51 protein-coding genes and 4 tRNA genes (2 of these 55 only partly in view) are annotated in these 57,301 nt (G+C 63.0%); 32 read left to right on the top strand and 23 right to left on the bottom strand.

Annotation, left to right across the window (positions count from 1 at the left end; translation table 11 throughout):
* The 5 genes from pdxS to ICM05_RS10585 all read left to right on the top strand — a co-directional run.
* Positions 1 to 687, top strand: the 3' portion of a protein-coding gene (gene pdxS / locus ICM05_RS10605) for a pyridoxal 5'-phosphate synthase lyase subunit PdxS (RefSeq protein ID WP_188024571.1). The gene continues 198 nt to the left of window position 1, outside the view; only the last 687 of its 885 coding nucleotides appear in the window; its start codon lies off the left edge, out of view; the stop codon is at positions 685 to 687.
* Between the two features lie 243 nt (positions 688 to 930).
* Positions 931 to 1,824, top strand: a complete 894-nt coding sequence (locus ICM05_RS10600) for an ABC transporter substrate-binding protein (RefSeq protein ID WP_188024570.1) — start codon at positions 931 to 933, stop codon at positions 1,822 to 1,824.
* A 26-nt stretch (positions 1,825 to 1,850) separates the two neighbouring features.
* The gene (locus tag ICM05_RS10595) at positions 1,851 to 2,843 is read left to right on the top strand and encodes an amino acid ABC transporter permease (protein WP_188024568.1); all 993 of its coding nucleotides are present in this window, start codon (positions 1,851 to 1,853) and stop codon (positions 2,841 to 2,843) included.
* A gap of 20 nt (positions 2,844 to 2,863) precedes the next feature.
* Positions 2,864 to 3,619 carry an amino acid ABC transporter ATP-binding protein gene (locus tag ICM05_RS10590; protein ID WP_188024596.1) on the top strand — a complete coding sequence of 252 codons (756 nt, stop codon included), beginning with the start codon at positions 2,864 to 2,866 and terminating at the stop codon, positions 3,617 to 3,619.
* A 225-nt stretch (positions 3,620 to 3,844) separates the two neighbouring features.
* Positions 3,845 to 4,216, top strand: a complete 372-nt coding sequence (locus ICM05_RS10585) for a YbjQ family protein (RefSeq protein WP_188024566.1) — start codon at positions 3,845 to 3,847, stop codon at positions 4,214 to 4,216.
* Between the two features lie 97 nt (positions 4,217 to 4,313).
* Here the strand turns inward: ICM05_RS10585 and tagD are convergent, their stop codons facing one another.
* Positions 4,314 to 4,712, bottom strand: coding sequence for a glycerol-3-phosphate cytidylyltransferase (gene tagD / locus ICM05_RS10580; RefSeq protein WP_188024565.1), 399 nt, complete (start codon positions 4,710 to 4,712; stop codon positions 4,314 to 4,316).
* Between the two features lie 77 nt (positions 4,713 to 4,789).
* Positions 4,790 to 5,008: an SCO4848 family membrane protein gene (locus ICM05_RS10575; RefSeq protein WP_188024563.1), complete on the bottom strand. Its 219-nt coding sequence runs from the start codon at positions 5,006 to 5,008 to the stop codon at positions 4,790 to 4,792.
* 401 nt (positions 5,009 to 5,409) lie between these two features.
* On the opposite strand from ICM05_RS10575, the gene ICM05_RS10570 reads away from it, so the two are divergent.
* Positions 5,410 to 5,811, top strand: a complete 402-nt coding sequence (locus tag ICM05_RS10570; RefSeq protein WP_188024561.1) for an acyl-CoA thioesterase — start codon at positions 5,410 to 5,412, stop codon at positions 5,809 to 5,811.
* A gap of 95 nt (positions 5,812 to 5,906) precedes the next feature.
* On the opposite strand, the gene ICM05_RS10565 is transcribed toward ICM05_RS10570, so the two are convergent.
* Together ICM05_RS10565 and ICM05_RS10560 are read right to left on the bottom strand one after the other, a co-directional pair.
* A complete protein-coding gene (locus ICM05_RS10565; RefSeq protein WP_188024560.1) occupies positions 5,907 to 6,392 on the bottom strand; it encodes a GNAT family N-acetyltransferase in 486 nt (161 codons plus the stop codon).
* Positions 6,389 to 6,685 carry a cupin domain-containing protein gene (locus ICM05_RS10560; RefSeq protein WP_188024559.1) on the bottom strand — a complete coding sequence of 99 codons (297 nt, stop codon included), beginning with the start codon at positions 6,683 to 6,685 and terminating at the stop codon, positions 6,389 to 6,391. The genes ICM05_RS10565 and ICM05_RS10560 overlap by 4 nt, the downstream gene beginning before the upstream one ends.
* A gap of 249 nt (positions 6,686 to 6,934) precedes the next feature.
* On the opposite strand from ICM05_RS10560, the gene ICM05_RS10555 reads away from it, so the two are divergent.
* Positions 6,935 to 7,534, top strand: coding sequence for an HdeD family acid-resistance protein (locus ICM05_RS10555; RefSeq protein ID WP_251364630.1), 600 nt, complete (start codon positions 6,935 to 6,937; stop codon positions 7,532 to 7,534).
* 85 nt (positions 7,535 to 7,619) lie between these two features.
* Here the strand turns inward: ICM05_RS10555 and ICM05_RS10550 are convergent, their stop codons facing one another.
* From ICM05_RS10550 to ICM05_RS10535, 4 genes are read right to left on the bottom strand one after another with little or no spacing between them, the layout of a single operon-like run.
* The gene (locus tag ICM05_RS10550; protein WP_188024558.1) at positions 7,620 to 8,207 is read right to left on the bottom strand and encodes an SseB family protein; all 588 of its coding nucleotides are present in this window, start codon (positions 8,205 to 8,207) and stop codon (positions 7,620 to 7,622) included.
* Positions 8,208 to 8,236: 29 nt separating this feature from the next.
* Complete coding sequence (locus ICM05_RS10545) at positions 8,237 to 8,857, bottom strand: energy-coupling factor transporter transmembrane protein EcfT (protein WP_188024557.1); 621 nt, start codon at positions 8,855 to 8,857, stop codon at positions 8,237 to 8,239.
* On the bottom strand, positions 8,854 to 9,552 hold the full coding sequence (locus tag ICM05_RS10540; RefSeq protein ID WP_188024556.1) for an ABC transporter ATP-binding protein: 699 nt from the start codon (positions 9,550 to 9,552) through the stop codon (positions 8,854 to 8,856). The genes ICM05_RS10545 and ICM05_RS10540 overlap by 4 nt, the downstream gene beginning before the upstream one ends.
* Before the next feature lie 4 nt (positions 9,553 to 9,556).
* Entirely contained in the window at positions 9,557 to 10,237 is a 681-nt protein-coding gene (locus ICM05_RS10535) for a biotin transporter BioY (protein WP_188024554.1), read from the bottom strand.
* Positions 10,238 to 10,357: 120 nt separating this feature from the next.
* Between ICM05_RS10535 and ICM05_RS10530 the strand changes: the two genes are divergently transcribed.
* Positions 10,358 to 10,972, top strand: a complete 615-nt coding sequence (locus tag ICM05_RS10530) for a TetR family transcriptional regulator (protein ID WP_188024553.1) — start codon at positions 10,358 to 10,360, stop codon at positions 10,970 to 10,972.
* Positions 10,973 to 11,380: 408 nt separating this feature from the next.
* On the opposite strand, the gene nucS is transcribed toward ICM05_RS10530, so the two are convergent.
* Both nucS and ICM05_RS10520 read right to left on the bottom strand, forming a co-directional pair.
* Positions 11,381 to 12,073 (bottom strand): endonuclease NucS, encoded by a 693-nt coding sequence (gene nucS / locus ICM05_RS10525; RefSeq protein WP_188024551.1) that lies wholly within the window; start codon positions 12,071 to 12,073, stop codon positions 11,381 to 11,383.
* Positions 12,074 to 12,090: 17 nt separating this feature from the next.
* Positions 12,091 to 13,452, bottom strand: coding sequence for an MATE family efflux transporter (locus tag ICM05_RS10520; protein WP_188024550.1), 1,362 nt, complete (start codon positions 13,450 to 13,452; stop codon positions 12,091 to 12,093).
* Positions 13,453 to 13,579: 127 nt separating this feature from the next.
* Between ICM05_RS10520 and ICM05_RS10515 the strand changes: the two genes are divergently transcribed.
* Entirely contained in the window at positions 13,580 to 13,768 is a 189-nt protein-coding gene (locus ICM05_RS10515; RefSeq protein WP_188024548.1) for a hypothetical protein, read from the top strand.
* Positions 13,769 to 13,899: 131 nt separating this feature from the next.
* Complete coding sequence (locus tag ICM05_RS10510) at positions 13,900 to 15,900, top strand: M13 family metallopeptidase (protein WP_188024546.1); 2,001 nt, start codon at positions 13,900 to 13,902, stop codon at positions 15,898 to 15,900.
* Positions 15,901 to 16,120: 220 nt separating this feature from the next.
* Here the strand turns inward: ICM05_RS10510 and ICM05_RS10505 are convergent, their stop codons facing one another.
* The 3 genes from ICM05_RS10505 to ICM05_RS10495 are packed head-to-tail and all read right to left on the bottom strand — an operon-like array spanning position 16,121 to position 18,115.
* Positions 16,121 to 16,897: a hypothetical protein gene (locus tag ICM05_RS10505; protein WP_188024544.1), complete on the bottom strand. Its 777-nt coding sequence runs from the start codon at positions 16,895 to 16,897 to the stop codon at positions 16,121 to 16,123.
* 40 nt (positions 16,898 to 16,937) lie between these two features.
* On the bottom strand, positions 16,938 to 17,261 hold the full coding sequence (locus ICM05_RS10500; protein WP_188024543.1) for a hypothetical protein: 324 nt from the start codon (positions 17,259 to 17,261) through the stop codon (positions 16,938 to 16,940).
* A 14-nt stretch (positions 17,262 to 17,275) separates the two neighbouring features.
* Positions 17,276 to 18,115 carry a TipAS antibiotic-recognition domain-containing protein gene (locus ICM05_RS10495; protein WP_188024542.1) on the bottom strand — a complete coding sequence of 280 codons (840 nt, stop codon included), beginning with the start codon at positions 18,113 to 18,115 and terminating at the stop codon, positions 17,276 to 17,278.
* Positions 18,116 to 18,740: 625 nt separating this feature from the next.
* Between ICM05_RS10495 and ICM05_RS10490 the strand changes: the two genes are divergently transcribed.
* Entirely contained in the window at positions 18,741 to 19,910 is a 1,170-nt protein-coding gene (locus ICM05_RS10490) for an acetyl-CoA C-acyltransferase (RefSeq protein WP_188024592.1), read from the top strand.
* A gap of 65 nt (positions 19,911 to 19,975) precedes the next feature.
* On the opposite strand, the gene ICM05_RS10485 is transcribed toward ICM05_RS10490, so the two are convergent.
* Entirely contained in the window at positions 19,976 to 21,253 is a 1,278-nt protein-coding gene (locus ICM05_RS10485) for an MFS transporter (protein ID WP_188024541.1), read from the bottom strand.
* Positions 21,254 to 21,507: 254 nt separating this feature from the next.
* On the opposite strand from ICM05_RS10485, the gene ICM05_RS10480 reads away from it, so the two are divergent.
* The 8 genes from ICM05_RS10480 to ICM05_RS10445 all read left to right on the top strand — a co-directional run bounded on the left by ICM05_RS10480 (position 21,508) and on the right by ICM05_RS10445 (position 31,705).
* On the top strand, positions 21,508 to 23,706 hold the full coding sequence (locus ICM05_RS10480; protein WP_188024540.1) for an ATP-dependent Clp protease ATP-binding subunit: 2,199 nt from the start codon (positions 21,508 to 21,510) through the stop codon (positions 23,704 to 23,706).
* A gap of 248 nt (positions 23,707 to 23,954) precedes the next feature.
* Entirely contained in the window at positions 23,955 to 24,257 is a 303-nt protein-coding gene (locus ICM05_RS10475) for a hypothetical protein (protein WP_188024539.1), read from the top strand.
* Between the two features lie 86 nt (positions 24,258 to 24,343).
* Positions 24,344 to 27,304: an adenosylhomocysteinase gene (locus ICM05_RS10470; protein WP_188024538.1), complete on the top strand. Its 2,961-nt coding sequence runs from the start codon at positions 24,344 to 24,346 to the stop codon at positions 27,302 to 27,304.
* Positions 27,305 to 27,351: 47 nt separating this feature from the next.
* The gene (locus tag ICM05_RS10465; protein WP_188024537.1) at positions 27,352 to 27,783 is read left to right on the top strand and encodes a cupin domain-containing protein; all 432 of its coding nucleotides are present in this window, start codon (positions 27,352 to 27,354) and stop codon (positions 27,781 to 27,783) included.
* 58 nt (positions 27,784 to 27,841) lie between these two features.
* On the top strand, positions 27,842 to 28,678 hold the full coding sequence (locus ICM05_RS10460) for an ABC transporter substrate-binding protein (RefSeq protein WP_188024536.1): 837 nt from the start codon (positions 27,842 to 27,844) through the stop codon (positions 28,676 to 28,678).
* Between the two features lie 22 nt (positions 28,679 to 28,700).
* Entirely contained in the window at positions 28,701 to 29,567 is an 867-nt protein-coding gene (locus ICM05_RS10455) for an amino acid ABC transporter permease (RefSeq protein WP_188024534.1), read from the top strand.
* Positions 29,564 to 30,319 carry an amino acid ABC transporter ATP-binding protein gene (locus ICM05_RS10450; RefSeq protein WP_188024532.1) on the top strand — a complete coding sequence of 252 codons (756 nt, stop codon included), beginning with the start codon at positions 29,564 to 29,566 and terminating at the stop codon, positions 30,317 to 30,319. The genes ICM05_RS10455 and ICM05_RS10450 overlap by 4 nt, the downstream gene beginning before the upstream one ends.
* Before the next feature lie 156 nt (positions 30,320 to 30,475).
* Positions 30,476 to 31,705, top strand: coding sequence for a multidrug effflux MFS transporter (locus ICM05_RS10445; protein ID WP_188024531.1), 1,230 nt, complete (start codon positions 30,476 to 30,478; stop codon positions 31,703 to 31,705).
* On the opposite strand, the gene ICM05_RS10440 is transcribed toward ICM05_RS10445, so the two are convergent.
* Complete coding sequence (locus tag ICM05_RS10440) at positions 31,706 to 32,728, bottom strand: low specificity L-threonine aldolase (RefSeq protein WP_188024530.1); 1,023 nt, start codon at positions 32,726 to 32,728, stop codon at positions 31,706 to 31,708.
* Between the two features lie 41 nt (positions 32,729 to 32,769).
* Positions 32,770 to 33,249, bottom strand: a complete 480-nt coding sequence (locus tag ICM05_RS10435; RefSeq protein ID WP_353055886.1) for a hypothetical protein — start codon at positions 33,247 to 33,249, stop codon at positions 32,770 to 32,772.
* 215 nt (positions 33,250 to 33,464) lie between these two features.
* Between ICM05_RS10435 and ICM05_RS10430 the strand changes: the two genes are divergently transcribed.
* From ICM05_RS10430 to ICM05_RS10415, 4 genes are all read left to right on the top strand, one after another.
* Positions 33,465 to 33,536 (top strand) — tRNA-Thr (locus ICM05_RS10430).
* A 29-nt stretch (positions 33,537 to 33,565) separates the two neighbouring features.
* A tRNA-Met gene (locus ICM05_RS10425) sits at positions 33,566 to 33,639 on the top strand.
* 153 nt (positions 33,640 to 33,792) lie between these two features.
* Positions 33,793 to 33,864: transfer RNA gene (locus tag ICM05_RS10420), tRNA-Thr, on the top strand.
* 29 nt (positions 33,865 to 33,893) lie between these two features.
* Positions 33,894 to 33,967 (top strand) — tRNA-Met (locus ICM05_RS10415).
* A gap of 188 nt (positions 33,968 to 34,155) precedes the next feature.
* Here the strand turns inward: ICM05_RS10415 and ICM05_RS10410 are convergent.
* Positions 34,156 to 35,976: an RNA polymerase sigma factor gene (locus ICM05_RS10410; RefSeq protein ID WP_188024529.1), complete on the bottom strand. Its 1,821-nt coding sequence runs from the start codon at positions 35,974 to 35,976 to the stop codon at positions 34,156 to 34,158.
* A gap of 288 nt (positions 35,977 to 36,264) precedes the next feature.
* Here ICM05_RS10410 and ICM05_RS10405 point away from each other — a divergent pair, with 288 nt between their 5' ends.
* On the top strand, positions 36,265 to 39,465 hold the full coding sequence (locus ICM05_RS10405; RefSeq protein ID WP_188024528.1) for a hypothetical protein: 3,201 nt from the start codon (positions 36,265 to 36,267) through the stop codon (positions 39,463 to 39,465).
* Positions 39,466 to 39,494: 29 nt separating this feature from the next.
* Here ICM05_RS10405 and ICM05_RS10400 read toward each other — a convergent pair whose 3' ends face one another.
* The 3 genes from ICM05_RS10400 to ICM05_RS10390 are packed head-to-tail and all read right to left on the bottom strand — an operon-like array spanning position 39,495 to position 41,204.
* Entirely contained in the window at positions 39,495 to 40,289 is a 795-nt protein-coding gene (locus tag ICM05_RS10400) for a hypothetical protein (protein WP_188024526.1), read from the bottom strand.
* 34 nt (positions 40,290 to 40,323) lie between these two features.
* Complete coding sequence (locus ICM05_RS10395; RefSeq protein ID WP_251364629.1) at positions 40,324 to 40,566, bottom strand: DUF2510 domain-containing protein; 243 nt, start codon at positions 40,564 to 40,566, stop codon at positions 40,324 to 40,326.
* A complete protein-coding gene (locus tag ICM05_RS10390) occupies positions 40,563 to 41,204 on the bottom strand; it encodes a DUF4282 domain-containing protein (RefSeq protein WP_188024525.1) in 642 nt (213 codons plus the stop codon). The genes ICM05_RS10395 and ICM05_RS10390 overlap by 4 nt, the downstream gene beginning before the upstream one ends.
* 298 nt (positions 41,205 to 41,502) lie before the next feature.
* Between ICM05_RS10390 and ICM05_RS10385 the strand changes: the two genes are divergently transcribed.
* The 7 genes from ICM05_RS10385 to ICM05_RS10355 all read left to right on the top strand — a co-directional run bounded on the left by ICM05_RS10385 (position 41,503) and on the right by ICM05_RS10355 (position 50,648).
* Positions 41,503 to 43,143 carry a leucine-rich repeat domain-containing protein gene (locus tag ICM05_RS10385; RefSeq protein ID WP_188024517.1) on the top strand — a complete coding sequence of 547 codons (1,641 nt, stop codon included), beginning with the start codon at positions 41,503 to 41,505 and terminating at the stop codon, positions 43,141 to 43,143.
* A gap of 396 nt (positions 43,144 to 43,539) precedes the next feature.
* Positions 43,540 to 46,281 (top strand): right-handed parallel beta-helix repeat-containing protein, encoded by a 2,742-nt coding sequence (locus ICM05_RS10380; protein ID WP_188024516.1) that lies wholly within the window; start codon positions 43,540 to 43,542, stop codon positions 46,279 to 46,281.
* A 29-nt stretch (positions 46,282 to 46,310) separates the two neighbouring features.
* Positions 46,311 to 46,955: an alternate-type signal peptide domain-containing protein gene (locus ICM05_RS10375; protein ID WP_188024515.1), complete on the top strand. Its 645-nt coding sequence runs from the start codon at positions 46,311 to 46,313 to the stop codon at positions 46,953 to 46,955.
* 4 nt (positions 46,956 to 46,959) lie between these two features.
* On the top strand, positions 46,960 to 47,862 hold the full coding sequence (locus ICM05_RS10370) for a hypothetical protein (RefSeq protein ID WP_188024514.1): 903 nt from the start codon (positions 46,960 to 46,962) through the stop codon (positions 47,860 to 47,862).
* 91 nt (positions 47,863 to 47,953) lie between these two features.
* Complete coding sequence (locus tag ICM05_RS10365; protein WP_188024513.1) at positions 47,954 to 48,775, top strand: alternate-type signal peptide domain-containing protein; 822 nt, start codon at positions 47,954 to 47,956, stop codon at positions 48,773 to 48,775.
* A 132-nt stretch (positions 48,776 to 48,907) separates the two neighbouring features.
* Positions 48,908 to 49,771, top strand: coding sequence for a signal peptidase I (locus ICM05_RS10360; protein WP_188024512.1), 864 nt, complete (start codon positions 48,908 to 48,910; stop codon positions 49,769 to 49,771).
* Positions 49,764 to 50,648 carry a hypothetical protein gene (locus ICM05_RS10355; RefSeq protein WP_188024511.1) on the top strand — a complete coding sequence of 295 codons (885 nt, stop codon included), beginning with the start codon at positions 49,764 to 49,766 and terminating at the stop codon, positions 50,646 to 50,648. The genes ICM05_RS10360 and ICM05_RS10355 overlap by 8 nt, the downstream gene beginning before the upstream one ends.
* 79 nt (positions 50,649 to 50,727) lie before the next feature.
* Here the strand turns inward: ICM05_RS10355 and ICM05_RS10350 are convergent, their stop codons facing one another.
* Positions 50,728 to 53,253 (bottom strand): LuxR C-terminal-related transcriptional regulator, encoded by a 2,526-nt coding sequence (locus ICM05_RS10350; protein WP_188024510.1) that lies wholly within the window; start codon positions 53,251 to 53,253, stop codon positions 50,728 to 50,730.
* A gap of 508 nt (positions 53,254 to 53,761) precedes the next feature.
* Between ICM05_RS10350 and ICM05_RS10345 the strand changes: the two genes are divergently transcribed.
* Positions 53,762 to 56,320, top strand: coding sequence for a LuxR C-terminal-related transcriptional regulator (locus tag ICM05_RS10345; protein ID WP_188024509.1), 2,559 nt, complete (start codon positions 53,762 to 53,764; stop codon positions 56,318 to 56,320).
* A gap of 32 nt (positions 56,321 to 56,352) precedes the next feature.
* On the opposite strand, the gene ICM05_RS10340 is transcribed toward ICM05_RS10345, so the two are convergent.
* A complete protein-coding gene (locus tag ICM05_RS10340) occupies positions 56,353 to 56,751 on the bottom strand; it encodes a helix-turn-helix domain-containing protein (protein ID WP_188024508.1) in 399 nt (132 codons plus the stop codon).
* Between the two features lie 22 nt (positions 56,752 to 56,773).
* Positions 56,774 to 57,301: the 3' portion of an NAD(P)-dependent oxidoreductase gene (locus ICM05_RS10335; RefSeq protein WP_188024507.1), read on the bottom strand. Its footprint extends 105 nt past the window's final position; the window shows 528 of its 633 coding nt (coding positions 106–633); the start codon falls outside the window, past its right edge; it ends in the stop codon at positions 56,774 to 56,776.

Genomic DNA, 57,301 nt, shown 5'->3' with positions numbered 1-57,301 from the left:
ATCGCGGGCATCCAGGCCGTCGTCGACATCCCCGTGATGGCAAAGGCGCGCATCGGCCACTTCGTTGAAGCGCAGGTGCTCGAGTCGCTCGGCATCGATTTCATCGACGAGTCCGAGGTCCTCTCGCCCGCCGACTACGTGAACCACATCGACAAGCGCGGATTCAACGCTCCCTTCGTCTGTGGTGCCACAAACCTGGGTGAGGCGCTCCGCCGCGTCACCGAGGGTGCGGCCATGATCCGCTCAAAGGGCGAGGCCGGTACCGGCGACGTGTCTGAAGCGACCAAGCACATTCGCACGATCAAGACGGAGATCGCGGCCCTCACTCGCCTCCAGGAGGACGAACTCTACGTCGCAGCCAAGGAGCTCCAGGCGCCCTACGAGCTCGTCGTCGAGGTTGCGCGCACCGGAAAGCTCCCCGTCACACTGTTCACCGCTGGCGGCGTCGCAACCCCAGCCGACGCAGCGATGATGATGCAGCTCGGTGCTGACGGCGTCTTCGTCGGCTCTGGCATCTTCAAGTCGGGCAACCCCGAGAAGCGTGCCGCAGCGATCGTCCGCGCGGTGGCGAATTACAACAATCCCGATGTCATCGCTGAGGTCTCGCGCGGTCTCGGCCAGGCCATGGTGGGTATCAATGTGGCGGATCTTCCCGCGCCGCACCGCCTCGCCGAGCGTGGTTGGTAGGCGCTGAGCGATCCGCGCCCCATATGTGCGCTGGCCACGAAAGTGAATCGTGGCCAGCGCACATTGTTTGGAGGATTCCGACGACGGTGCCCGGCGCGGGGAAACAGAACGACAACAATTGCAGCTCAACTTCGTGGTGAACCCCCAAAGTCTGGGTAGTGTGGCTTCCGATACAGGCGATGACGCACGAGCCAATCGTCGTCAACGCCGCACTTGAATACGTTCATTACGACGGAGAAATCAATGAAGATTCGTTATGTAATTCCCGCGCTCGCTGCGGCTGCAGCGCTCACCCTCACCGGCTGCGTAAACAACGCAGAGAAGGAATCAGAGGGTACGGCCGAAAGCTCCGGCGTCGAGATCAAGGTTGACGAGGCGGCGGCTGCGCTGCTTCCGAAGGAGATCCGCGACTCGGGCGTCTTCCTCATCGGCACCGACGCAGAGTACCCGCCCAACGAGTACAAGGACCCGAACGGCAAGCCCATCGGCTGGGGCGTCGAGCTCGCCGAGGCTGTGTCGGCAAAGCTTGGTCTCGAACCCGAGTGGGAGATTCTGCCCTTCGACAGCATCCTGCCCCGCATCGAGGAAGGCACCCTGAACATGGGTTCCTCGTCGTTCACCGATAACGTCGAGCGACAGAAGGTCGTTGACTTCGTGAACTTCCTCGACGCTGGTAGCCAGTGGGTTGCGCAGCCCGGCAGCGACATCGATCCCGATAACGCGTGCGGCCTGACCGTCGCAGTGCAGACCGGTACCGTGCAGCACACCGACGAGCTCCCCGCACGTAACGAGGAATGCAAGGCAGCTGGCAAGCCCGAGATCACCATCCTTCCCGCTGCAGCACAGTCAGAGGTGACCAACGCTGTGGTCAACGGCAAGGCAGACGCATTCTCGGCTGACTCGCCCGTTGCTGGCGCAGCTGTCGCAAAGCTCAGCGGCGAGCTCGAGCTCGTGGGTGACATCTTCGACGGCGCACCCTACGGCTTCGCCGTGCAGAAGGGCAGTGACACGACCAAGGCCGTGAACGCTGCGCTGCAGTCGCTCATGGACGATGGTTCGTACGAGAAGATCCTCAAGGCCGCTGGTGTTGACGCTGGCGCTCTCGACGCAGCGACCATTAACGCTGGCAAGGAGTAGTCGGACACCTTCGGCTCAAGGTAATCATGTCTGAGAATCAGACTCACGCGGTGTCGAAGCCGATCGAAGCGGTTCGGCTTCGACACCCCGGCCGAACGGTCCTCGCGGTCGTTCTGCTCGCCTGCGTGGCGTTGTTTGTATATGACGCCGCCGTCAATCGTCCGGTCTATTCGTGGGACATCGTTGGTCAGTACCTCTTCGACCAGCGTGTGATTTCTGCGATCGGCTATACGATCCAGCTCACCGTGTACTCGATGATCATTGCGATCGTCTTGGGTATTACCCTCGCGGTGATGCGCCTGTCCGACAACCCCATCGTGCGTGGCATTGCTTGGGTGTATCTGTGGATCTTCCGCGGTACGCCGGTCTACGTGCAACTCACGTTCTGGGGCCTCATCGCGACGATCTACAAGACGATCGACATTGGCATCCCGTTCACGGATCCGTGGCTGTCGTTCAACACCAAAGATCTGCTCTCCTTCTTCGTGCTCGCGGTGATCGGCCTCGCGCTGAATGAGGCGGCATACATGGCGGAGATCGTCCGCTCTGGTCTGCTCGCCGTTGATAAGGGCCAGGAAGAAGCGTCGATCGCGCTTGGCCTTGGCTGGTGGCACACGATGACCCGCGTTGTCCTCCCGCAGGCGATGCGCGTCATCATTCCGCCGACGGGCAACGAGGTCATCTCGATGCTCAAAACGACATCACTCGTCACCGCCGTACCGTTCACGCTCGAGCTCTACACGCGTACGCGTGACATCGCAGCGGTGACTTACAAGCCGGTGCCGATGCTGATCGTTGCATCGATCTGGTACCTCGTGATCACCTCGGTGCTCATGGTGGGCCAGTACTACCTGGAGCGCCACTTCGGGAAGGGCCTCGGCAAGCGACCAGACGTCATGAAGCCGTCGCTCGCTACCGGGGTGCTCGAAGTGATGGGCGATGTGCCTGAGGCTGCCGCGAAGCGGGATCCGCGCCCCGAACAACGGCCAACTGATGCAGGAAGCGGGGTGGCGCAGTGAGTGCCAACAACTCAATTCCCATGGTGCGTGCTGAGGCCGTATCTAAGTCGTACGGCTCGAACCTCGTGCTGAAGTCGATCTCACTTGAGGTGCAGCGCGGCGAAGTGCTCTGCCTCGTCGGCCCTTCGGGGTCGGGGAAATCGACGTTCCTGCGTTGCATCAACCACCTCGAAACCGTGACCGCTGGTCGCCTCGAGGTGGAGGGCGAAGTCGTCGGCTACCGCGAGAAGGCGGGCAAGCTGTATGAGATGCATCCGCGGGAGGCCGCAAAGCAGCGTCGTGACATTGGCATGGTGTTCCAGCGGTTTAACCTGTTCCCGCACCTCACCGCGCTCGAGAATGTCATGCTGGCGCCTGGCCTGCTCCGCAAGGGTGGCAGCAAGGCGCAGCTGAAGGCGCGAGCGATGGAGCTGCTCGCTCGGGTCGGTCTGGCAGAACGCTACGACTACTACCCGGCGCACCTCTCAGGCGGTCAGCAGCAGCGCGTCGCCATCGCGCGTGCGCTCGCCATGGAGCCGAAGCTCATGCTGTTCGATGAGCCGACCTCTGCGCTCGACCCCGAACTCGTCGGCGAGGTGCTCGACGTCATGAAGGGCCTTGCAGAGAGCGGCATGACGATGATCGTGGTCACCCACGAGATGGGCTTTGCGCGCGAGGTCGCCGACAAGCTCGTCTTCATGGATGGCGGCGTCGTCGTTGAGGAAGGCGATCCGGTGCAGGTGCTCACGAACCCGCAGCGGGAGCGCACCAAGGCGTTCCTGTCGAAGGTGCTGTAGGTCGCTGCTCGCTGCTCGCTACGCTCAACCCCGCGAGATAGACACTTTCTGCCGAAGCTCCTAGTTTCATGTGCATGAAAGCCCTCGTTTCGAGAGAAACGGTCTATCTCGCGGGGTTGCGTGCGTTGTGGCACGGGAAGCGCCAAAGTGAGATCGTCGTAGAGCCGGCATAGCGACCGCAGGTACTGTTAAACACAAGAAAACCCCGCAAGGAGCGTCTCAGCTATGTTTGTTGTCACTACCAATGAAGTCCCCGGATACAAGGTGACCCAGGTCATGGGCGAAGTTATGGGCCTCACCGTGCGCTCGGCGAACTTCGGCCAGAACTTCACAGCGGGCTTCCGCTCGCTCGGTGGCGGCGAGATGCCCGAGTACACCAAGGTCATCTACGAATCGCGTTGGGAAGTGATGAACCGCATGTGGGCTGAGGCCCAGGCCCGCGGCGCCAACGCCGTCATCGCGATGCGCTTCGACTCGGGCGCGATTGGCAACTTCACGGAGTTCTGCGCGTACGGCACCGCCGTCGTGATCGAGCCGATCCCCGGATACGCGGGCGAGGCTCAGCCGCAGATGCCGGTGCAGCCCCCGCAGCAGTAGTCGCATGCGGTGCTGGGCCGACGCGGCCAGCACTGCGCAAAGCAGGAGGGGCGCGGATCCAGCAAACGGATCCGCGCCCCTCCTTCTGCGTGAGGAACTAGGCGTTGACGCCGAGATCCTTCTTGATCTTGGTCGTCGAGACGCCCTCGGTGCGATCGAGGTAAATGACCTCGCAGTAGTCCTTGAGGATCTCGAAGCGGGGATCGCCTTCCCAGTCGCCACCCATGACGACGGTGTCGATCTCGTACTTCTTGACGTCGTTGATCTTCTGATCCCAGTCGGTTTCAGGAATGACGAGGTCGACGTAGCGAACAGCTTCGAGCATGTTCTTGCGGGTGTCGAAGTCGTGGTAGGTCTTCTTGCCCTTGCCAGCGTTGAACTCTTCGGTCGACGCGGCAACGACGAGGTAGTCGCCGAGCTGACGAGCGCGGCGGAGCAGGCGGATGTGACCCCAGTGCAGGAGGTCAAATGTGCCGTAAGTAAGAATTCGCTTCACGATATCTATCCTATGCGTGACCGCTGAATGACGGCAGGGTAAGCGGCAGAAGAATGCGCTGGCGAAGACCGGGGCTGTTAGCCGATGAAGAACACCAGCACACCAGCGACAGCCGATGCGGCCGCGATGACGAGCGCGATCGAGATGAGCACGCGGTGCACCGTGTAGAACTTCGTGGGGCGGCCTGCCTCATCGCGGGCGCGCGGATCGGCAGCAACCCGCTTCCAGAACTGTGGCCATACGACAAAGTTGTAGACGGCGTTTACGAGCAGCAAGATACCAGCGAGAATCGACACGTTGCCAGGGTATCCCGTTGGGCTGGGGGAGTGCCGGTTTGGGTGATGATCTCGCCGCTGAGCTAGTCAACCCCGCCGCTGGGCTGCCAACCCCGCGAGAAGGGGTGTTTCTCTCGAGGGCGGGTGTTTCATGCGTATGAAAAGGGCTGGTTTCGGGAGAAAAGGCTAGTTTCGCGTGGTTGGGTGTCGCGTAGGGGGTGAATGACGCGGGCTGGCAGCCAACGCGACTCATCGCGGGTGCTGCCAGGGAGAGAAACGGGCCGGCCTGCGGCCGGACGGCCTTATTCACTCAACCTGGGCGGCGGCGGGGTGGACGCTGTGTGCGACCACGGCGTGAACGCAGCTTGGACAGTGTCTGAGCTGAGCGTTAGACGGCATATAGCCAGCGGTACACTTGCGCCATGAGTGACGCGCGAATTCTTGTCCGTAAATGGGTCAAGCCTGAAGACCTGAATCAGCACGGCAGCCTGTTCGGCGGGCGTCTGCTCCACTGGGTCGATGAAGAGGCCGCGATCATCGCGACGATGCAGCTCGGCACGATCAACGTCGTCACCCGCTATGTATCTGAGATTGCGTTCGTTTCGACCGCTGCCCGCGGTGACCTGCTCGTGCTCGAATACTCCGTGAAGGAGTTCGGCCGCACCTCGCTCACCATGAGCTGCCGTGTCGAGAACGCCGTCACAGGTCAGGAAGTGCTCACGCTCGACCGCATCGTGTTCGTCGCGGTCGATGCCGAAGGTAAGAGCTGGCCGCACGGCCAGACGGAGCCAACGGTCGCGACGGAGCGTCTTCGCCAGGCGTAAAGCCCGCTGACGAGTACCCGCTGACGACCGAGGGGCCGGACGAGAGCGCGGATCCGCGCCCACCGACCGACCCCCCGGTGTCAGCTGTAAGTGACCTAGGCCGAAGCGCCGGGGAGCGCCGCCGGCTGCATGTCGTAGGTGTCGAAGGGCACGCGCGCCGCAAGGCTGTCGTAGAGACGCTTGGCGGTGGCGTTGTCTTCGGCGGTGATCCAGCGGACGAGGGCTGCGCCTTCGCGGCGGGCGATCCGCGCCAATTCATCGAGGATCTGCGTTGCCGCGCCCTTGCCGCGTGCGGCGGGCGAGGTGAACAGGTCGTCGAGGAACAGCGCCGTCACGCCATCGAGCGGGCGTGCGAAGGTGCGGAAGTGGCCGAGGCCGACGAGCTCGCCATCGAGTTCGGCGACGAGTCCGCGGACTTCGTGCGCCGGATCCTCCAGCCAACCCCACACCGTCTCATAGACCTCGGGGTTGTGCTCGCGCTTGTAGAAGTCGCGGTAGCCGCGGTACAGCGCGGCCCAGCCCGCCTGATCGCCAGCGGCGACCGGGCGAATGACCAAGGTAGCTGCAGTTGGCTCGCTCATGCCAAGCGCTCAACCTCGACGAACACCACGGTGGTGTCGGTGCTGCGGTTCTCGATGCGGTGCTCTGCGCCTGCTGCGCGGGTGTAGCTCTGACCCGAAACGAGGTTTGCGACGATCTCGGTGCCGTCCGAGTTCAGCACGTGCATGGTGCCGGTCATCATCGGGACGACTACGTAGTCGTAGTGGTGCGGGTGCATGGGGATCGCGCCGCCGGGCTCGATCACCCACTCGGTCGCGCGCAGCACCTCGGTCTCGAGCTGAACGGTGCCGGTGGAGCCTGAATTTTGCGTCATTGAAATGTCCTTCTGCGTTGAAAGTTTTGGGCTGTCGCCAGCGTATCCCGCCGATCCCGCGCGAGCGATAGGCGTTTTGGACGATTTTTGCGGTGATTTTGTCCATTCCGTCGCGTGTTTTCTGTAACGCCGTGTGCGTTACCAATTTGTTCGCGATGGTTCTGCCACAAATTGCCTGAATTGGTACACAATGGGAACAACTACGGACCCCAACCGTGAGGCCCGCAAAGCACTCAAGAGGAGAAACCCTTGACTCAGAACCAGCTTCCGTTTGCTGCGAAGGCAACCGACGCGACCCGCATCATGTTCGGTGTTGGCGGTCTGGTCGCAGCTGTGCTCGGCCTGCTCATCCTGATCTTCCCGGGTAAGTCGGCAAGCTTCACCGTCAGCGTCGTCGCTGCAATCGTCGCAGCGTACGCGTTCGTTGCCGGCGTCGTCTACCTTGGTGGCGCGATCTTCAGCCGCACCAAGGGTGGTTGGGCACGCACCGGCCACATCCTGCTCGGCCTGCTCTACATCATCGGCGGCATCGTCATGGCCGTGAACCTCAACACCACCGGTGCTGTGCTCGCGCTCTTCCTGTCGATCACGATCGGTGTGCTCTGGCTCATGGAGGGCATCATCGCCCTCACCATGCTGAGCAAGATCGAGGGCAAGAAGATCTGGACGATCATCTACGCGATCATCAGCATCCTCGCTGGCCTCACCCTCATCATGTCGCCCCTCCTCGGTGCGATCACCCTGTGGTGGCTCATCGGCATCTCGATGCTCGTGCTCGGCATCATGCAGATCATCCGCGCATTCACCATCAAGACTCCTGCCGACGCCGTCGAGCAGCTGATGCGCTAATACCGCTGAACAACGGCGAACGGGCCGGGCTAGGGAGCAATCCCTGCCCGGCCCGTTCGCGTTGGTGCGTGGGGCGCGGATCCGCCTACTTCATCGCCTCAAGCGACTCGGCCGTGATCTCCTCGTCGCTGTGCGCGAGGGTGATGTACTTGCGCAGCAGCACGAGCGACGCCGATGACTTGTCGAACTCGGCTGCAATGAAGCGGTCGGAGTGGATGAGGCCGAGCGCATCGCGCGCGGGGAGCACGGCGCCCTTGACCTCGCTGCGCTTGTGCTCGGGAGTGAGCGCGCGGAGCTCGGCGAGCGATGTGAAGAGCGGGAGCACCAGCTGACCGCGAGTGGAGCGGATCGTGCGCACGCGAGGTCCGCGGCGCTTGCCGCCGGTGCCGCTCACGTCGGCAACAAGGTAGCCCTCGCGGAACGAATTCAGCAGCGCCGCAAGGTGCTCGTAGTCGGGGGTCGCGTGGAACGCCGTGAGCGCCTCGCGGGCTGCGGTGTTCTCGTAGTCCTTGTGGACCTCGGCTGGGATCTCGGGCTCCTCGGGAGCGCCGTCGGTTGCCTCAGCGTCGGCCTCGGCGTCGGTCGCCTTGACCGCGTCCGCCTGCTCTTCGACGGGTGCCGCGACGGGAGTCTCGTCCTGGGGCTGGTCCTGCGCCTGATCCTGTGATGCCATGCGTCTAGCCTACGCGCCCGCTGCTGCGCTCACGCTCGATCCGCCTCATCAAGCCCGCGCGCAGCGAGCGCCTCACCCGTGCGCTCCGCCTGCGCCACCGCGCGCAGTACGAACGGGACGAGCCTGGCCCGCGGGCTCCGTTCCAGACCGCGTGCGCGTGCGGCGTCGGCGGTCTCGCGACCGACCTCCAACATGGACGGAATCGCGCGGATCGCAAGCGAAAACGTCAGCGCCACCCGGTCCGGGCGCACGCCAAAGATCCGCAGTGGTCCGAGTGCCCAGGTGAGTGTCTCGAGCATGTCGGCCGCCGACGTGCTTGCCGTGAGCGCGCTCGCCGCAAGGATGAGCGCGAAGAATCCGCCGACCACGTCGAAGGCGTGCTGCCAGTCGCTCTGCCAGAGCTGGAACGCGAACAGCAGCACCGCCACAATCGCGAAGCCGCGAGCGACGCGCAGCAGCCCGCGACCGCGCAGGCCTGCGAGCAGCGCGAGGGCGATGCCGAGCGCGAGGGCGATCGCGGTCGGGATGACGCCCGAGGTCGCGATGACCGCGACCGAGAAGCCGATGAGGCCGAGGAGCTTCGCGCCGGGGCGCAGCCGGTGCAGGGGTCCGCCGCCGGGGATGTACGCCCCCAGAACCGCGGTGCTCACCCTGCGAGCTCCCGGTAGTGCGCGATCGCTTCGGTAGGTGTGCCGTCGAAGGCGATCCGCCCCTCGTGCACGACCAGGGTGCGCTCGGCGCGGGCGGCGAGCTCGAGGTTGTGGGTGACGATGAATGTCTGCTGGGGGAGTGTGTAGAGCAGGTCACCGATCATGCGGGTGTTACGCAGATCGAGGAGCGTGGTTGGTTCATCGGCGACCAGTACCGCGGGGTCGGTCGCGAGGACCGATGCGAGGGCGACGAGCTGGCGCTGGCCGCCGGAGAGCTGGTGGACGCTGCGGTCTGCGAGATCCGCCAACCCGAAACGGTCGAGGACGGTGTGGGCCGCAGCGAGCCGATCCGCCTTCTGCTTGTACTCGCGGCGCAGGGACAGTGCGATGTCCTCGATGACCGTGGGCATGATGAGCTGGGCGGCGGGATCAGTGAACGAGAATCCGACCGTGCGACGGACGGCGGATCCCTTGCGAGCCGTATCCAGCCAATCATTGCTCACGGGATCGAGCACGAGCACCCGTCCGGTATCCGGGACGACGAGGCCGTTCATCATGCGCGCGAGCGTCGATTTGCCCGAGCCATTCAGGCCAATGATCGAGATGAGTGATTCCGAAAGCCGCAGGGTGACGGGTTCGAGGATGATCCCCGACCCGTCAGGCCTGCGGACTTCAGCGTTCTCGAAAACAATCACCGAATTAGGCTACCGGCTGCGCCTTGCGGCGGACCGGCAGAATCTGCGGGAACGCGCGATGCACCGCGGTCGCCACAATCGCGACCAGGATGTTCTTGATTACATCGCCAGGCCAGAACACGAGGTCGGCCAGGAACGCCTGCTGGAGCGTGAGATCGAGCACCTTCGACATGCCCAGAATGCCGAGCGGATGAATGAACACGAAGCTGCTCGCAAGGCCGGCGATGAAGATGAGCGGCAGGCTCGCGGCGATCTTTGCGCGCGGCAGGCGCTCGACGATGAAGCCTGCGAGCAGCGCAGTGAAGGGGAAGGCGATGAGGTAGCCAACCGAGGGGCCTGCGAAGACTGCGGGGCCGGCTGATCCGCCGGAAAAGACCGGGATGCCAATTGTGCCGAGCGCGAGGTAGAGGAGGACCGCGAGGAAGCCGCGGCGTGCGCCGAGCACGGCACCAGCGAGGATGACGCCGAACGTCTGCAGCGTGATCGGAACCGGGCCAACATTGAGCGCGGGCAGCAGCGCGCACGCCGCGATTACGGCCGCGAACGTCGCAATCAGCGCGATGTCGGTGCCGGGCTTGCTGCGCTTGGTGGCCGAGCGCTTGGCGGCCTTGCCGGCTTCGTTATTGGCGGATCCCTGCTCCTGCTTCGGCAGTTCGGGGATCTGAGTGGCCTCTGCGGGCGTCATGGTATTTCCTTCGGTCTTGTAATGGTGATCGTAGCTTGGCGAGCTGAGTGCGCTCGCCGTCGCGATCAACCTGAACAGTGTTCTGGTGAACAGTGTTCAGGTTAGTCATAAGATGGTGCCATGCGCAACAGCCGTGCCGACGTCGTAGCCGCTGCGCTGCGCGTACTCGACGAGCACGGCCTCGAAAACTGCTCGATGCGCCGGGTCGCATCCGAGATCGGGGTGCAGGTCAGCGCGCTCTACCACCACGTCCCCAACAAGCAGTCCCTGCTTGCCCTGATGGCAGACGAAATCGTCGCCGGAGTCCTCCACTCAGCAGCCGTGCGTGCGGCCGCGGGAAACGATCCGCTCACCATGGCGCGCGCCATCTGCCTCGCCCTGCGCGATGCGTTGCTGGCCGTGCGCGACGGCGCCGATGTCGTCGCGACCGCGAGCGCGTTCCACACTGGGACCATCGCGATCGAGCAGCGCCTCACCGAGCTCGTCGGCCCCGACGGTGCCCGCACCCTGCTGCTGTTCTCGTTCGGGCACGCGCAGTCGACCCAGACCTACCTGCAGGCGGCCGAGTTCGGCGCGCTCATTGCCGGGGCCGGCGCTGGTGACGGAGCGGCTGGCCCGCGCGATGCCGACCCTGCCGCGTCCGATGATGGCGGATCAGGCCGCGGATCCGTCGCCGAGTCCTTCGCCCGTGGCATCGACATCATCCTCACCGGCATTGGCGCGGAGCGTCCCTAGCTTCTGCGCTTCTTGCCCTCGTCTAGAAAACGACCGTCGTTAAGACGAATCTGCTTGCGTTCATGCTGACGACGGTCGATTTGCAGACCCAGGCAAGACGCCCGCCGAGCCTCTCGCTCGGTGACGCCACACCTCACTGAATCCCAGCCCAAACATGCCACAGGCAAGGGCGGGCGCAAGGCCGCCCGCGGCAGCCTAACAGGCAGCACAGGGCCACTCCTCAGGCATGCCCCAAAGTAGCTCACTTGTGCCAAAACCACTGAGCCACGGTCAGAAATCGCAACCTCGGTAAGACCAAATCAGCGATTTTGGGCATGCCGAAGCGCGATCCCATACCGAAGCGAAACAAAACCCTCAGCAGGGGTAGAAAAGGAGGCCGCGCAGCGGCCACCCTCTTTTAATGTGCGCTTAGAACAGCGCGTTCACGTCTTCCTGCCCGCGCATCGCCTCGTAGTCGAGCACGACGCAGCGAATGCCGCGGTCCTCGGCGAGGGTGCGCGCCTGGGGCTTGATTTCCTGCGCCGCGAAGACGCCCTGCACGGGCCGCAGGTTCGGGTCGCGGTTCATGAGCTCGAGGTAGCGGGTGAGCTGTTCGACGCCGTCGATCTCGCCGCGGCGCTTGATCTCGACGGCGACCGATGCGCCCTCGCCATCGCGCGCGAGGATGTCGACCGGGCCGATCGCGGTCATGTACTCGCGGCGCACGAGAGTGTGGCCATCGCCGAGCAGGTCGATCTGGCTCGCGAGGAGTTCCTGCAGGTGTGCCTCGACGCCGTTCTTGATGAGGCCGGGGTCGACACCGAGGTCATGCGACGAGTCGTGAATCATCTCGTAGATCGAGACGATGAGCTTGTCTGCGGTCTTCTTGTGGGTGACCTGCCACTGTTCGATGACGCCGACCTCGCGCACGCCCTCGTCGAGTTCGAGGGTCTGCATGGAGCAGGGAGGACTCATCCAGTTGAGGGGCTTGTAGGATCCGCCGTCCGAGTGAACGAGGATACTGCCGTCACCCTTCAGCATCAGCACGCGCTTGGCGCGGGGGAGATGCGCGGACAGTCGTCCCGCATAGTCAACAGAACAATCAGCTACCACGATTCGCACCGAGCCAGTGTAACCGGTTATGCGCCGAGAACCATCCACCGATCGCTGCGTGCGCGCAATCCGAGTGTGGTTGCGCGCGCGAGCATGAGTACGACCATGAAGGCCGCGGTGATTCCGACCAGGGCGGCGGATCCCGCAGGCAGGAACACGGTCGCCGCCCAGAGGAAGGGCAGGTAGCAGGCGAGATTCGCGAGACTGGTCCACGCGAGGTACCTCGCGTCGCCCGCGCCCATGAGTACGCCGTCGAGCACAAACACGAAGCCGCTGAGTGGCAGCGCGATCGCGAGCGTGATGAGGGACGGCGGCAGCAGCTCGCGCACGGCGGGGTCGCTCGTGAAGAGTCCGCCGAGCACGGGGCTCACGGCAATGAGCAGCAGGCCAATGACCACTCCACAGATGACGCCCCAGAAAAGGGTGCGTTGGACGATGAGGCGGGCACGATCCGCGTTCCGTGCGCCGAGCGCGTCACCCACCATCGCCTGGGCTGCGATCGCGAGTGCGTCGAGAGCGAAGGCCGCCGTCGAGAAGATGGTGAACACGATCTGGTAGGCCGCGGTGGCCTCGGTGCCGTGCTGGGTCGCGGCGAAGACGGTTGCGAGGAGCGCGGCGCGCAGCCCGAGCGTGCGGATGAACAGCCAACCGCCACTACGGCCCGCGTGGCTGAGCCCGTCGCGCTGCGGGAAGAAGCCAGCGCCGTGCTTCCGCGCGTGACGCGAAATGACCGCCAGATAGCAGAGCACCATGCCCCACTGCGCGACGACGGTGCCCCACGCGCTGCCCGCGACACCGAGTCCGAGGCCGTAGATGAACCACCAGTTGAGGAGCGCGTTCACGGCGAAGCCGACGGTCGCGACGACGAGTGGGGTCTTGGTGTCTTGGAGTCCGCGCAGCAGACCCGACGCCGCAAAGACGACGAGCATCGCGGGGATGCCGAAGCACGAGACGGAGAGGTAGATCCGCGCATGTTCTGCCGTCTCACCCGTGACGCCGAAGAGCGATACGAGCTGGGGTGACAGGATCCACATCACGGCGCCAACGACCGCGCCGAGAGCGAAGGCGAGCCAGAGACCATCGATGCCAGCCTGGACCGCGCCCTGCAGATTCCCCGCGCCGCGGCGCCGCGCGACGATCGGGGTGGTCGAGTACGCGAGGAAGATCATGAGACCGACCGCGGTCTGCAGGATCGCGGCCGCAACCGCGAGACCGGCGAGCGGCGATGCGCCGAGGTGACCCACGAGCGCGGAATCCACAATCAGGAACAACGGTTCCGCCATGAGCGCGCCAAGCGCCGGAATCGCCAGGTGCGCAATGCCGCGATCAATCGTGCGGCGCGACGGCAGGGGCGGAGGCGGCGTCTGGGACACAGCAGATGTGGACATGCCTTTCAGGGTAGTCGCGAAGCGTGATCCGCCGCCCGATTGCACCAGAGGGGGTGCGGATCGGGCCCAAACGCGCGAACATGGGTAGTAACCGAATCCAATCAGTGAAGATCTGGAGGAAAACACGATGAATACCGATGAAAAACGTGAGCATGCGGCACACGAGGGGCACGGGGAGGATCACGACTCCGATCCCGCGCACACGCCCGGTCACGGCTGGGGTGAAGAAGGCGGCGCATCACATCTGGGGCCAGCGACGAATGTTCCGGCGCTTGATCCAGACGCCTTTACTGACGATGAGGAAGACGACGCATAGGTTCTGACGGTCCGTTCCCACCGCACTGAGCTGCTGTGAGGTACGCCGGGGGCTGAGCGTGTGCTGTGACGCGCTTGCGCCCTCGGCGATCATCTACCGCAATGTCGGTGGTGCTCTGTAGTCTGAATCGCATGAGCAACGCAGCAAACGGCCCCCTCGTATCAGGCATCGACCTCGCTGAGCTCGATGCTGCCGTCCGCCCGCAGGACGACCTGTTCCGCCACGTCAACGGCAAGTGGATGAACCGCACCGAGATCCCAGCAGACAAGGCGCGGTACGGCTCGTTCGCCGTGCTCGCTGAGAACGCTGAAGAAGCGGTACGCGAGATCATCACCGGCACGCCAGCACCCGCGCCTGGCGCTCCTGCAGTGACCGAGGCAGACAAGGTGGCTGCGCTCTACGCAAGCTTCATGGACACCGAGCGTATTGACGCGCTTGGCGCTGAGCCAATTCGTGCAGACCTCGAGCGCGCGCTCGGCGTCGCCTCGGTCGACGAGCTCATCGAGGTCACCGCGCAGCTTGAGCGCGCTGGCGTCGGTGGCTTCTACGGCATGTTCATCGACAACGATCCGGGCGACCCCTCGCGCTACATCACCTTCGTGATGCAGGGCGGCATCGGCCTGCCTGACGAATCGTACTTCCGTGAGGAGCAGTTCGCTGAGATCCGCGAGCAGTACCGCGCGCACATCTCGCGCATGCTCGGCCTCGCTGGCGTTGCCGACGCAGACCGTCTGGGCGGCCTCGCGTACGAGCTTGAGGCGCGCATCGCGTCGTCACACTGGGACAAAGTCGCGAGCCGCGACATCCAGAAGATGTACAACCTGCGTGACTTCGCCGGCCTGCAGGAGCTGACCCCCGGTCTCGACTGGACGGCATACCTCGCAGCCATGGGCGCACCCGAGTCGGCATTCGCCGAGGTCGTCGCGGCACAGCCCGAGGCCATTGCCGGTCTCGCCGAACTTCTCGCTGGCGCACGCGACAACGCTGACGAACTCGAGGCATGGCGTGCATGGCTCGTCTGGCAGATCGTGCGCGGCTCGGCTGCCCTCCTCTCGCAGGAGATCTCGCGCGCAAACTTCGACTTCTACGGCACCGCACTCACCGGTGCGCCCGAGCAGCGCGAGCGCTGGCGCCGCGGCGTCTCGTTCGTTGAGGGCGCAATGGGTGAGGCAGTCGGCCGCATCTACGTCGAGCGTCACTTCGACGAGCGTGCAAAGGCTGCAATGGATGAGCTCGTTGCGCACCTCATCGAGGCGTACCGCGACTCGATCACCGACCTCGAGTGGATGAGCCCCGCAACCCGCGAGCGCGCACTCGAAAAGCTCGACAAGTTCACCCCGAAGATCGGGTACCCCGTGAAGTGGCGTGACTACTCGGCGCTCGTCGTCGACTCGGGTGACCTCATTGGTAACTCGCGTCACGTCTCCGAGCAGGAGTTCGTGCGCGAGCTCGGCAAGATCGGCAAGCCGATTGACCGAGACGAGTGGTTCATGACCCCGCAGACGGTCAATGCGTACTACAACCCGGGCTTCAACGAGATTGTGTTCCCCGCTGCGATTCTGCAGCCCCCGTTCTTCGACGTCACGTGGGACGCGGCGACGAATTTCGGCGCGATCGGCGCGGTTATCGGTCACGAGATCGGCCATGGCTTTGACGACCAGGGTTCGCGCTACGACGGTGACGGCAAGCTCACCGATTGGTGGACCGAAGACGACCGCGCAGCCTTCGAGAAGCTCACCGGCGCACTCATCGGCCAGTACAACGAGCTCTCGCCCGAGGGTGCTGACGGTCAGAAGGTCAACGGCGAGCTCACCATCGGCGAGAACATCGGCGACCTCTCGGGTCTCGAGATCGCGTGGAAGGCGTACGTTCGATCACTCGACGGCGCAGCATCACCCGTCATCGACGGTCTCACCGGCGCAGAGCGCTTCTTCCTCTCGTGGTCGACCGCGTGGCAGCAGAAGTCACGCCCCGAAGAGACCGTGCGCCTGCTGACGATTGACCCGCACTCGCCGAACGAGTTCCGCTGCAACCAGATTGTCGCGAACCTTGAGGCGTTCCACGAGGCGTACGCAACCAAGCCCGGTGACAAGCTCTGGCTTGACCCCGAAGAGCGCGTCAGCATCTGGTAATTCTTCGTCTAGTCTCGCTTGTGCGTCCGTGCGCTAGCGGGTGAGGCCGTAGACGCGGCAGTGGCCCGGGCACTTGATTGTGCCCGGGCCACTGCCGCGTTTTTGTAACGAAGTAGTTTACGCTTGCCTGGTTCTGTTGAGAATGAAACGGCAAGCCCGATTGTGCAATGCGGACGGAAGTCCCGAAGGCGCTTACTGATACGAAGCAGCCGCATCAACCTTAGCTTCGTAGCGAAAACTCTCTGAGCTGTGACGTTAGTAAGGCGCGTGAATCTTTGGTTAGTGTGCTGTAAGCAACTTTTTGAACGCGCTTTCGGAACTTTCGAAGGCTCTTTTTTTCTTTAGACAGTAGTCTTTCAGCCTCTTCAAGCATGCGAGCATCATGTTCAGTGGCCTCAAGCAACTCGGAGGCTTTGTGATACTCCTGCTTCCATTCTTGGAGCGCCCTGCCGGAAAGCTCATAAGGACGTGACCGCTCAAGCTTAGATAGCAGAATGTGACATTCTGCCCTCGAAAGCATGATTCGTCGACGCTGTTCTGCAAGCGCCGCAGTGATCCTTGCAAGTGCCGCTTCTGATTGCGAAATGCCACGAGAGATTTTCCGCAAGCGAAATCTTCGATATAAGGTAATCCGCTTCTTGGACAGAGGCGTTGTGAGGAGCATTACAGCCTCGCCGATGGGTATCGAGAACACTAAGAGAAGCGCACCGAATAGAGCGAAAAAGGCTATGACGGCGAGAGCTATGTCGAAAGTAGAAGGTGTGGACTTTGGCTGCCCGGTGAGGATGCTTGAAAGCGCTACAGAGAACGAAAAAGTGAGTGCGATTGAAACGACTAGCAGAGTCCTGCCAAGGACCCGCCTACCTTTCTTGGTAAGACCCTTCTTGCCGGAGAACTTCTTTGCATAATTCCGGGCCTCCAGTACAAGTGCTAATGCAAAGACAGGAACGACCTGTGCGACTACAACCCAGAAATCTCCGAGACCCTTGCTTGACATGATTTGAAGCGTAGCGGTTTTGGGGTTGTCCTACGGATGACTACTCATCTACGCCCTTTTTCGCTGCTCGTTCTGCCGCAATCTGCCCGAGCCCGTGAACGTAAGTTTCGATGTCCTCCGGCAGGATTTCGACTACTTCGCCTCGATCTAGCTGTGCGATGCCAAGGTTGACCGCGGCCTTCAAAGTCGCATATCGAGCTTCATCCGTTTCGACTTTTGCGAAAAGCGACGGAGTAACCTCAGGACGAGGCGCGCTTGGCAGCGCACGGGCCGCTTCAAGGGCTTCGGCGAGGGTGGTTTTCATGCCGCCAAGCCTATGAAGAGGCGAAAGTTCGGCAACGCGAATCCGCTTGTTGTCTTCCACTACCGGTCAGTGAGTTAACGTAGTCCTGCCTTAACGAAGGTGACGAGCGCGGCACGCACGAACTCGGCGCCCTGCGTGCCACCGTAGTTCGCGGCGAAGCGGTCATCGGCGACGTACATTTCTGCGAGGCCGAGCACGTAGCCGCGGAGGTCGCCCTCGGGATCTGCAGCCGGAGTGCCTGGCACACTGCGGAGCCACGCAACATGACGGGCCGCCAACGCCTGGCCAGCCTGGCCGGCGGGGTCTTCGCCGCGCTCCGCGGCTGCAGCCCAGTCGCGCGACAGCTCAGCTACCGCCGCCTGCCATTCAGTCTGGTCGCGTTTCGAGAGTGACCGCCACCACGCATCGCTCTGTTGGTAGGCGGCAGCGCCCCAGCGCTGCTCCACTTCTTCCCTGTGGACGGTGGGGTCAAAGCCCTCGAACATGTTCTCTGCCATGAGGTTCATCTCCTGAATATCTGGCTGTGAAGAAGACCGCTGGACCTGCGCCCCGTCGCGGTTCAGTGCCGCAATCGTGCGCTGCACCGAACCAATCTGTGCAGCCACCCGATCGCGCTCGCGTTCGAGCAGCGCGAGGTGTGACTCGAGAATCTCAACCTCGGCCGGTTTCTTGTCTGGGCGCCGGCTTGTCTGCGCATCCTGCGCCGCAAGCACCTCGCCTATGGCTTCGAGGCCGAGTCCGAGCTCTTTGAGTAGCAGGATCCGCTGCAGCCGCAGCAGCGCCCGATCGTCGTAGAAGCGGTACCCGTTCGTGCCGATGCGGCTCGGCTCGAGCAGGCCAATCGCGGCATAGTGTCGCAGCGCGCGCGACGTGGTGCCGGCCGCGCGTGCGGTCTGCTGGATCGAGTACTCCATGGTGCTGCCTGATTCTGTCTGTGGCTTTTGCTGTTTTCTAGCGAACGGTTGCTCACCACAGTTCACGTTAAAACTTGACGTTACGTCAAGGACAAGTGTGCTTGAAAAGCGCTTTCGCCGCAGAACGACCCAACTCACTTCTCCCCGGTAAGAAAAAGTGCCTCCGGTAAAACCAAAACGAACAAATGCGCCTTACCGACGCTCGATTGCATACTGAAGCGAAATAGCGAGAGGCGGAACCCAGCAAAGCAACTACTTCAATGGCAAGGTTGGCCAGCAGGGCCAACCGCGGCAGCCGGAATCAAGGTGCCACCCGGCTGGAATGACAAGAATTGGGGCTGCCGCGGGTGGCCGCGCGGCCACCCTTGCCTTGGGCCAGTCGTCTTTCGCCGCAGATATGCATTAGGCCGCTAATACGCAGAATTCGCCGCCAAACAACATATTGATGGCAGATCACATATTTGCGGCAAATGGTGGGGCGGAGGGGAGAAGGGAACGGAAGCCCGCACCCTTGCACACCCGCGCACCCCCAACATGGGCAAACCGTGCGTGCGCGCACGCGCAGAACCCGGCAAGATGGTGGGGTCGCCGTGTGAGCGGATCCGCGGCAGTGAAGGAGACGATGATGTCGGCGTTGATCGTGGGTTACGCCCGCACCCCGTTTACGAAGTTCACCGGCCAGCTCGCGGCTCAGCCCGCGACGGCGCTCGGTGCACACGCGACCGCGGCGGCGCTCGAGCGCGCTGGCATCGCGCCCGACCAGGTCGATCAGCTCGTCGCTGGCCAGGTGCTCCAGGCTGGAGCAGGTCAGAACCCCGCTCGCCAGACCGCTATCGGCGCGGGCATTCCGCTGAACGTTCCCGCGATCACGATCAACGCCGTCTGCCTCTCGGGAACTGAGGCGGTCTCGCAGGCGGTTCGCCTCATCAAGGCTGGCGAGGCGGATATCGTCGTGGCCGTCGGCCAGGAGTCGATGTCGCTCGCACCCCACACCATTGCCCTACGCGCTGGCGTGAAGTTCGGCCCCGGCACCCTCGTTGACACCGCCGAGCACGACGGGCTTACCGACGCATTCAGCAAGACCGCGATGGGCGCGCTGACCGAGTCGGGCAACGCCGATCGCGACCTCAAGCGTGACGAGCAGGACGCGATCGCAGCCCGCTCGCACCAGCTCGCAGCGGAGTCAGAAGACTTCCTCGCGGGCGAGATCGCACCCTTCACCGTGAAGTCACGCCGCGGAGACCAGGTCGTCGCCACCGATGACGGAATTCGCGCGACCACCACGACCGAGTCGCTCGCTGGTCTGCGCCCCGCGTTCGCGGCAGACGGCACGATCACCGCGGGCAACGCCTCGCAGATCACCGACGGCGCAGCTGCGCTCGTCATCGTGAGCGAGGCCGCAGCTGAGCGCCTCGCGCTGACCCCGCTTGCTCGCGTCGAGGCAACCGCGTTTGTCGCGGGCCCCGATACGCACTTGCATTCGCAGCCTGCGCAGGCGATCCGCGCCGCGCTTGCGAAGATCGATGCGGCTGCAACCGATCTTGCGGCCGTGGAAATCAATGAGGCATTCGCGGCAGTTTCGGTGCAGTCGGTGCGCGACCTTGGCATCGATGCCGACATCGTGAACCGTCACGGTGGTGCGATCGCGCTCGGCCATCCGATCGGCGCATCCGGGGCGCGGATCGTAGGTACGCTCGCCCGCCAGCTCGCCGAGCTGGGCTCCGGCTCACTCGGTGCGGCAGGAATTTGCGGCGGTGGCGGCCAGGGCAGCGCGGTCATTCTGCGCGCGGTCTAAACCTCAGCACGCACAAAGGGGCGGGCGTCCGGTATTCCAGACGCCCGCCCCTTTGTGCGCCCGAACTACGCCTGCACGTCGTGTGCGCGGCCGAAGACCATCCGCTCGCGCATGAGCGACAGGCCCGCGGCGGTCTGGGTAAGCGTCGCGAGGAGCACAACGATGAGGGGCAGCCACCAGTTGCCGCCCACCTGGAAGAGCCAGCCGAACAGCACCGGTGCGATACCCGCGATGAGGTAGCCGAGCGACTGCGACATGCCTGAGGCGGCGGCGGCGACGTCGGCGTTGCCCGAGCGTTGCACGACGAGGGTGAGGGCGACGCTGAGTGATGAGCCGGTCATGAATCCGCTCACCGCGAGCAGCGGCACGAAGATGCCGGGCGCCCCGATGAAGCCGATGGCGCAGAGCCCCATGATGAAGGGCAGCAGCGGCGGATAGATCTTCCTCAGCTTCCCGCGCCAGATGAACGGCGTGACAAACGAGCCGATCATTCCGCTCACGTGGTAGACCATGATGTGCGCGCCAGCGGCGATCGCTGTCGTGCCGCGCGACATGTCGACCGACACGAGCCAGGTCGCCCACGTGTAAAACGTCGCCGATTGGCATCCCATGTAGATCGCGATCGTCCACGCGACCCGATCGGTCCAGACGCGCAGTCCAAGCTTTGACTGCGGGGCGGCGGATCGAGCAGCACCTGCCGCGGCAGCGTCGCGATCCGCGCCCTCGCTCTTGGTCCGTACGCGCGACGCGATGACCCACAGAATGAGCGCGGGGAACGCGAGCAGGCCTGTCGCGAAGAGGCCGATGCGCCAGCCAAGCGGTTCGCCGCCGACCGGGGTGAAGTGGGAGATGGGGGCGACGATGCCCGCGCCGATGGCCGCGGCACCGCTGAGGAGAGCGGAGTAGACGCCCATCATGAGCGGGACGCGGGGCCCGAAGTCGCGCTTGATTGTTGCTGGGATGAGGACGTTGCCGACGGCGAGGGAGGCGCCGAGGAGGACGGTTCCGGCCCAGATATTGATGGGGGAGCCTGGCAGTACGCGCCACACGTTCGCGAGCGTGAGGGCGAGCAGTGCCCAGCTCACCGCGCGGTCGATGCCGACTTTTGCGGCGAACGACTGCGCGAGTGGCGAGAACGCGGCCCAGCTAAACAGCGGGATAGACGCGAGCAGTCCCAGTACCGCGGGGCTGCCACCCTCGGTCGCGGCAATCTCGTCCAGCAGCGGGCCGACGCCCGTGATGGTCATGCGCAGATTTAGCGCAACGAGGCAGACGGCGGCGATGAGTAAGACCCAGGTTGCTCGGCTGTGAGTCGGGGTCGGAGTGGGGGCCGCGTTTGTCATAGACGGCCACTCTATCTCGAATGTGTGTTGTGAACAGGGAGTGTTGAGCGGCGCGGAACAGCGTCTCAAATTTGGGCTTGCGAACCCGGCCGTAAGGGAGTTAGCTCATAGTGAACAGGTGGCAAATGATGCCCTCCGACCTGGCATTTCTGCTCACGGTTCGCTAAACTTGAGTCAACTAAGCTCAACTTTGAGCACGTGCGCCGCTTTGGCGCGATCCGCCCGCAGAAACACGACAGCAACGAAGGAGCGACATGCAGGCAAATTGGACTCCGGCCCAGGGCGAAGAGGGCCAGAGCGCACTCGAGCAGTTCGGCGTGAACCTGACGGAGGTTGCACGCTCGGGCAAGCTTGACCCGGTCATTGGCCGCGACGCCGAGATTCGCCGCGTGAGCCAGGTGCTGACCCGCCGCACAAAGAACAACCCGGTACTGATCGGTGAACCCGGTGTCGGTAAGACCGCCGTGGTTGAGGGGCTTGCCCAGCGCATCGTTGCTGGTGACGTCGCCGAGTCCTTGAAGGATAAGGAGCTCATCAGCCTCGACATCTCCGCGCTCATCGCCGGTGCGAAGTACCGAGGTGAGTTCGAAGAGCGCATGAAGGCTGTGCTGCAGGAGATCAAAGAATCTGACGGCAAGATCATTACCTTCATTGATGAGCTGCACACGCTCATGGGTGCTGGTGGCGGGGAATCCTCGGTTGCGGCATCGCAGATGCTCAAGCCCATGCTTGCCCGCGGTGAGCTGCGCCTCATCGGTGCGACGACCCTCGACGAGTACCGCGAGTACATCGAGAAGGACGCCGCCCTCGAGCGCCGCTTCCAGCAGGTGTACGTTGGCGAGCCAGCGGTCGAAGACACCATCGCGATCCTGCGTGGCCTGAAGGAGCGGTACGAGGCGCACCACAAGGTGACGATTGCCGACTCGGCGCTCGTCGCCGCGGCTTCGCTATCTGACCGCTACATCACCTCGCGCCAGCTGCCGGACAAGGCGATTGACCTGATCGACGAGGCTGCGTCGCGCCTCCGCATGGAGATCGACTCGGCCCCGATGGAGATCGATGAGCTGCGTCGCGCGGTTGATCGCTTGAAGCTCGAAGAACTCGCGCTCAAGAAGGAGAAGGACGACGCATCGAAGGAGCGCCTCGCGAAGCTGCGTGCTGACCTCGCAGTGAAGGAGACCGAGCTCAGTGGGCTCGAAGCCCGCTGGGAGCGTGAGCGCGCCTCGCTGAACCGCGTGGGTGAACTGCGTGAGCAGCTCGACCGCCTGCGTATGGATGCCGAGCGCGCCCAGCGCGAGGGCAACCTCGAGCGTGCGTCGAAGCTCCTGTACGGCGAGATCCCCGTCATTGAGAAGCAGCTTGCTGAGGCCGAGCGGGCCGAAGCTGCCGACCTCGTTGATGGCGAACCGCGCATGGTGAACGACCAGGTCACTGACGAAGACATCGCCGGCGTTGTGGCTGCGTGGACGGGCATTCCCGTTGGCCGCCTCATGCAGGGTGAAACTGAGAAGCTGCTCGCGCTCGAATCTGAGCTGGGGAAGCGTCTCATCGGCCAGACCGACGCGGTCACCGCGGTGGCTGACGCCGTGCGCCGTACCCGTGCTGGTATCGCTGACCCGAACCGGCCGACCGGATCGTTCCTGTTCCTCGGCCCCACCGGCGTCGGTAAGACCGAGCTCGCCAAGGCGCTCGCCGAGTTCCTCTTCGATGACGAGCACGCCATGGTGCGTATCGACATGAGCGAGTACGGCGAGAAGCACTCGGTCTCGCGACTCGTTGGTGCCCCTCCGGGGTACGTCGGGTACGAACAGGGCGGCCAGCTCACCGAGGCTGTGCGCCGTCGGCCGTACTCGGTCGTGCTGCTCGACGAGGTCGAGAAGGCACACCCCGAGGTCTTCGACGTGCTGCTGCAGGTGCTCGACGATGGTCGCCTGACTGATGGTCAGGGCCGCACGGTCGACTTCCGCAATGTGATCCTGATCCTCACGTCGAACCTGGGCAGCCAGTACCTGGTCGATCCCGATCTGCAGTGGGCTGAGAAGGAAAGCGCCGTTCGCGAGACCGTGCGCCGCGCCTTCAAGCCTGAGTTCATCAACCGTCTCGACGAGATGGTCATCTTCCACCCGCTGTCGCGCGAGAACCTCGCGCAGATTGTCGGGCTGTCGGTCGACCGTCTCCAGTCGCGACTGGCGGATCGTCGCCTCACCGTCGGCGTCACCCCGGCTGCGCGTCAGTGGTTGGCGGATCGCGGCTACGACCCCGTCTACGGCGCTCGTCCGCTGCGCCGCCTCATGCAGACCGAGATTGATGACCGCCTCGCGCGGGCCATCCTCTCGGGCACGGTGCACGATGGCGATGCGATCCGCATGGATGTCGCGGCGGATGGCAACAGCCTTGAGCTCCACAATGAGGGAGCTCCGGTCGTCGGTTCGAGCTTCGGCGCGGACTGCTAGCCGCACGAAAGTAATTTAGTTAAGCGGAGCACAGTGGTGGGTCCGGTGATCGCACCGGACCCACCACTTTCTGTTTTCAAGTTAGGAGACCTCGTATGCCAAATACGCCGTATCTGAGTGGAACAGAACGCACTCGCATGTCGGCCAAGGTCGCTGCGGGCCAGATCGGCTGGGTGCTGGGGAAACGCGAGTGCTCAGCGTCCGAGGTTCAAGAACGTGACTTGATGGTTCGTGAAGGAAATCTGAGAGTGTTGCGACTCTTGCCTGCACACGGCAATGACTGGCCACTATGGGGACGTGGTCTCGGTCCTGTGGAGCCCGCTGATGTCGGGCTGAGCGAATCGCTCGCGAGTGAGCTGAGGCACTGGGGAAGCCAATGGCAGCGAGCTGCAGATGCGGAGCTCGACGATGCTGACCAACTCAGCGAGGCACAGTTTCTTGATCGGGAGTGGTTTGTCCAGGGCGAAGAACTCTGCGAATTCCTTGCGGTAGAGGTTTGGGAACGTGCAGTTGTCGTGCCCGAGTTCCGGAGCTATTGGGGCGAGTTTTGAATGTCCCGGGGCCCAGAGTGGCGTAGCAAATGCTGCCCGGCTGAGCGCACAGCACGACGCGGGACTCACCCTGAGACAATAGAGGGGTGAGTCCCGCTTCTGATGTGTACCGTGCCGAGCGACTGGTCGCCCGGTTTAACCGTTCAACGAACCGTTTGATCGCAGGCACCCGCATGGGTGTCATGCCTGATTCGGCAGCGCCCGAAATGACCGCGACGCTGCAGCAGATGCTCGCGGGCATGGGCGCGCGCGTGACGGTGCTTGAACAGGGTGCCCCGGTGCCTGCTGACGTAGAGGTGGTGTTCGCGGCGGGAGCCGCAGCGTTGCCCACAGAAGCAGACGCAGACGCAGAAACGGCAGCAGCAGCGACCGGCCCGATCCGCATCGCCGAGGGCGCAGCCCTGGTCGGCCCCACGGCCACAGCAACCGAGGGCGATTCGCTCGCGAAGCGCGGTGCCGCACGCATCGAGTGGTCGCACCAGTACATGCCGATCACGCGCGAGCTGGCAGAGGAGTTCGCAGTGAGCGGCGCCCTGCGCGGTGTGCGCATCGGTGTCGTGCTCGTGCTCGAACCCAAGACCGCGGTACTCGTGCTGGAGCTTGCGCGCGCTGGCGCTGACGTGCGCGTCTTCGCGCCAGCAAACGAGGTTGATCCCGAGGCGGCAGCAGCCCTGCGCGCCCGCGGCATCGTCGTGCTCGCGAGCGACGACGCCGACGCAGAACACGAGGCAGAGCAAGCGCGTGACCTCATTCGCTGGCAGCCGCAGCTGCTCATTGACGACGGAGCCCACCTCATTCGCCTCGCGCACCTCATGCCCGAGGCGCGCGCCTCACTGCGCGGTGCGGCAGAGGAGACCACGAGCGGTGTCCGCCCGCTCCGCCACATGCACGCAGACGGCGAACTCGAGATTCCCGTCGTTCCCGTGAACGACTCGGCAGTGAAGACCCTCTTCGACAACCTGCACGGCACGGGTCAGACCTGCGTCTTCGCGATCGTTGATGAGCTCGAAACCCTCCGCGCGATGCGTCCGGTACCCCAGACAGCAGACGCGACCTGGCTCGTGCTCGGCTACGGCCCGGTCGGTGCAGGCGTCGCCCGTCACGCCCGCGCCCTCGGCGCGAAGGTCATCGTTGCAGAGCTCGACACCGTTCGTGCCCTCACCGCTGAAGCCGACGGTTACGACGTCGCGCTCGCCGCAGAGGCCGCCGCGATTGCTGACGTGATCGTCTCGGCGTCTGGTGTTCGCGACACGGTCGACCTGCCCCTCGCACGTCACGCTCGCCCCGGCACGATCTTCGCGGTCGCTGGCGGCGTTGACGCCGAGATCGACTTCGAGGGCCGCGCCATGCACGACCTCACACCCCAGATCAGCACGGTCGACGTTGGGGCTGCGGGATCCGCGCACGAAGTCATCATCTTGGCCCACGGTTACGGAGTGAACTACACGGCGAGCGGCGGCAACCCGATCGAGATCATGGATCTCTCGTTCGCCGCCCAGCTTGCCGCACTGCGCCAGCTCCTCGACATGGGAGCGCTCGGCGACGCGAAGCTCGCGCCGGGCATCTTCCCGCTCTCGAGCGATCAAGAGCAGCGCATCGCACGCCTCGCGCTCGCGACCCACGGCAGTACGGTCGACACGAAGAACGCCGCCCAGGCGCACGCCGCCGCTGATTGGCGCAGCCAGCGCTACCAAGCCCAGGCTGCCCCGAGCGATACGGGTGCGGATCGCACCGCAGTACCCGAGCAGGCCGGCAAGCCTGCGAAGCCGGCCGAAACCCCAACGGTGACCGTCTACAGCGCTGACCTGGTCATCCCGGTGACCGGCCCACGTATCGTGAACGGCGCCGTCGCCGTGCGCGGTGACCGCATCATGCACGTTGGTGACCGCGGCTGGGTCGTGCAGTCGCTGCGCGATAACGGCATCGACTTCGCAGAAGAGCACTGGGACGGCGTGCTCACGCCCGGTCTCGTGAACGGCCACACACACCTGCAGTACACGAGCATGGCTGAGGTTGCGAAGCGCACCTACAACGGCTTCGACGACTGGGCGCTCGCGTTTGACGCGATCTACGACCATCAGGTGCACGACTGGGCTGCCTCTGCAGCGCAGGGCGCGCGCCTCGCGCTCGCGAGCGGTACGACTGCTGCGGCAGATGTTGTGACGGACACCTCCGCGGCGACCGCCCTGCACGACGCCGGCATGCACGGCATCGCGTACTGGGAGGTCATGGGCTGGAGCAACGACGAGTGGCAGCAGACCGGCCGCGACCAGACCGCGCTGCAGCTCGACACTATGCCCGCGACCCCAGGGGTTGGCGTCTCGCCGCACGCCCCGTACTCGCTTGAAGTGCAGCCGCTGCTCGACGTCCCCGACCTCGTGCGCGGCCGCGGCATGCGCCTGCACATCCACCTCGCTGAAGCGCACATGGAGCTCGAACACCACTCGAACCACGATGAGTGGGCAGAGATGGGCGCTGAGAGCTTCCGCGCGCTGCGCAACCGCGGTGTCGGTGTGAGCTCAACCCAGTTCGTCGATCACCTTGGGGTGCTCGGCCCCGACTGCCACATCGCGCACGGCGTCTACATGACTGACCGCGACCGCTCGCTCCTGCGTGCCCGCGGCACCTCGGTCGCGCTCTGCCCGCGCTCGAACGAGGTCATCGGCCTCGACATGCCTCCCGTCGCTGCCTACTTGCGAGAGGGCAACCTCATCTGCGTCGGCACTGACTCACTGTCTTCCTCGCCGTCGCTTGACCCGCTCGCTGACGTCGAGTTGCTCTACAAGATTGCGCGCGAGCAGGGCTACGGCGACCACGACCTACACCAGCGCCTGTTCAATGCGGCGACCCTCGGCGGCGCGACCGCCCTCGGTCTCGGCGTTGGTCCGCAGCGGATCGGCCAGCTCGCCGTCGGTGCCCTCGCCGACCTCGCGTTCTTCGACATCGACGCTTCCGACCCCGACGCGGCTCTCGCGGAGCTCGTCGAGGCTGGCGCTGGCACGTGCCGCCGCACGATCGTTGCCGGCGTTGAGCGGTTCCGCGCGTAGCGATCCGCACCCCACGACTGACTTCTCCACCAGAAAGAGTGCAGCAGATGACTGACGCAGCATACGATCCGATTACTGAGCTCGGCCTTGAACCGCATCCCGAAGGTGGCTACTACCGCCGCATGTACACGGCGACCGATGCGATTGAAACCGCCGGCGGTCTGCGCCCCGCAGTGACGCTCATTCACTTCTGGCTGCCCGCCGGTGACCGCTCTGAATGGCACGTCGTCTCGTCAGACGAGATGTGGCTGTGGCACGGTCCCGGCCCCCTTGAACTGCAGCTCGGCGGCACGGGAGAGAACCCGGTCGACGGCGAGAAGATTTTGCTCGGCGCCCCAGGAACCCCTGGCGCGAAGCAGCAGGTACTCGTGCCCGCAGGGGTCTGGCAGCGCACCAACCCCGGCAGCGAAAATGTCCTCGTGAGCTGCATGGTTACGCCAGGTTTCGACTTTGCCGACTGGCGTCTCGAGACCGAGTAGAATTGACCATTAGCGCGCAAATCCGCAGCCGCGCGCCAGAACCTTTTGGAGACAAACAGTGAACAGCAAGTTCCTTCGTCGTTCGTCCGCAGTAGCGGGCGCCCTCGCAGCATTGCTCGCGCTCTCGTCGTGTGCAGGCGCTGACACGGCAGCAGAGACCACTCACGGCCTCGAGACCGTTACCCCGGGCAAGATCACCATTGCTACCGGCAACCCGGCGTACTCGCCGTGGGTAGAGAATGATGACCCCGAGTCGGGCGAGGGCCTCGAAGCAGCCGTTGCGTACGCAATCGCTGACGAGCTTGGCTTCGCCAAGGACGAGGTTGTTTGGACCCGCACCCCCTTCGACGCGGCAATTGCGCCGGGTCCGAAGGACTTCGACTTCAACATCCAGCAGTACTCGGCTACGCCCGAGCGTGAGAACGCTGTCGACTTCTCGACGCCGTACTACGAGACCGGCCAGGCTGTTGTCACCACCGAAGATTCGAAGGCAGCAAGTGTTGCATCGATCGCTGACCTGAAGAACGTCAAGCTCGGTGTTGCAGCAGCTTCGACCTCGATCAAGGTTGTCAAGGAAGTTGTGGGCGTTGACCCCCAGATCTTCAACAGCACTGAGGACGCAGTCATGGCGCTCCAGGCTGGCACCATCGACGCGCTCGTCACCGACATCCCCACCGCGTTCTACAACGCGTACGGCGTGCTCGAGAACGGCAAGCTCGTTGGCCAGATCGAAAGCTCGCAGGCTGGCGACAAGCTTTCGGTGCTCCTTGCAAAGGATTCGTCGCTGACGAAGCCCGTGAGCGAGGCAATCGACACCCTTCGTGAGAACGGCACGCTCGATGAGCTCGCTGAGAAGTGGATCGCTGACAACAGCGGCGCTCCGGTTCTGAAGTAAGGCTTTTCACGAATTGTCTTCAGTGACTTCAAGTGACCACGGCGCCCGACCTGTACCCAGTGAGGTAGAGGTCGGGCGCCGTGCGTTCCGTCGCAAGCAGAGCGTTAAGTCGCTCGCCATCAGCATCCTCAGCACGATCGTCTTCGCGATCGTTGTCTGGATCGCGCTCGTCAACAGCCCCGGCTGGGAAGACGTCAAGCGCTCGTTCTTCGACTGGGAGATCGCAAAGGCCTCGGCCCCCGAGATTCTCAAGGGCCTCTGGCTCAACGTCCAGGTGCTGTTCTTCACCTCGATTCTCGTGGCGATCTTCGGCTCGCTGCTCGCGATCGCTCGTACGCTCAAGGGCGCGGTCTTCACCCCGATCCGCCTTGGCGCAGCTCTGTACACCGACTTCTTCCGTGGCATTCCCGTGCTGCTCGTCCTGTACTTGGTTGGCTTCGGTCTGCCCGGTCTCGGCTTCGTCGGTCACCTGCCCATGCAGGTCTGGGGCGCAATCGCGCTGACCCTGACCTACTCCTCGTACATCGCAGAGGTGCTTCGCGCTGGTATCGAAGCCGTGCACCCCTCACAGCGCATGGCAGCGCGCTCGCTCGGCTTGAGCCACGCGAAGACGCTCCGCCTCGTCGTCATGCCGCAGGCCGTCCGCAAGGTCACGCCCGCGCTCATGAACGACTTCGTGTCCATGCAGAAGGACGTCGGCCTGATCTCGGTGCTCGGTGCGGTTGACGCGATCCGCGCCGCCCAGATCGAGGTCGCAAGCGCCTACAACTTCACGCCGTACGTCGTCGCGGGTATCTTCTTCGTGCTGCTGTCGTGGCCGATGATCCGCGTGACTGACTGGTACACCGCCCGTGCACAGCGCCGCGAGCAGATTGGTGGTCAGGTATGAGTGCCGACCAGGCAACAACGCCCGTCCTCAGCGTCCGTGGCGTCCAGAAGTGGTTCGGTGAGACCCCGGTCCTGCGCGGCATCGATCTCGATGTCAACGCGCACGAGGTCGTCGTGCTCATCGGTGCGAGTGGCTCGGGTAAGTCGACCCTGCTGAAGACCATCAACCTGCTTGAGCGGGTAGATGACGGTCAGATCTTCCTCGGTGACGAAGACATCACCGACCCCCGCGCGAACGTTGATAGCGTGCGCGCCCGGGTTGGCGTCGTGTTCCAGCACTACAACCTCTTCCCGCACCTCTCCGTGCTCGACAACGTCACCCTTGCAAGCCGCAAGGTATTCGGCGTCTCGAAGCGCGACGCAGAGAAGCGCGGCATGGAACTCCTCGAGCGCATTGGCCTCGGCGCGAAAGCGAAGGAATTCCCCGACCGTCTCTCTGGTGGTCAGCAGCAGCGCGTGGCGATCGTGCGTGCGCTCGCGACTGATCCGCGCCTGCTTCTGCTCGATGAGATCACGAGCGCGCTCGATCCGCAGCTCGTCGGGGAGGTCCTTGACCTCGTAGGCGAACTCAAGCAGTCGGGCTCGACCATCGTCATGGCCACCCACGAGATGTCGTTCGCGCGTAAGGTCGCAGACCGCGTCGTCTTCCTCTCGAAGGGTCGCCTCATCGAATCGGGAACCCCCGAGCAGATCTTCGAAAACCCGCAGCATCCCGAGACGAAGGAATTCCTCTCGCGCGTTGCTGGGCTGTAGCGGCTCTGAGGCGTCTCGCGCCGTACGCTGAAGCCCCGTGCACCGATTGGTGTGCGGGGCTTCAGCGTGCCGCAGGAACGCTCAGTAACGTACTCACATCGCAGGGGTGTGCATCTGCCTCGCGCAATGCGGGCACCCCTGCGATAGCCTGGAATGATGATCGGACGCAGCGTTGCACCACCGTCGGGACGTATTACCCCGGGCCTGATGCTCGTCCTCGGATACATCTCGATGGCCGGTTCGCTCTCGACCGATCTGTATCTTCCGGCGTTCCCGAGCATCGCTGAGGCGTTCGGAGTCGGCGCATCTGGTGCACAGCTCACACTGACGGCGTTCCTTATTGGCGGCGCGTGCGGTCAGCTCATCATCGGCTCGATCTCGGATGCCCTCGGCCGCCGCTTCACGCTGCTGATTGGCCTCGCGATCTTCGCGCTCTGCGGCGTCACGGTCGTGTTCAGCCTGTCGATCGAGATGTTTATCGCCGTGCGGTTCTTGCAGGGCTTGGCTGGCGCTGCCGGAACAGTGCTTGCGCGTGCGGTGATCTCGGACATTTCAGATCCGCGCACGACCGCGAAATCTTACAGCGTGCTGTTCGTCATCATCTCGTTCGGTCCCGCGCTCGGTAATCCGCTTGGCGCGTGGCTCACACAGCTCGGCGGATGGCGCGCCCCCATGGTCTGCCTGAGCCTGCTCTCGGTGGGCATGTTCATCGCCGCGGCGCTCAAGATCCCCGAGAGCTTGTCGCTCGACAAGCGGCAGCCGTTCGACGCGCGCGTCCTCGCTGGCAACATTGGCTCCCTCGTGCGCAAGCCGCAGTTCATGGGCTTCGCGCTGGCATTCGGCCTCGGATACGCCGCCATGATGGTCTACATCAGCGCCTCGTCGTTCATCGCGCAGGGCATCTACGAGCTCTCACCAGTTGAGTACTCGCTGATCTTCTCGTTCGGCTCGGTGACGTTCATGGTCGGCGCCCTGTTCAATGCACGCCTCGCTGGGCGGATCGGTCCCCACCGCTCACTCCGCGTCGGGCAGAGCATCCAGTTGCTGATGATCGTCACGGGCGCAGCGCTCGCGCTCATCGGCGTCTTCCCGCTGCCCGCATACATCGCGATCATTGGCACGTTCACCTTCGCAACGGGCATGATCATGCCTGGCGCATCGGCGCTCGCGGTCGGGCAGGCGGCCGGCATGGTCGGTGCCGGATCGTCGATCGTCGGCTTCGGCCAGTTCCTCTTCGGTGCGCTGGGCACCCCGCTCGGGAGCGTCTTTGGCACAGACAGCGCGGCCCCGACCTTCCTCACGATGCTCGTCCTGTCGGGCGGCTCGTTCGTGATGGCCGGGGTCGCGATTCGCCGGCTCGCGCGCGATGCGCGGAGCGCGAGCTAACTAGCCGCGGAGCGCTGTGAGCAACGCTTCGACGTCGGCTTCGGTCGTGTCGAAGGCACACATGAGGCGGTAGAGGTCGGCGTCGCCGCCGGGCCAACCGCCGAACGCGAAGGCCGCCTGGCCGCGCGCAGCCATGTCGGCTGGCAGATGCGCGAAGACGGTGTTGGATTCGACGGCGTGCGCGATCCGCGCCCCCGGAATTTCTGCGATACCCGCTGCGAGGCGAGCCGCCATTGCGTTCGCATGGGAGGCGGATCGATCCCACAGATCGCCCTCGTACAGCGCGAGCAACTGCGCCGAAACGAAGCGCATCTTGGAGCCGAGCTGGAGGTTGATCTTGCGGAGGTGGGGGAGTCCTGGCGCGGATCCGGGACGCAACACCACCACAGCCTCTGCGCCGAGCAATCCGTTCTTGGTGCCACCCAGGCTCAGAATGTCGACGCCAGCGTCGGTCGTGAGCTCGGCGAAGGTCGCGCCAAGGAAGGCGGCTGCGTTCCCGAGGCGCGAGCCATCGAGGTGCAGGAGCATGTCGTGCTCGTGCGCGAAGTCAGCGAGCGCGCGGATCTCAGCCGCGGTGTAGACCGTGCCAAACTCGGTCGACTGCGAGATCGAGATGACCGACGGTTCAGCGCGGTGCGGATTGCCGAAGCCCCACGCCTCGCGGGCAGCGAGCTCGGGAGTGAGCTTGCCGTCAGGGGTGTCGACGGTGAGGAGCTTGAGTCCGCCCGTCTTCTCAGGGGCGCCGGTCTCATCGGTCGCGATGTGTGCCGTGCGAGCGCAAATGATCGCGCCCCATCGTGGCGAGGCAGCCTGCAGCGAAAGCACGTTCGCGCCCGTGCCGTTCAGTACGGGAAACGCCTCAGCCTCGGTGCCGAAGAGCTGCTTCACGAGATCCTGGAAGCGGCCCGTCCACTCGTCGCCGCCATACGCCGGCTGGTGACCGACATTCGCCTCAGCGATTGCCGTAAGAACCTCGGGGTGAATGCCTGCCCAGTTATCGGACGCGAAGGATGTGGTGCTCATTGCTTCAGCGTACGCCTGTTGGGGCGGGTGGCGTGCCGGTGTTACGCGAGCGGATGCTTGGGCATCTCGCCCTCACCGGGGTAGTACTCTTCTTCTTCCTCGCGCTTGTCACGCGAGTCATTGATCGCGAAGGCGACCGCGATGCCGCCGATCGCGAAGGCAATGATGCCGAGCGGGTTGCAGAGGGCGATGGACATGCCGATCGAGAGGCCGCCACCTGAAGCAGGGCTCACGATCGAGACGAGCTCGCCCGCGACCTCGTTCGGCACCGTGAGGCCGAAGCCGACCGCGCACGCCCACGACAGGATGATTGCGACGACCGTGCTGCGGCTCGTGCGCTTGCCGTTCGCCACCGTCACACGCATGCGCTGCGCAAGCCAGAGCTGGAGCGCCGCGAACGTCAGGCCGATGCAGGGGAGGTACCACCACGTCAGCGGGCCGCCAATGCCGAATGCCCAGTGGCTCAGCGACATCCAGGCTGCGAGAAGCAGTCCGATCGTGGTCACTACTGCGTTCTTCACGGTGTGGGCTCCTTTGTGAGGTGCTGGTGGGGCGGTGACAGTGTGTGCTTGCGCGTATCTTTGGTGTGCGTTTCTCGCACCCGAATCGAGCAATCGACACGCCCGCATTTCTTCATCGATCCTAATGCCTGAGCCAAAAATCCACCTAAAAGGGGGCTGATTTGCGTGAGTCCAAAATCTATTGGTACTGTATAGCAGTTGTCATCGACAACGACGCCCCGATAGCTCAGTGGTAGAGCACTTCCATGGTAAGGAAGGGGTCGCCAGTTCAATCCTGGCTCGGGGCTCTGACTCTTTTGGTCTTCGGGCCGAGTATGGCTGAGTAGCTCAGCTGGTTAGAGCGCACGACTCATAATCGTGAGGTCGCGGGATCGAGTCCCGCCTCAGCTACGAAGAGTCGCGCAGAACCCCCGCTTTTGGCGGGGGTTTTGTTGTTTGTGTCTGCTTTTCTGCAGGTGGTCGCCTTGTGACACGCCGTGTGTGTGGGATTTCGCACCGGTGATGGTGCTTGTTAAGATAGAACGGTTGTCGCAAGATAACTACGCCCCGATAGCTCAGTGGTAGAGCACTTCCATGGTAAGGAAGGGGTCGCCAGTTCAATCCTGGCTCGGGGCTCTGGCTTGTTTCTCTCTTGCAGAGAATATGGCTGAGTAGCTCAGCTGGTTAGAGCGCACGACTCATAATCGTGAGGTCGCGGGATCGAGTCCCGCCTCAGCTACGACAAGCCGATTAAACCCCCTGGTTCGCCAGGGGGTTTTGTTTTTTCTCGGGTGAAGGTCATGTCGTTGAGCTTGGTTCGCCTTGCTCGATGAGCGCGTTCGTTGCAGGCCACACCTAGCGCGCGCTGTTGCTCAGGGAGCACTGCGGTGCCCATCGGTCGCATGTGGGGCTGACCGGCACACACCGTTAGCTCACCGGAACGAGCCCGCAGGTTTCGATCGGGGGCGGCGTGACCGGCAGGGTGACGGGCTTCCACGGGGATTTGCGGCCGTCGAACGTGAGCAATTGCACCTCAACGAGGGTGTTACGAATGTCTCCTGGCGCGAGTCCGTCCCACTTCTCGAGCGGGTTGAGGGGTTCCGTAAACCACCAGTTGCCATATCCGGTAACTGTGGTGACGCCATTTGCGACGATGAGTTCTACGGGATGCTTGGCGGGTGGCTGTGTGATGCGCACCTTTACGTAACCGGGGTCTGAGGCTACGCCCGCAAGATTGATCGAACCCGGACCTTCGTGCTCGAAGAAGCACAGCTGGTTTGGGAAGAGTGAATGATCATAGCCATCATTCGGCGTCTCACCACCAGTGTCGCCATCACCGTCGTCGCCACCGTCTGTGCCGCCGTCTTCATTTCCGTCGGTTCCGGGATCGGGCTTCTCACCGGTGCCGGTGCCATCGGAGTCGCCATCGCCAGATGAGTCTGGCCCGTGGGTATCGGTGCCTGTCGGTGGCTCGGTATTGCCGTCGAACACCGCCACGCCATCGTTCTGCGGATGTGAGGGGTCGGCGCCTGGTTCGGGGCGCTCTTCCTGTGCGGAGAGTGCACTCGGATCTGTAATGGGGGTAGACAGCTCTGAGGTGCTGTTACCTGGAACTGAAACACTGGTGTCCGGAGTTGGGGCAGCAGTGGTTTCTTCGGCCGTTGGCGCCAGCACGCCTGCCGCAATCGCAATGGCGCCTGCGGCGCCGAGCACAGTGGCGCTGCCCGCTGCGACCGCATTGACCGGAGAACGCAGCAGGGACAGGAAGCCCTTCGCCCCAGCGGTGCCGGCACTCGCAGAGCTTCCACTCGCGCCGGCCGCTGTAGCTCCCGCCGTTGCGGCAGCTACAGCCTGCACACCCGCGTCGCCCGCGGTGAGAAAATCGGGCGGGACGAGCGTCCCGGCAGCACCGTCGGCAGGTGGAAAAAACCCCGCGGCCGAAGCGGGGGCTGTCTGCCCGAAGGCATTGAGGAACAGCGTCGAAGACCCGCTGCCGACGATGAGCAGGAGGAGCGCGGGCACGATACGACGCTTGGCGGTGTCGAGCTCGTACGCAGCATTGCGGCAAAACGCACAGTCATCAAGGTGCGACTGGAGCTCATTGGAGAGCTTCGTCGCGAGACGCCCGCGCTGCAGCTTCAGGAGTAAGCGCAGCGGGCGTTCGCACTCTGGCGCGTGACGCTTGTTTGCGAGGTGGGCTTCGATCCATGCAAAGCGTAGCCCCTCGCGCGCTCGGGCGGCGAGCTTCGAGACACCGTTCGGGGAGATTCCCATGAGCTTGGCGACCTCGCGGGGAGGTAGCTGCTCCACTTCGGTGTACCACAGCACCGATTTCCACCGTTCGTCGAGCGCAAGGAATGCCTGTACGGCAATTTCGCCCTCGAGCACGCCGTCGTCCCAGGGCCAAGCTGTGTCTGTGTCTGGGACCGTGTCGAGCGGTTCGCGGGTTGACGTGACGATCGGATCGCGTTCTTGCAGCCAATCAGCTGAGAGTGATCGGAGCACCCGATACATATAGGGACGGAACGCTTCAGTCGGGCCTTTGCCCGCTTTGAGCGCACGGAAGATCTTGAGAAATGCTTCCGAAACGAGGTCTTGAGCATCAAGCGAGGGCGCGAAATTGCGCGAAGCGGTTTCGGCTGCCCGGGCATGCCTGTTCCACAGCTCCCCGTATGCGTCCACATCACCTGATCGAGTTGCTTCAAGCAACACTGAATCGGGTGCTGTGCGCACCTGAATATGGGCCATTGAGTCCTCCCCAAACTCGTACCCCAGTGCTGGCCCAGGTACAGCTTGTACCGGCCAAACGGCGTGAAACGCCGCGAATCCCCAGCATCCAGTATGCGTTGAATATGCGATTAATGCACACCTGTAGTGAATCTTCTGATGAATTTTTGTGATTCGCGTCACGATTCATGTCCTTTGCCGGTGTGTATTAGTGGGCCCGGCTTCTGTCTCCAAGAATCCCCTTTCTCAGTGCGGGAGTCGGGCCTCTAAACGTGAATGCGTGAACTACACGCATCTATGGGGGGAAACATGGTGGAGAATTCGGCGCGCGCGAAAGCGCGGCGGAACGCTTCGGGAGTAGGACTTCCGGGGATCGCGAACACACAGGAGCAGCGTGGGGAACGCCGCAGCGTGTGGTCACGGATCGTTGCTGGAATTGCGGCAATCGCAGTTGGCATTGGTCTGGTGAGCGTTGCGGGTACCGCAGCGCAGGCTGCCGTACCCGGCATCAATATTTCGGTGTTGTACAAGGGGGCGGTCGTTGCAGATGACACGGTGATCCCCGAGGGCGAACAGATGATGCTGCGTGTGCAGTACGACGCTGCGCAGCAGATCGCAGGCAAGCAGATCAAGTTCACGCTGCCGAAACAGGTCACGGTGTCCGGCGGACTCCCGAAGAACGAAGCCGTCGAATCTGCGGTGCAGAACGCAGATGGAACCTACACGGTGACCTTCAAAGATCCGCTTCCCGGAGACATCACTGAGGGCGCATTCGCTATTCAGCTCGTCGTGGGCAAGGTTGACGGAAACACTGAGTCGCCCATCAGCTGGGAGATCGGTGACGACTCTGGCGGCGTGAAGATTATTGTCGAGGAGACGGTGACCCCGCCTGAGAACATCACCGATAGCTACGCAAAGGCAGTGAACACCAACCTTCTCGACGAGTACGTCGTGATGGGCGATGCGCCAGAGTACGCGTTTGTGGGGCTCAAGCCAGAGCTGGCCGACAAGAAGCTGACCTACACGCTCACCATGCAGTCGGCTGACGCGCGTACTGGTTACGCCATTGCAGACGCCCTGCCCCAGGGGCTGAGCTATGTCGCAGACTCGTTTGTGGCAGAGCTCACCGCCGCAGGCGAGACGAACGCGATTGGGTTTGCGCCCACCGTTACCGGCAACAGCTTCGCAGGTGTCGTTGACGTGCCTGCGCAGTCGGTGCTGAAGATCACGTACGACGTTCAGGTCACCGACCTCGAGCAGCTTGAGTCGGCACTGCGCGAGCAGTTCCGAGATCGCAAGGGCGTTCCTGGTGTGTACCAACTCCAGCTGACGAACACCGCAACCTTCGGTGATGAACACGAGCGCAAGACTGACGTGTACCTGCGTGGAAACATTCCTGGCGTGGGCGCCGGTCACTATTTCGGGAAGAGCGGCAACTGGAACCTGCGTGATGTCATCGCTGACGAGCAGGGCAAGCTCACGCCTGCCGCGCCTATGACTTACACCCTGAGTGCGAACCTCACCCCGTGGGACGAGCGCAATGCGAACTTCACCCTGCAGCAGAACGCCGTCATCAGTGACACGCTCATCGAGCAGGCGTCGTGGAAGACCGGTGACGGGTTCATCACCATTGCCGGCGAGGGCCCGCTCACTGCGCTGACCGAAGCGGCTGGCTTTAGCGGATCCGCCGCAGATTTCGCCGCAGAAAAGTACGTCGGCCAGTATGCCGTCGTGGGCCAGACGTTGTTCGTCAATGTCGGGAAGAACAAGGGAACCAACGTTCAGATCAAGGTCAAGGCCCAGCTGAACACGGTTGCCGGTCTGCCTGGCAATGACCAGACCACCGTTGTTGGGGGTACTTCGTACCCCTGGAACAACAAGGCTGAGTTCTACTTCGGCGATGGCAACCCGGTGAAGAAGGAGCACAACGCGCAGGTTGTCGTGCTGCCCAAGGACATTGAGGGCGGCGTCAACGATACCGCTGCGTTCACAAAGACTGCCGGCGCTGAAGAGGTTCGCGTAGTCCCTGGTGAGAGCGCAAAGGTGCCGTACCGGTTCTCGATTGACACGGCGAAGCCGAAGGTTGATCCGCTGACGAGCCGCATTGTCGATCAGATCAACACCGAGATCTTCGACGTTACTGACCTTGCGTCGATTCCTGTCTCGGGCACGTATGGCGGTGCGAACCTCACCCGCGAGCACTTCGCGCTGAGCGCTGACAAGTCAGGCAACGTTGTCATCGAGCTGAGCGAGGCGGGCAAGCAGGTTGTTGCTGCGCAGCCCAAGCACCAGCGCTGGACTATTGATGTCATCTTCACGACGGTTCCGCTCACCGGCAAGCAGACGCTCGAAATTTACAACCGCGCGACCCTGCACAGTGTCGACTCCGACTGGGATTACTGGAGCGAAGACGAATCGGAAGCCACCTCGTTCGGCGATGAAGCAGAGATGCGCAAGCGCGTATTCGATCGCGAAACCGGCAAATGGACGGCGAACCTGAACGCGGTCGTTGAGGACGGCGCGTTTGTCGACGACCGTTTTGTGTATGCGATCGAGCTGATCCCGCGCGGCAGCTACGGCACTGATTTCCCCGTGAACATCTTCACGCGTGAAGACGTGCTTCCGGAATCGGTCGAGTTCCTTGGCTTCGTTGAACTCGACGCAGATGGGGTGCCGAACCTGGAAAACACCACAGACGCAGAGACTGACATGCGCGGCAACGTGCGTTCGAGCTATGCGGACGGTGTCGTCACCATTCGCCAGGCTGACGGTACGAACCTTGATCCCACCGAGGGGCGGATCGTCACGTACTTCGCGGTTCGCGCGACCGACGCGTCGAAGCCGATCGTAAACACGATTGCCGGATCAGAAGCTGTGATTACCCCGGTGGGTGATCCGAGCATCGACATTGAGAAGTGGAACGACGAGGGTGAGACGCCCGAGTACGACGCTTCTGGCGCACTCACGAACGACGGATACGAGGGTGATCACGACGCGGCTCCGGGGTTCCCGTTGACCGAGGGTGAAGAGCAGAAGATCAACTTCACGGTCTCGAACGATGGACGCGAAGATCTCATCGATGTGCGCGTGAGCGACAAGCTCATCGACGGCGTCGGAGAGATCACGAACCTCGTCTGCACGTTCCCTGACGACTCAACCGGCACTGAGTGGGCTGGCCCGTTCAAGATCGGCACGCAGTTCTCGTGCACCGGAACCCTGCCGGGACTTGCACTCGATGAGTCGCACAGTGATCGCGCAACGGTGACGGCGGTGGGTATCCACACGGGCAAGCAGGTTGAGGATTCGGACGACTGGCACGGTGCCACCCCGATGACTTCGGTCCCGATCGACCCGGAGCCGGGTGTGGATCCCGGAGTGAAGCCGGGTACCGGACCGACCGGTGGCCTTGCGTTGACCGGTGGCTCGACGCCGTGGGTGATTGCGGGCATCGCCGCACTCATCCTTGCGGCAGGTGGAGCGCTGCTTGCGCGCCGCCGTCGCTCGGCTTAACGAAGAAATGACAGAACTGCACCCGGGCGTTATCCGCCTGGGTGCAGTTCTGTCATGTTGCCGGTGTGCCAGACCTGGTCCCATGGCCCTTCGCCTGCCGGGGTGACGATCAGGCGGTCGAAGAGGACGGCATACTTCGTACCGTCGTTGTTGGCGACGAAGCTCGTGCCGGAAGTACTCGCGCCGATCTCCGCCGGGAGCACCTGGTAGCCGAGCTCTTGGTTGCCGCCGACATAGGTGTAGCTGTAACCCCCGGAGTTGCAGATGCGCACCGTGAAGTCGGTGGTGGTTCCGAAGTATTGCTCTTCAGACCCCGTAGGGCAGAGGCCAGTGGTGTGCGGATCGCCTGTCGGCTTATGGTGACCCGTCTCGGCCGGCTTTGGTACGTCAACCTGCGGCGCAGGCGCGGGTGCCGGCTCAGGTGCTGCGTCAGGGGAGGGCGTCTCGGATGTCTCTACGGGAGCGGCCTGCGTTGCCGCGGTGTCGTCTGCGCTCGGCCAGAGCAGCGCGGTCGCGCCGCCGGCGATCGCGATCGTGAGCACTGCAATGGCCGCGATGATGATGCCCTTGCGAGACTTCGGCGGTCGAGGCGCCTCCGACTCAGACGCGATCGCCGCCGTGGGAACGTAGACCGGGGACGCCGGGGGAGCGGGAACTGCCGGCGGCGGCAGCTCGCTCAGGTTCGGGGTCGGTGCGGACGCATCCGCGGCCGCGGCGGTGCCGGGCCCCGTCGGCGGCGGGAACGCGCTGAGATCGTGTGGTGGCGGGAAGTTGGCGAGATCCGCGCCCTCAGCGTTGGTGTCAGGAGTTTCAGAAGTGCTCATGATTTCTTTCGTGCGTGAGGGGCGGATCGCGGACTCAGAAAGACCCGGAAGCGCGCGGGCGCAGCTGCGCGGTCCAGGCGTTGCCGTCCCAGAACCGCTCGCTCGCGGGATCGTAGGGGTCGATGTACCAACCGGCCGCGATGGGGCCGTTGAGCGCATCGTTCTGGGCCTTCTTACCGCGGATCGCGAGGAACACGATCGACACGATGACCGAGAGGACGAAGATAGTCGGCGTCAGTACCAGGAGCACTGGGAAGAAGTAGTAGCTCGTCATCATGAGTTCTGGTTTCCTGACTTCGCGTTTTCAATGTGCACAAGCTTCGCGGTGTTCTGCGAGGTGCGAATGAGCGCGATCATCACTTCGAGCGACACTCGCACGAGGACGACAAAGATCAACGAACCAATCCAGCCGAACAACAGCTGGAAGATACCCCACACAATGAAGACGTCGCCGTTGTAGTCGGTCGCGCCCATGAAGAACAGTGCGATGGCACCGATGATCCACGAAAGTCCCGCGAAGACGACTGACAGCAAGTAGATGAGGCGCGCAATGGAGATCGTGACGACCTTGTCCGATGCGAAGCTGAGATCGAAGAGGCTGCGGAAGAAACCGGTTTCAAACTGTGCCGAGAAGCGGCCCTGGTTTGGGATCTGCGGGCGCATGTATGCCGGCGGGATGCTGGCCGCGCCGGGGTGGGGCGCCGCGTTGGCAGCGGTGTCAGGTGCCGCAGGTGTTGCGTCAGTCTGCACATCAGTCAGCACCTGGGTCTCGTTCTGAGTCGGCGCTTCAGCTTGTACCCTGGCCGGGCGCAACTGCTCGGTCCAGGCGGAGCCGTCCCAGAAGCGCAGCTGGTCGCTGCCCGCGGGATCGGGGTGCCAGCCGGCTGGTGGAGTGGAGTGTGGGGTTTCAGTCATTGCGCCGCCTCTTTCTCGCCAAGTGATGCCGTGATCTTGTAGATGCTCGGTGTTGTTGCGAAAGAAATTTGAATAATCTATCGAAAGGCTATCAGTTTCACTGATTCTGACCTTGGGGCTAAGTGGCCGCGCGCTTTTGGGCTACAAATCCCACAGATACCAATATGCTTGCGTTTGTATAGGAATTATTATGCTGACTCTAGGTTGAAGCCAATGAGTTTCTCGAGGATGAGTTGCCGTGCTGGGTTCGACCCGCGCATGTATTCAGATTCCCTCGAGCATTACAGATTGAGGATTCATGAAGAAGCGATCGATGCATTCACGCAGGTTGACCGTCGGTGTTGCGGCCGTGGCGCTGGCGTTGAGCACAGCCGGAGTTACCACTGCTCAGGCGGTGAACCCGCTCGTTGACATCCCGGTAACGTCAGACGGGTTCGTGGAGCCGGCGGAACTGCCAGAGATCATCGACCCTGGCGATGACAGTGATCGAGACAATGACGACGAAATCGTTAATGTGCCCGACCCGATCCTGGCTGAGGCAATCCTGCAGCGAACGGGAAAGACAGAATTGACGCGCGCTACCTTGCGGAAGCTTGTGTCTCTCAACATCGATGGGCTTGAGGTGAGGGATCTCACGGGTCTGGGATATGCCACGAGGCTCACGACGCTGGAAATGCGAGGCACGCTGGTCACTACGCTCGATCCGCTGGTCACTACGCTCGATCCGCTCGTCAGCGCTGAGCAAATGCGGTATTTGTATGCGGGCTACCTCACCTCGAACGGTGGCACGGTACTTGAAAGCCCGCTGACTGACATTTCCGCCCTGCAGGAACTTCCGTTCTTGAATTACGTGGCGCTCAATGGAACGAACATCACCAACATCAAGCCGTTGAGTGGTGCAAAAAACCTCGTGCGCGTTGAGGTGGCAAATGTCCCGGAACTGTATGACCTTTCCCCATTGTCGGAGTCGCCAATTCTCCGGGAGGTTTACGCGCAGGGGACTTCGGTCTCAAGCCTTGCACCCCTGCGGGATCTCCCCGAAATGCGAACGATCTCAGTGCCGAACGCGAACGTCAGCGATATTTCTGTCGTTGCGGGCTTGCCGCACCTTTCGATTCTCAACGTGAACGGCAATCACGTCACTGACATTTCTATGATCGATACCTGGCCGAGCCTCGAGCAGGTTGGCTTCCGGAACCAGACGATTAGTCAGCCGCGGGTGTTCCCATCGGCCACCGAAACGACCTATGTGAACCTCGATACCGCAGCGCCGTTCAGTATGCCAGGGGGAAGCCCGGTGATTGCTTCTACAGGAGCGGAGCCAATTGCGACCGGTGGCACGCGTTGGACTGGGCTTGACGGGACTGAAACGGAGATCTCTGCGGTCTTCGAGTATTCTCCCGAGGGTGGCGGCGCCCCACATTACTCGGCAACTGTCACTTCCCCCGTGACCTTTGCAGACTTTGACTCGGCGCCGGGACACGGTGAGCGTGTGCTCGCGACCGAAGGTCACGCCCTTGAGTTTGACTTCTCAACCATTGCGGAGTTTGCAGGCGGTGAATATACCCTGCGTGGGTCAGCGATTCCCGGAATGGCGCTTGGTGCAGATGGGCAGCTGACCGGTGTGCCGACTGAGTCTGGCCACTATAGCCCTGTTGTTGAGCTCACCGACAGGTACGGCAACGCTATCGAGCGGTCGTTCGAGCTGGAACTCGTACAAGATGAATTTGACGGTTCGGAGGAGCCGACCGTGAACCCTGGTGAGGATAATCAGAACGTGCCAGGTGGCGGACAAATTCCCCAGGCTCAAGGCGATCAGCACGCGCAGCTCGCAAACACCGGTATGGACGGTGTCGCTGGGATGTGGCTTGCGGGTGCAGCGCTGCTGGCGTTGGGAATCTTGACGCTCACCGTGCGTCGCAGGCGGCACGAGGCGTAAGAGTCTCCCTTACAAGTGAGGCAACGGGCGAGGCCCTCTGGTTATCCAGGGGGCCTCGCCCTTTTGTGTGCTGGCGTGACATGCCCCTCGGTGTATCGACACGGCCCGTATCGATTCATTACCAGGGTGGCTTGAGGCGTTACTCAATGGCCGACCCTCCAAGACTCAACACCGTCTCGTGCGGTACCGAACGCCGTTTCCCGCGCTTTCGGCGGGTGAAGCTGGATACACCACAGCGGACGTGAATTACGTCTGTGTCCAGTTCATCGGAAAGCAGGTAGTCGGGGCATGAGAAATCGCACTCTATCAAGCAGAGCGCGAAGTCTGGCGCGTCATCGTGCAGGCGGAGGTGCGCGTGCCACTCGTTCACGCATCACCTGGAGTGCCCTCGCGCTGGTGAGTGTAGCTGCCTTGCTCGGCCCGCTGCTGACAGCACCGAGTGCGCAGGCGGTCACGCACACCTTTGAGCTGAACTCGTACGACGTTACCGCGAACGCGAAAGACGCGAGCCCCGGTGATGGCGTCTGTGCGACGGCTGCGGGCACGTGCACGTTGCGCGCTGCGCTCGAGGAATCGAATGCGCTGAATCTTGCCCCGGGTGAGATTCTCATCACCCCAGCGGCGGGCTTTACCGGGAACATCAACCCGGTCGCGACCGGCTACCAGTTCATGCAGACCGGAGCGGTGTCGAACCAGGACGGCGGTGCACACTTCCTCGTTACCGCCCCCGTCACGATCGACCTGAAGAATCAGGTCACGGTCGAAGCGACGATTGACGCCGGCGGCGCACTGTTTCACGTGAACGGCCCGAACATTGAGTTCAAGAACGTCACGCAGGTGCTTTCTGGCGAGAGCTCATTCGTGATGGGTCCGAAGGCTGACGGCGTCACCATCGACGGCGGATCATCAGTGACCCAGGCGCACTATGGACCGGAGCGGTTCATCGTGTTCCGCGAGGGGTCGAAGAATGTGACCCTCAAGAACTACCGCGTGCAGGGCTTCTATGACGCTGGCGTCGCAACCGGCCTGTTCTACTTCAACGCACAGAACGCAACCCCCATCGAGAACGTCGTGATCGACAACGTTCGCGCGACCTACACCGTAGGCGGCTACTGTAACGCCGCAGACGGCTCGGGTTGCCGTACCAGCCTCATGCAGTTCCTGCCGCGTAACCAGAACGTCGTCGTTGACGGCTTCACGTTCAAGAACTCGTTCGTATCGAACCTCACCGGCCAGACTGCATTCGCGTTCTCGACCGCTGACCTCGCTGGATACTCGGTGAAGGCTTCGAACATCAAGATCGTCGACAACGAATTCATCAACGTTCAGGGCTACGGCACTGGCGTGAACAACGCGTTCATTCGACTCCCGTTTGGTGCGATGGCCGGCGACAACGAGATCACGGGGAACCAGTTTGTGCGCGCCACCGGCGGCCAAACTCATGCGGTGGTCTGGAACGGCAACACCACGAGTGGAAGCGCAGGCAACCTCCGTGTGGCCAACAACTACTTCAACGGTTACACGACGACCTCGGTCTATCTCACGAAGACTGGCAACGTTAACGTGGAAAAGAACACGTTTGGCGCGCGCAGCGCAAGCCAGGCTGCGCCTGGTGTGAATGAGGAGACCGCAGACAACACGACCCTGATGGTCGACAACGCTCCGAACGCGAATGATCGCGTGACGACGTGGTACCCGAACAAGCCCGCGACGGTGCTCACTGGTGCCACACCGGCTGGATCGATGCAGGTGCAGTCGCCGCTGCCGGCAGACACCCCCGTTTGCGTCGCGACGCTCGACGTCATGGCTCCCACGACTGGCCCGTTCCCGGAGAGCACTGTCGATCTTGACCTGTACTGGACGGCGGCGAAGCACGCAGAAATCTACCTCGGTCGTGTCTCTGGTGTGACCGGTGAGAACGCGAAGCTCGTGTTGGATCTGCCGGTTGGCGAACAGGAGTTCCCGTCGACGGTGGTTGGCGAGACAGATATTGCAACGATTGTGAATGCGGATACCGGAATTGCTGGCGGGTTCATTCGCCTGCAGACCGTCGGTGCTGACTCAGGTCAGTCATCTCAGTACTCGCGCATGGTTGGCTTCAGCGGAAGCTGCCGACCTGAGCTCACGATTGATCAGCAGAGCGATCAGAACGACCCGACGCTTGCGCGTGATCTGCACTACACCGTGAAGTCATCGCTGCCGCTGAACCCGGACAGCGTGACGGCGGCTGCGGTTGATATCACTGCGGCTGCGAACGCAGACACCATTGATGCGAGCCGTCTCAACCCCCGCTCAGTTTCGGTCACGCCCGTTTCTGGGAGCGCGGATCGCGAATTCACCGTGATTGCCCGCGTGGATGACTCTGCTCAGGTGACTGCGGCCATCCAGGCTGAAAAGGTGCGCAGCGTGGGCGGACTCTCAAACCGAGCCGCTGCGACGAGTACCGACGCGAACATCACCTTCACGAACCCCGTGCAAGTGCGACCAAACTCCTTCACTCTGGTGACGGGCGAGCCAGCTGGCAAACCGTACGAGTTCTCCGTCGCATCGGGTGCGCCGAAGCCCAGCGCAGACTTGCAGTTCGCCGCAACTCCTGACGCGGCGGCTACCGAGCACGGTGTTGAGGCGAGCGATCTCGCTGCCGTCATTCCTGCCGGAAAAACTACTTCGGGCAAGATCAAAGTGACGGCCGCAGCGGGCGATGTCCCGGCGAATACTCCCGCGCGCTTCTCGCACACGGTGGTCTCTGCCGATACGAACTTCGATGGACTCGTGGTGCGTGATCTGCTCGTCAAGCTGTTCGCTACTGACCCGTCGGTCAAGATCACCAAGCGCGCATTCACTGATGTGGGTGACTCCTCGTCACCGGCGCAGATTCTCGCGACCGGAACGGAAGCGCTCGCTGGTGCTCGACTCACGGACAAGCAGGCGGTCTGCTTCGTGTACGAGGTCTCCAATATCTCGGCTGATGACTGGGCCACGGTGCTCACTGACGTGACGGTGACGGACTCTGATACCCGCCTGGGTACGGACGGTGTCATTGGCGTGGTGTCTGAGCTGCCGGTCGGCAAGAGCGCGCTGCTGTCGGCGTGCGGGACGCTGATTCCTGAAGACACGACGGTTGGCGGTGAAGGGTAGTGATGCGCTTCGGCATTACACAGCCACGCGTGGAAGGTGCGAAGACCTCTCGACGTGCGCGCCTGATCGCGGGCATCGGTATCGCCGGTCTGGCGGTGCTGGGAACCGGTGGTGTGACGTACGCCCTGTGGAACGCGCAATCGCAGTTCTCCGGTGGCAACATCACCGCGGGCGACCTTGACCTGAGCTACGGCGATGGCACGTGGGCACAGATCACCCCCGGCGTTGACGACCCTGCTGGCGGATTGCTCAGCGAGGGCAGTGATGGGTTCCATTCCATGCCCGGTGACGTGATTGAGTTTCGCGTCCCGCTCACCACTGAACTGCAGGGTGACAATCTCAACGCTCGGATGAACGTTGCGATGGGATCCGCCGCCAATGCAGATCTTCGAGATGGGCGGATCGCTGCAACCTACGTGGTTGAGGACGCAACCGGCGCACCGGCTTCTGCGCACGCTTTGCCCGGTACGCCGGTGGATGTCGCGGGCCTGATTGGCACGAATGCCGGCGTGAGTGCTCACTGGACAGTCGTCATGACCGTCGAGGTGCTTGGTGACTACACCTGGACTGACGAGGCCCCGTTGGACTCGCTGGACGCCTGGTCCATTGGCGGTATCGACGTCACGCTGGAGCAGGTTCGTTCCGGTACTGGATTCACAGATGGGGAGGGCTGATCGTATGAAACGCAGTACTCGTCATGTGGTGACCGGTGGCGTGGTGGTTGCACTGCTCGGCCTCGGGATTGGCGCTGCGGCGCTTTGGAACGCGCAGGTTGGTGCAAAGGTAGCTGACACGTCAATTGGTGCGGTGCGCTTCGGTGCTGCCAGTGAGACGGTGTCTGAGCCGGAGTACTCGGCGACGGGAGCCCCGGTGACCGTCACGCTTCCTGGCAAGACCGTCATTGAGGTGCTCGAGCAGACCAGCATCGACGCTGACCCGGTTATCTGGCGGTTCACCGCGAGCGGATCAGCCCTCGGCATCACCGGCCTGAACTACGACGTTGCTGTGACGCAGCAAGTCGCGGGTGAGACCGAGCACGACGTGAGCAGCGGCGTTGCGGCGCCGGGTACCGTGCTCGAACGCTCAACCCTGAAAGTGTTTCGTGCTGGCGCCGGCGGTGACTGCTCTGCGGTCCCGGCAACGCCAGAAACGGCGGAGGGGGAAACCCCGAAGAACATCTATGTCTTCGGCGGTGACGATGTCTCCCTCCAGGAACCAGGCGCGGCGCGTGACGGATCGGAAAGCAGCCAGGAATGGTGTGCAGCGATCAGCTGGAACTCCGTCGCCGACGGCACATACGTCAACGACGTGCAGGTCACTGGCGTCGCAGAGGACGGCAGCATCAACGGTGCTGTCGACCGCTGGAACTCGCAGATCGGGTATCCACCCGCGCTCGAGATTCTCGGCACGTATTTCAACCGCGCAGTGGTCGAAGCGACTGCTGAAGACACCACAACTGCGCGCGCGAAGGCCGAGTGGGAAGCAGATATCTACCCCGATCCCTCGGGCGAACCGGATGTTGTCATTGCACTCGACCCAATCGTCACCAACTTGAACCCCGCGGTCAGTCCTCGCGACTAGCCGTCACTAGACCCCCACAACGTGATCCTTGGCGACGGGCGCCGCTCAGGATCTGGATCATCTGCGCTCACCCAAAAGGAGAAATACCATCATGACGAACTCGAACCACGATCAGGTCATCGTCGTTACCGAGCAGAAGAAGCGCCGCAAGGGACTCGTATGGGTTGCCGCTGGCGCAGCAGCGCTGCTCATGGGCGGCTCAACCTTCGCTCTCTGGTCGGCATCGGACACCTTCTCGGGCGGCACCATTACCGCTGGTGATCTGAACCTTGTGCAGCTCGAAGACACCTCGTTCTGGGACGTTTCGAACGACCGTCAGGACGCGACTGAGACCGTTGGTGCGACCGATGGCTCGCAGCTCGGTCACTCGATCACCAACGTTTCCGATTGGCGGATCGCGCCCGGTGACAAGCTTGCTGCATCGTTTGAGGCAACCGCTACCCTCGCGGGCGACAACCTCGTTGCTCGCGTCGGCATCGACGGTCTCGACAAGCTCGTAGAGAACGTTTCGGGCATGAACTACAGCTACGAGGTCTACTACGGTGACAAGCTGCTCGTTACCGAGACCGCGCTGCCCAAGACCGCTGATGCGCCGCTGCTCTACCTCTCGGCTCCGGCAACCGGCCAGGACGCTGGCGCAGAAGATGCGACCAACGGCATTCTCGGTGAGGCCTCGACCACCGCTGTTGGCGGCGTAGCTGCACAGACCGCTGTGTTCGGCATGCCGACCACCTCGGTTGACCTCAACGTGGTCATCTACGCGTCGTTCTACGAGGACCAGGATGGCGACTTCCGCTACCAGGACACCGACGTTACCGTCACCGACCGTACCGATGTCACCCTCGCAGATACCCTCGGCGAACTCACCGTTTCGCTGAACCAGGTTCGCGACGCGGGCGCGCAGTTCAACTAAGCGCTCCTCTCCAAGGTCTTCCTTGGAACGCGGTGCATGGCCGGCAAAGCCTGCCGGCCATGCACCCCAGAGATTTTCCAGCGCCGCTATGAGCGGTGCTGTTCTGGCAGCGAACAACAGAAAGGAGCCCACATGCGTCGCTTCACCAATCTGCGCCGTTCACGCGCAAACAGTGTGTCCACCGACTGGTATGAATCACCAGTTCAGATTGCCCTCAGAGCAGTGGGCTCTGCGTTCGTTATCTTGATCATTGGTGTCGTCGCCGGCCTGCTGGTCGTGCCACGGCTGATGGGCGGTGACTCCCTGACCGTGCTGACCGGCTCGATGGAGCCGACGTTCTCACCTGGCGACGTTGTCGTGGTGAAAGGCGTGAAGGCTGAGCAGGTGTGTAGTGACGTGTCAGTTGGCCAAATCGTGACGTTCTTCCCCGAACCGAATGACCCCACGCTGATTACTCACCGGGTGGTTGGCAAGACCATTGGCACATTTGACGACGGCACGTCGTGCCGTCTACTCACGCAGGGTGATGCGAACTCTGCAGTCGATGCTCCGGTCTCGCCAGCGCAAGTGCGTGGCGTGTTCATGTACGGCATTCCAAAACTCGGTTGGGCGCGGCAGTGGGTTGCGCAGCAACCGATGGTGCTCGTTGGCATCGGCGCAGTTGTGCTGATCGCCTGGATGCTCTGGGGAGGCAGCCGGAAGCCTCAGACCACCGTTGTTTCAGTGCCGAGACCAGCGGGTGCTACGCGTACCTCAGAAGCGCCGGGTGGCCCGGTTACACCCGTCGCCCCCGTTGCACCGCTTGCGGAGCCGCGCGTGGATCTCTTGCGAGAACGCGAAATCGCGTTGCGTGAACGAGAGCTTGCGCTGCGCGAACGAGAACTCGAATTGGCACTCGAACAACGCGCAGATGCGTCGTTCAACGCCCCACCGACGCCGCCACTGTGTGAACTTGACCAGAACGACCACACCACTGAAACGAGAGATCTTGCGTAGCTCCACTGAACACCTTGATGGGCAACCAGCGCGAACGGTGCTCACTGTCGCCACCAACGGGGGGCTGAGCGCGCGAGGAAAGGTCCTTGCAGCGGTGCTGACCGCGCTCCTGTTACTCGGACTCGGCGTGGGTCTTGCCATGGCGAATGCTCTCCCGGTGCTGGGCGGGCGAGCCGTGAGCGAGACCCAGGCCGGCACTGCCACGGATCCAGAACGATTGGGCACCGGTACGGTGACGCAGGGAGCGCACGTGGTCGGCGCGGAAGCAATTCAGGCTGAGTGGGACGGCCCCGCCGTGCACCTCGACTGGACCGGTGCGGAGTATGCCAGGGCCGAAACCACCTTCATCGGCACGCGCACCGCGTCGCCGGGTGATGCGGTGCGGCGAACGCTCCTCATTACGAACGCCGGACCGGGCGATGGCGTTGCTGCTGTCACGCTCGATGTCACTGAGCTCATCCCGGAGGGCGCGACGAATACGCACTTCTCTGACGATGTGCAGCTCTTCTGGAGCATTGATGGTGTCGTCGGTGAGGAGAACTTCACCGTGCTGAAGACCGGTGACCGTCAGACGGTCGCCGAGGTCGCGGTCACGCAGGGCGCGACGATCCCCGTGATGTTTGGCTTCTCAATGGATGAGGACGCGGCAGCACCGCAGCTTGCGGGCGGTCCTTCGGTTGATCTCAGCTTTGACGTAGGCGTGAACCTCACGGGAAACACCGATACGCCGCCGCTGGTGGTGACAGGTGGCACCGGCGCCATGCTGCTTATTGCGATCGCAGTGGCACTGTTGCTCATCGGCTGGTTCGTCATCGCGGCCGCGCGACGCCGAACCGCTGAAGAACAGTCGACCACGGTCGTTGAATCGCACGAGTAAACACGCTGCAGAAAGGCCCCGTGGGGAGTTCCATTGGAACTCCCCACGGGGCCTTTCGTTGTTGCAGGGCCGCGAGCAGCTACCGGTCCTGCAAGATCGCTGCCAGATACTTCAGCAGATGCGTTCGGGACTTCGCGTGTACCTTCTGCGTGATGCGGTGCACGTGGTTCGCAACCGTGCGCGTGCTGATGACGAGCTCGCTGGCGATCTCCTGGTTCGAGAGTCCCACGACGAGGAGGCCAGCGATCTCTGCTTCGCGTGGTGACAGCCGTGTGCTGGGGATATCGACGAGGTTGATGTTGATGTCAGCCGCAGTGGCAAGCTCGAGAAAGCGTTCGAAGCGTTCGTCGATCTCATCGCTGAGGGGTCGCCCCGTCTCGGTGCCAACGGCGCCATCATTGCTGTCGCTTCGATCGCTGCTACTGGCGAATTCCTTGGCGGTGCGGAACGCCGCAATGGCCTGCGGCGCAAGCATCATCGGCTGCATGGCTTCTGCGACGGTGAGCAGTGCTTCCGGCGAACCGGAATCACGAGCGACGAAGAAGCTGGAGTAAACGCGCAGGAGCTCGCTGCTCAGCTGGCCAACAAGCTCATTGACGGTGACCGTGAGCGCTGGATTCGACTCGAAATTCAGGGCGACAAGTAACTCTAGTGCGCCGTAGAACTTCATACCTCGTGAGACGTGCTCCCAGCCGCTCTCGGCCAGTTCAGACTGTGCTGCGTCGGGACTCTTCTCGGCATACCGCTGGTAGGCAGTCGCAATCGCAAGGCTCTCACGCTGCGGCTGGTCAGACTGCTTTGCGGCGCGGAGTTCATCGCTGAAATCTGCGATTCTCCGGTCATCGTGAGCACGCATCGCAGAGAAGGCTGCCACCGCGCGAAGATCCTGCGCGGCGGCGCAGGGGAACCAGGTCGGGCTGTCGAGTGGGCTGACCACATCGAACAGCTGCAGCACCTCTCGGTATCGACCCTGCAGCGCGAATGCGACCGCGATAATGTAGCCGGCGCGGAGCGCGACCGCGGCATCCAATTCGTCCAGTCCAGTCTCGAGAACCGGCAACGCGGCCGAGATGGCTTCGAAGAGCTTGCCTGAGCCGAGCAGCACCTCTGCATTGGCGAGACCGCGGCTGGTGCTCGACCAGTGATCGCCGTGCGAATCGAGAATCTGTTGGCTTTCTGAGATCCGGCCTTGGAGGAATAGCACGTGGGCTTGCGACTGCTGCAGCGCACTGAGTTCTGCTGGCGTTCCAGCCAGGTCTGTGAGTCGCGGATCACACGGATCGAACAGCACCCTGCCGTGAGTCGCGCACAGGTCGAACAACGCAGTGACAAGCAGCGGTGCCGTCGGGGTTGTGCAATCGATTGCGCTCACCAGTGCGTCGGTTGCAGCTGCAAGATCGTCACGCGCGTGTGCCTTCCAGCGGGCCTCCCACACGAGCAGTCGAGCCTGGTCCTGCGGCGCGAGCGGCATCGCACTCAGGCGTCGATAGAGCTCAGAGATCTCAGCTTCGGGCGCCGCGGCTGTTGTCAGTGCCTCAAGGAGCGCGAGGCCGTTGGGCGGCGTCGGGTCGCTTGCCCAGGCCCGATCCGCGTCAATGAGGGCGGATCGTCGGCTCTCCCGCGCCAGCAAGAACAGTGAAGAATCAGCCGGCGGGAGTGACGGCTTGGCCGGGGCAACATCGGTGGTTCCCCACGCGTGAATCCCGACTGCCTCGTCGGTTTCGAGGAGGCGGGGGTTGTGGAGCGCATGCCTGAAATACTCGGCGATGAGTGGCGGCTCGATGGTGATCCACTCGTGGCCACGGGAATGAAACAGACGCAGATAGCCCTTCGCAGCAAGTGAATCGATCTCATGCGCGCCGAGCATAGCCGCGCCTGCGGCACGGTCAACGAGGCCAGCCTCTGAAAGCTGGCGCAGTCCCTCCCGCTCGTGTTCCGGGAGGCGGTTCAGGATTCCCGCGACGATGCCGGAAAGTGCTGGCGACCACAGATCTGGCCCGCCATGCCACGAGCCGTCGCGGAGGAACAGCGAACGGGCCGCTCGCGCGCTTGCGACCATCGCGAGCGCGAGGCCGGGGTTTCCGGCTGACTTGGAGTGGATCCGTGATGCCGTTTGGGCATCAAGATGCCCGCCCAGCTCCTGTTCCAGCAGTGGAGTGAGGTTGCTGACGCTCAGCGGTGGAACCGTGACGGTCAAACTGCTGCCCATGAGCGTCAGGCGTGCTCGACTGGCTTCGGCCAGGTTCTCTGACGCGTGCCGGGAAGTAACGATCGCGAACTCAGCCAGTGCATGGGCAGAAGCGAGCACACCCCAGCTGAGATCGCTCAGACTGGCGGCATCATCGATGATGACAATGACGCGTTCCCGCGGCGAGGCGGGCGCAAGGGCAGAGACTCCGGTGACCAGGTCGTCCGTTCCCGTAATGCCTGACTGCAGGACTCCTGCGAGCTGCAGGGGAAGTAACGGTGTTTCTCCTGAATCGGGGATACCGGTGACGAAGTACACGCGGTGGGCGTCAGCTCTGAGCGAGGAATGCAACGCGTGGAGAAAGGCGGTTCTGCCAGATCCGAAGCGACCGACCACGTCGACGTTAAATCCTGACAACAGGTACGACTTCGCATCCTGCAATTCACGATGATGCAGCGAGTCGTGTCTGCCGCTGGCGGAAACCTGGGGTGGCCTCATGCGTGGCTGCGTTTCTCTAAACGTTGGGTCCTCAACATTTCATTCGCGCTCAGATGAAAGCGCTGCTGCCAAGGGACAGATCGTCACACCTCGGCAGCAGCGCTGGGGGGAAAGAACCGCAATCACAAGTTCTCAAGGGGGGGTGGGAGAACGTGATGTGTTGCGGGGGAAAATTGCGGTTCTTTGTGGTTTCAGCTTATGAACGAAACCTGCCGCGCAGACGGTGAATCAGGGTTTCTGTGACACCGTGCATCGGAATTGAGTCACTGTGCACCGGTGCGTAGGTACACCGTGCACCCAAGCGTGACTCCTGTGGGGTGGACCGTGCGTCATTTTTTGCAAACATTGCCGGACAAAGTGGACAGTTTGCTTCAGAATAGGAGCACAGCCGGGGAGCGGCGACATATCCGTGGGGGAATGAGTGGCAATGACGCCCGAAGAGAGTCTCGAAGTACACAGCTCGATGATCGGTCGTGCGCGCGAATTGCGTGAGGCGAAGAGCTATCTCGCAGACGGCTTCGACGTCGACATTGTCGGGCGGCCGGGCGTTGGCCGGACAACGTTCCTGCGCGCTCTTGCTGAGGTGCTGCGCGAGGACCACTGGCAGGTCGTGATGATCACGGGCGGTGCGGGTGGCGAAGAGGCCCCCTTGCTGCCGCTGCAAATCGCGGGAGTGCTCGAGAGTAACCCGCAGAAGTCAGAGGGACTTGCTGCGGCCGTGAACGCCCTAGCGAGCAGGGCCCGGGGTCAGCGTCTCGTTGTACTGGTCGATGACGGCGCGAACCTCAGCAATCTTGCATGGGGAATCCTGGCGGGCGCTCGCGCGCTCCAGCCCTTCCGCATCGTCGCCACACGTCTGCACTGGGAGCACTACGCTTCGTTCGGCAAAGCGGCCGAATCGCTCCTTTCGCTCACGCTCTCGGTCGAACTCGCCTCGCTGTCGTTCCCGGAGACGGTTGACGTGATTCAGCGGAAGATAAACGGGGTCATTTCTGCGCGCACGGCGAGCAGGGTGTTCGCAAAGTCCGCTGGTATTCCCGGCCTTGCGCTGGCCTTTATTGCGGTGGCGAGAGAAGCGGGCACCCTGGTGAAGCAGGGTGACGTGTGGCGGATCACTGGCGACCTGTGGGGGCCGGCACTCGGAGGTGCAGTGGACTCTATGCTGCAGTTCCTTGAGCCGGAGGACTTGGCCGCGCTCCAAAAGCTTGCGCTGGCAGGGCTCGTTTCGTCTGAGTCGGGTTTGGAACTCGTTGGCCTCGAAGCGTTGCAGCGACTGGAGAGTTTCGGCTTTGTGCGTGCGCACCAGTTCGGCCCGCACGAATGGTTGAGCGTGGTGCCGCCGCTCATCGCCGAAAGTTTCCGGCATGACCTGCAGGCGTACAAGAGTCGACACCTGGCGCAGGGGTTTGAGGTGGTGCCTGAATCGGGGGCGAAGCCCGTTGCCGCTTCCGAACTTTTGCCGCAGTCTGAGGCAGCCCTGTTCTTACTCATCCGCGAGAAGAAGCGAAGCGTCTACATTGAGGCGCGAAAGCAATGGCTTGCTGAGCCCACTCAGGAAGCGGCATTGGCCCTCCTCGATGCCCTCAATGAGAGTCGTGGCGCGAAACACGAGATTGATGAAGTGTTCGATGCGGCGGTGCAGCTCGAGCACGTCGGAGAAACTGGGGTAAAGCTTCGTATTTGGCAGGCCAAGTGGCACGCGTATGAAAACGGCAACCTCGCGCGGGCGTATGAGCTCCTCGACTTGGCAGATGAGCACTCGCCAGAGTTTGCAGGTTTGGTGCTCGCAGCTCGTCTGCGAATCGCCATCGATCTCGACAACCTCGAAGAGGCTGCCGCCGCGTTGCCACCATTGGTGCATGAGTTGCCGCAGCACGAGGCTGTGCTGCCGATTGTGCACGAGCTGTTTTTCCATTTGGGAGACACCGTTCGCGCGAATCTCATCGTCGAACGGCATGGCGAACAGTGGCCAGAACTTGAACTGCGACTGGCGAAGGTGCGTACTGACCTGTCTGCTGGGCTGCTGAGCCAAGCGCTTGAGCTTGCGGCGCGGATCTTCGCTGACGCGATCGGGGCACTCGACGCAGTCGCTGCTCGACGTGCGGGCTGGTTGTTTGCGACGATTTGCATCATGCAGGGGCGGTATCGCGAACTCGTGCAGCTGCACGGTACGATCGCTGGTCTGGGGCAGGTGCCGTGGTTCCCGAACATCGAAACTGACGACATTCTCGATGTGTATGCGGTGGCTCTGATCCGCACGGGAAAATACGACGAGGCACTGCAGCTGCAGACAAACGAACGCGCCGGGCTGTCAGCGCGTGGGTATCTGGAGCGCACAGCCAGGGTGTTCGTGGCGACACAGCACATGCACTCAGAGGGGCGGCACGAAGACGCCTTCGAGGCATTCTGGGCGAATGGTATCGAGCACATCAATCGTGGATCGCGCTTCCTCGGCACGCTCGCGCTGCTCAATGCGGCAGACTTCTCTGATGCGTTCGATCACCTCGACGACCTGCAGGGATACGTTGAACAGAGCGAGAGCCAGTACCTCAACCTCTATCTGGCGTACCTGCTGGCTCGCAAGCGGGGCAATCCTGAGGAGCTGCTCGCTATCGTCGACCAGATGCTGCCAGAGATGATGAGCACGCAGATTGTGTCGGCGTTCCGGTCCGCCATTAATGGCACCTCAGATGCCGGAGACCCGGAGGAAACCTCGGCCGTCGAAGGTCTCTTTGAATCGTTCTTGGAGCGCGCCTCAAGCGACGGCTTCGATATTGACGTCATCGAGTTTTTGGGTCCGCGACTCACCTCGCGCGAAATGGAGATTGCGCAGCTCGTCGTGGCCGGCCTCTCGAATCCGCAGATCGCAGAGTCGCTCGTCATCAGCGTTCGCACTGTGGGCAACCACATTCACCGAATCATGCGGAAGACGAATGCAAAATCACGCGATCAGCTGGTGCGCTACCTGACGCGATCGGGCGGGTAGCTCAGCGGAGGCCCCGTGGGCTGGGCGCGCAGTTACGCGTCGGTGTCAGCGTCAGCCGCGCTACCCGCGTCTCCGTCAAACCGGGTTCGCGCGGCCAACACCTCGGGCATGTGCGTCCGCACCCACCCGTCCAGTGCAAGCAGCACGGGGCGCAACTCGCGCCCGCTCGCGCTGAGCTCGTAGGTCACACGCGGCGGAACCTCCGCGTACGCATGCCGAACAATCAGCCCGTCGCGCTCGAGCGCCTTTAGCGTCTTGGAGAGCATGCGCGGTGAGATGCCGCCGACCGTCTCTGCGAGCTCGCTGTACCGAGCGGGTCCCTCAGCGAGGGCGCCAATGATGAGCACCGTCCAGCGATCGCCAATCTGATCCAGTACCTGCCGACTTTGGCAGTTGGGATTGTAGGGATCGAACGGAAGCTCCTCGCTCATGGCGCCCTCTCTGATGTTGTGGTTAGTACGCGACGCTGATGCGCGAACGGTTGTGCGCGTTCTGCTCCAGTTCGTCTACGTAAGCAATAGCGTAGTCGGCGCCTGAAATTGCCGATTCGCCAGATGCGTCTGACATGAGCACGTCGCCGCCAACGCGGAACGAGCCGGTGCGCTCGCCGGCGTTCCAAGCGCCGAAGCTCGCTGCGGGGCTGACGTAGAACCAATCGAGGGTGCCGTCACTCGCGCGCAGCGCCTCGAGAATCTCGCCGTGTGAGCGAGCCTCTGGCAGGAATGCTTCAGGGAAGTCAGCGCCGTCGAAGACGCGGGGGCCGCCCTCGGAGACCTGCAGTGAGCCGGCACCGCCAACGAAGCTCAGGCGTGCGCCCGCTGCAATTGCCACCTCGCTCAGGAGGGGGAGCACGGTGATGAGTAGCGGATCGCTTGCCGCACGAAGTGCCACCACGATGTGATCCGCACCCTTGGCAACCTCGCGCACGACTGCTTCGTCGAAGATCGAGCCGGCGTGTACCTCGACGCCCTCGACCGGTGC

This window comes from Leucobacter sp. cx-42 (genome assembly GCF_014529985.1).
Lineage (GTDB): Bacteria > Actinomycetota > Actinomycetes > Actinomycetales > Microbacteriaceae > Leucobacter.
The sequence above is the reverse complement of the archived record's forward strand: the minus strand, read 5'-3'. Positions and strand labels throughout refer to the sequence as shown.

Coding starts and splice junctions, on each gene's coding strand:
- ICM05_RS10465 (WP_188024537.1), top strand. CDS start 27,352: ATGACTGACGCAGCATACGATCCGATTACTGAGCTCGGCCTTGAACCG.
- ICM05_RS10385 (WP_188024517.1), top strand. CDS start 41,503: ATGAAGAAGCGATCGATGCATTCACGCAGGTTGACCGTCGGTGTTGCG.
- ICM05_RS10490 (WP_188024592.1), top strand. CDS start 18,741: ATGTCGGCGTTGATCGTGGGTTACGCCCGCACCCCGTTTACGAAGTTC.
- ICM05_RS10590 (WP_188024596.1), top strand. CDS start 2,864: ATGGTGCGTGCTGAGGCCGTATCTAAGTCGTACGGCTCGAACCTCGTG.
- ICM05_RS10480 (WP_188024540.1), top strand. CDS start 21,508: ATGCAGGCAAATTGGACTCCGGCCCAGGGCGAAGAGGGCCAGAGCGCA.
- ICM05_RS10515 (WP_188024548.1), top strand. CDS start 13,580: ATGAATACCGATGAAAAACGTGAGCATGCGGCACACGAGGGGCACGGG.
- ICM05_RS10445 (WP_188024531.1), top strand. CDS start 30,476: ATGATCGGACGCAGCGTTGCACCACCGTCGGGACGTATTACCCCGGGC.
- ICM05_RS10485 (WP_188024541.1), bottom strand. CDS start 21,253: ATGACAAACGCGGCCCCCACTCCGACCCCGACTCACAGCCGAGCAACC.
- ICM05_RS10565 (WP_188024560.1), bottom strand. CDS start 6,392: ATGAGCGAGCCAACTGCAGCTACCTTGGTCATTCGCCCGGTCGCCGCT.
- ICM05_RS10360 (WP_188024512.1), top strand. CDS start 48,908: ATGCGTCGCTTCACCAATCTGCGCCGTTCACGCGCAAACAGTGTGTCC.
- ICM05_RS10495 (WP_188024542.1), bottom strand. CDS start 18,115: ATGGAGTACTCGATCCAGCAGACCGCACGCGCGGCCGGCACCACGTCG.
- ICM05_RS10520 (WP_188024550.1), bottom strand. CDS start 13,452: ATGTCCACATCTGCTGTGTCCCAGACGCCGCCTCCGCCCCTGCCGTCG.
- ICM05_RS10510 (WP_188024546.1), top strand. CDS start 13,900: ATGAGCAACGCAGCAAACGGCCCCCTCGTATCAGGCATCGACCTCGCT.
- ICM05_RS10390 (WP_188024525.1), bottom strand. CDS start 41,204: ATGACTGAAACCCCACACTCCACTCCACCAGCCGGCTGGCACCCCGAT.
- ICM05_RS10530 (WP_188024553.1), top strand. CDS start 10,358: ATGCGCAACAGCCGTGCCGACGTCGTAGCCGCTGCGCTGCGCGTACTC.
- ICM05_RS10595 (WP_188024568.1), top strand. CDS start 1,851: ATGTCTGAGAATCAGACTCACGCGGTGTCGAAGCCGATCGAAGCGGTT.
- ICM05_RS10370 (WP_188024514.1), top strand. CDS start 46,960: ATGAAACGCAGTACTCGTCATGTGGTGACCGGTGGCGTGGTGGTTGCA.
- ICM05_RS10395 (WP_251364629.1), bottom strand. CDS start 40,566: ATGATGACGAGCTACTACTTCTTCCCAGTGCTCCTGGTACTGACGCCG.
- ICM05_RS10450 (WP_188024532.1), top strand. CDS start 29,564: ATGAGTGCCGACCAGGCAACAACGCCCGTCCTCAGCGTCCGTGGCGTC.
- ICM05_RS10560 (WP_188024559.1), bottom strand. CDS start 6,685: ATGACGCAAAATTCAGGCTCCACCGGCACCGTTCAGCTCGAGACCGAG.
- ICM05_RS10550 (WP_188024558.1), bottom strand. CDS start 8,207: ATGGCATCACAGGATCAGGCGCAGGACCAGCCCCAGGACGAGACTCCC.
- ICM05_RS10340 (WP_188024508.1), bottom strand. CDS start 56,751: ATGAGCGAGGAGCTTCCGTTCGATCCCTACAATCCCAACTGCCAAAGT.
- ICM05_RS10410 (WP_188024529.1), bottom strand. CDS start 35,976: ATGGCCCATATTCAGGTGCGCACAGCACCCGATTCAGTGTTGCTTGAA.
- ICM05_RS10585 (WP_188024566.1), top strand. CDS start 3,845: ATGTTTGTTGTCACTACCAATGAAGTCCCCGGATACAAGGTGACCCAG.
- ICM05_RS10505 (WP_188024544.1), bottom strand. CDS start 16,897: ATGTCAAGCAAGGGTCTCGGAGATTTCTGGGTTGTAGTCGCACAGGTC.
- ICM05_RS10600 (WP_188024570.1), top strand. CDS start 931: ATGAAGATTCGTTATGTAATTCCCGCGCTCGCTGCGGCTGCAGCGCTC.
- ICM05_RS10405 (WP_188024528.1), top strand. CDS start 36,265: ATGGTGGAGAATTCGGCGCGCGCGAAAGCGCGGCGGAACGCTTCGGGA.
- ICM05_RS10365 (WP_188024513.1), top strand. CDS start 47,954: ATGACGAACTCGAACCACGATCAGGTCATCGTCGTTACCGAGCAGAAG.
- ICM05_RS10345 (WP_188024509.1), top strand. CDS start 53,762: ATGACGCCCGAAGAGAGTCTCGAAGTACACAGCTCGATGATCGGTCGT.
- ICM05_RS10570 (WP_188024561.1), top strand. CDS start 5,410: ATGAGTGACGCGCGAATTCTTGTCCGTAAATGGGTCAAGCCTGAAGAC.
- ICM05_RS10400 (WP_188024526.1), bottom strand. CDS start 40,289: ATGAGCACTTCTGAAACTCCTGACACCAACGCTGAGGGCGCGGATCTC.
- ICM05_RS10535 (WP_188024554.1), bottom strand. CDS start 10,237: ATGACGCCCGCAGAGGCCACTCAGATCCCCGAACTGCCGAAGCAGGAG.
- ICM05_RS10440 (WP_188024530.1), bottom strand. CDS start 32,728: ATGAGCACCACATCCTTCGCGTCCGATAACTGGGCAGGCATTCACCCC.